General features: G+C 58.9%; 48 protein-coding genes, 4 tRNA genes and 1 pseudogene (1 of these 53 cut by a window edge). 23 read left to right on the forward strand and 30 right to left on the reverse strand.

Translation table 11 applies throughout. From position 1 onward, the window contains the following. Nucleotides 1-32: 32 nt before the first annotated feature. The 4 genes from CRI94_RS01415 to CRI94_RS01430 all read left to right on the forward strand — a co-directional run bounded on the left by CRI94_RS01415 (nucleotide 33) and on the right by CRI94_RS01430 (nucleotide 2664). Nucleotides 33-698, forward strand: coding sequence for a fumarylacetoacetate hydrolase family protein (locus CRI94_RS01415; protein ID WP_098073876.1), 666 nt, complete (start codon nucleotides 33-35; stop codon nucleotides 696-698). A gap of 221 nt (nucleotides 699-919) precedes the next feature. Then, nucleotides 920-1366 (forward strand): hypothetical protein, encoded by a 447-nt coding sequence (locus CRI94_RS01420; protein ID WP_143815261.1) that lies wholly within the window; start codon nucleotides 920-922, stop codon nucleotides 1364-1366. 38 nt (nucleotides 1367-1404) lie between these two features. Beyond that, nucleotides 1405-2010 carry a pyridoxamine 5'-phosphate oxidase family protein gene (locus CRI94_RS01425; protein WP_098073878.1) on the forward strand — a complete coding sequence of 202 codons (606 nt, stop codon included), beginning with the start codon at nucleotides 1405-1407 and terminating at the stop codon, nucleotides 2008-2010. Nucleotides 2011-2223: 213 nt separating this feature from the next. Further along, nucleotides 2224-2664 carry an RrF2 family transcriptional regulator gene (locus tag CRI94_RS01430; RefSeq protein WP_098073879.1) on the forward strand — a complete coding sequence of 147 codons (441 nt, stop codon included), beginning with the start codon at nucleotides 2224-2226 and terminating at the stop codon, nucleotides 2662-2664. 225 nt (nucleotides 2665-2889) lie between these two features. On the opposite strand, the gene CRI94_RS01435 is transcribed toward CRI94_RS01430, so the two are convergent. The 4 genes and pseudogenes from CRI94_RS01435 to nirK form a co-directional block, all read right to left on the reverse strand. Next, nucleotides 2890-3363, reverse strand: a complete 474-nt coding sequence (locus CRI94_RS01435; RefSeq protein ID WP_098073880.1) for a plastocyanin/azurin family copper-binding protein — start codon at nucleotides 3361-3363, stop codon at nucleotides 2890-2892. A gap of 71 nt (nucleotides 3364-3434) precedes the next feature. Then, nucleotides 3435-4034, reverse strand: coding sequence for an SCO family protein (locus CRI94_RS01440; RefSeq protein ID WP_179862104.1), 600 nt, complete (start codon nucleotides 4032-4034; stop codon nucleotides 3435-3437). A 26-nt stretch (nucleotides 4035-4060) separates the two neighbouring features. Beyond that, nucleotides 4061-4945: a formylglycine-generating enzyme family protein gene (locus CRI94_RS01445; RefSeq protein ID WP_218919339.1), complete on the reverse strand. Its 885-nt coding sequence runs from the start codon at nucleotides 4943-4945 to the stop codon at nucleotides 4061-4063. An 86-nt stretch (nucleotides 4946-5031) separates the two neighbouring features. Further along, a pseudogene (gene nirK, locus CRI94_RS01450) lies at nucleotides 5032-6072 on the reverse strand (copper-containing nitrite reductase); the annotation flags it as partial. 734 nt (nucleotides 6073-6806) lie between these two features. Between nirK and CRI94_RS01455 the strand changes: the two are divergent. Next, nucleotides 6807-7271 (forward strand): RrF2 family transcriptional regulator, encoded by a 465-nt coding sequence (locus CRI94_RS01455; RefSeq protein WP_098073883.1) that lies wholly within the window; start codon nucleotides 6807-6809, stop codon nucleotides 7269-7271. A gap of 64 nt (nucleotides 7272-7335) precedes the next feature. Here CRI94_RS01455 and CRI94_RS01460 read toward each other — a convergent pair whose 3' ends face one another. The 4 genes from CRI94_RS01460 to CRI94_RS01475 form a co-directional block, all read right to left on the reverse strand. Next, entirely contained in the window at nucleotides 7336-8355 is a 1020-nt protein-coding gene (locus tag CRI94_RS01460) for a threonine aldolase family protein (protein WP_098073884.1), read from the reverse strand. Nucleotides 8356-8420: 65 nt separating this feature from the next. Continuing rightward, complete coding sequence (mtgA, locus tag CRI94_RS01465) at nucleotides 8421-9383, reverse strand: monofunctional biosynthetic peptidoglycan transglycosylase (RefSeq protein WP_245846023.1); 963 nt, start codon at nucleotides 9381-9383, stop codon at nucleotides 8421-8423. A 112-nt stretch (nucleotides 9384-9495) separates the two neighbouring features. Beyond that, nucleotides 9496-9975, reverse strand: coding sequence for a transcription elongation factor GreA (gene greA / locus CRI94_RS01470; protein ID WP_098073885.1), 480 nt, complete (start codon nucleotides 9973-9975; stop codon nucleotides 9496-9498). Between the two features lie 250 nt (nucleotides 9976-10225). Then, entirely contained in the window at nucleotides 10226-10807 is a 582-nt protein-coding gene (locus CRI94_RS01475; protein WP_098074285.1) for an NlpC/P60 family protein, read from the reverse strand. 327 nt (nucleotides 10808-11134) lie between these two features. Between CRI94_RS01475 and CRI94_RS01480 the strand changes: the two genes are divergently transcribed. Continuing rightward, nucleotides 11135-11650 (forward strand): BrxA/BrxB family bacilliredoxin, encoded by a 516-nt coding sequence (locus CRI94_RS01480; RefSeq protein WP_098073886.1) that lies wholly within the window; start codon nucleotides 11135-11137, stop codon nucleotides 11648-11650. 130 nt (nucleotides 11651-11780) lie between these two features. Here CRI94_RS01480 and CRI94_RS01485 read toward each other — a convergent pair whose 3' ends face one another. The 8 genes from CRI94_RS01485 to cruF all read right to left on the reverse strand — a co-directional run bounded on the left by CRI94_RS01485 (nucleotide 11781) and on the right by cruF (nucleotide 18892). Then, nucleotides 11781-12782: a S66 peptidase family protein gene (locus CRI94_RS01485; RefSeq protein WP_179862105.1), complete on the reverse strand. Its 1002-nt coding sequence runs from the start codon at nucleotides 12780-12782 to the stop codon at nucleotides 11781-11783. Nucleotides 12783-12890: 108 nt separating this feature from the next. Then, nucleotides 12891-14006 (reverse strand): magnesium/cobalt transporter CorA, encoded by a 1116-nt coding sequence (gene corA / locus CRI94_RS01490; protein WP_179862106.1) that lies wholly within the window; start codon nucleotides 14004-14006, stop codon nucleotides 12891-12893. Nucleotides 14007-14061: 55 nt separating this feature from the next. Continuing rightward, nucleotides 14062-14415, reverse strand: a complete 354-nt coding sequence (locus CRI94_RS01495) for a LapA family protein (protein WP_098073889.1) — start codon at nucleotides 14413-14415, stop codon at nucleotides 14062-14064. 57 nt (nucleotides 14416-14472) lie between these two features. Continuing rightward, complete coding sequence (locus CRI94_RS01500; protein WP_098073890.1) at nucleotides 14473-15594, reverse strand: glycosyltransferase family 2 protein; 1122 nt, start codon at nucleotides 15592-15594, stop codon at nucleotides 14473-14475. A 51-nt stretch (nucleotides 15595-15645) separates the two neighbouring features. Further along, a complete protein-coding gene (locus tag CRI94_RS01505) occupies nucleotides 15646-16245 on the reverse strand; it encodes a hypothetical protein (protein WP_245846024.1) in 600 nt (199 codons plus the stop codon). 20 nt (nucleotides 16246-16265) lie between these two features. Next, complete coding sequence (locus CRI94_RS01510; protein ID WP_245846025.1) at nucleotides 16266-16898, reverse strand: 1-acyl-sn-glycerol-3-phosphate acyltransferase; 633 nt, start codon at nucleotides 16896-16898, stop codon at nucleotides 16266-16268. Between the two features lie 138 nt (nucleotides 16899-17036). Beyond that, nucleotides 17037-17966 (reverse strand): phytoene/squalene synthase family protein, encoded by a 930-nt coding sequence (locus tag CRI94_RS01515; protein WP_098073893.1) that lies wholly within the window; start codon nucleotides 17964-17966, stop codon nucleotides 17037-17039. Between the two features lie 53 nt (nucleotides 17967-18019). After that, nucleotides 18020-18892, reverse strand: a complete 873-nt coding sequence (gene cruF / locus CRI94_RS01520) for a bisanhydrobacterioruberin hydratase CruF (protein WP_098073894.1) — start codon at nucleotides 18890-18892, stop codon at nucleotides 18020-18022. 259 nt (nucleotides 18893-19151) lie between these two features. On the opposite strand from cruF, the gene CRI94_RS01525 reads away from it, so the two are divergent. The 3 genes from CRI94_RS01525 to CRI94_RS01535 all read left to right on the forward strand — a co-directional run bounded on the left by CRI94_RS01525 (nucleotide 19152) and on the right by CRI94_RS01535 (nucleotide 20982). Then, nucleotides 19152-19844, forward strand: a complete 693-nt coding sequence (locus CRI94_RS01525; protein WP_098073895.1) for a WbqC family protein — start codon at nucleotides 19152-19154, stop codon at nucleotides 19842-19844. 135 nt (nucleotides 19845-19979) lie between these two features. Next, a complete protein-coding gene (dcd, locus tag CRI94_RS01530; RefSeq protein ID WP_098073896.1) occupies nucleotides 19980-20585 on the forward strand; it encodes a dCTP deaminase in 606 nt (201 codons plus the stop codon). A 100-nt stretch (nucleotides 20586-20685) separates the two neighbouring features. Beyond that, a complete protein-coding gene (locus CRI94_RS01535) occupies nucleotides 20686-20982 on the forward strand; it encodes a hypothetical protein (protein ID WP_098073897.1) in 297 nt (98 codons plus the stop codon). A 107-nt stretch (nucleotides 20983-21089) separates the two neighbouring features. Here the strand turns inward: CRI94_RS01535 and CRI94_RS01540 are convergent, their stop codons facing one another. Next, nucleotides 21090-22013, reverse strand: coding sequence for a dihydrodipicolinate synthase family protein (locus tag CRI94_RS01540; protein WP_179862107.1), 924 nt, complete (start codon nucleotides 22011-22013; stop codon nucleotides 21090-21092). A 266-nt stretch (nucleotides 22014-22279) separates the two neighbouring features. Here CRI94_RS01540 and CRI94_RS01545 point away from each other — a divergent pair, with 266 nt between their 5' ends. Together CRI94_RS01545 and CRI94_RS01550 are read left to right on the forward strand one after the other, a co-directional pair. Beyond that, a complete protein-coding gene (locus tag CRI94_RS01545; protein ID WP_143815262.1) occupies nucleotides 22280-24328 on the forward strand; it encodes an alpha/beta hydrolase domain-containing protein in 2049 nt (682 codons plus the stop codon). 43 nt (nucleotides 24329-24371) lie between these two features. Beyond that, complete coding sequence (locus CRI94_RS01550; protein ID WP_179862108.1) at nucleotides 24372-24875, forward strand: SixA phosphatase family protein; 504 nt, start codon at nucleotides 24372-24374, stop codon at nucleotides 24873-24875. 55 nt (nucleotides 24876-24930) lie between these two features. On the opposite strand, the gene CRI94_RS01555 is transcribed toward CRI94_RS01550, so the two are convergent. The 6 genes from CRI94_RS01555 to CRI94_RS01580 all read right to left on the reverse strand — a co-directional run bounded on the left by CRI94_RS01555 (nucleotide 24931) and on the right by CRI94_RS01580 (nucleotide 28051). Continuing rightward, nucleotides 24931-25764, reverse strand: coding sequence for a ZIP family metal transporter (locus CRI94_RS01555; protein ID WP_098073901.1), 834 nt, complete (start codon nucleotides 25762-25764; stop codon nucleotides 24931-24933). Between the two features lie 328 nt (nucleotides 25765-26092). Continuing rightward, the gene (locus CRI94_RS01560) at nucleotides 26093-27082 is read right to left on the reverse strand and encodes a potassium channel beta subunit family protein (RefSeq protein ID WP_143815263.1); all 990 of its coding nucleotides are present in this window, start codon (nucleotides 27080-27082) and stop codon (nucleotides 26093-26095) included. Between the two features lie 211 nt (nucleotides 27083-27293). Then, nucleotides 27294-27367 (reverse strand) — tRNA-Asp (locus CRI94_RS01565). 59 nt (nucleotides 27368-27426) lie between these two features. Next, nucleotides 27427-27503: transfer RNA gene (locus CRI94_RS01570), tRNA-Asp, on the reverse strand. A gap of 241 nt (nucleotides 27504-27744) precedes the next feature. Further along, nucleotides 27745-27817: transfer RNA gene (locus CRI94_RS01575), tRNA-Met, on the reverse strand. 161 nt (nucleotides 27818-27978) lie between these two features. Beyond that, nucleotides 27979-28051 (reverse strand) — tRNA-Met (locus CRI94_RS01580). 522 nt (nucleotides 28052-28573) lie between these two features. Here CRI94_RS01580 and CRI94_RS01585 point away from each other — a divergent pair. From CRI94_RS01585 to CRI94_RS01640, 9 genes are all read left to right on the forward strand, one after another. Beyond that, a complete protein-coding gene (locus CRI94_RS01585; protein ID WP_098073903.1) occupies nucleotides 28574-29812 on the forward strand; it encodes a DUF1015 domain-containing protein in 1239 nt (412 codons plus the stop codon). 185 nt (nucleotides 29813-29997) lie between these two features. After that, nucleotides 29998-31200, forward strand: coding sequence for a phosphoglycerate dehydrogenase (locus CRI94_RS01590; protein WP_098073904.1), 1203 nt, complete (start codon nucleotides 29998-30000; stop codon nucleotides 31198-31200). 1354 nt (nucleotides 31201-32554) lie between these two features. Next, a complete protein-coding gene (locus CRI94_RS18120) occupies nucleotides 32555-32689 on the forward strand; it encodes an RHS repeat-associated core domain-containing protein (RefSeq protein ID WP_425437368.1) in 135 nt (44 codons plus the stop codon). Between the two features lie 707 nt (nucleotides 32690-33396). Further along, complete coding sequence (locus tag CRI94_RS01605) at nucleotides 33397-33633, forward strand: hypothetical protein (protein ID WP_098073906.1); 237 nt, start codon at nucleotides 33397-33399, stop codon at nucleotides 33631-33633. A gap of 156 nt (nucleotides 33634-33789) precedes the next feature. Then, nucleotides 33790-34380 (forward strand): RHS repeat-associated core domain-containing protein, encoded by a 591-nt coding sequence (locus CRI94_RS01610; RefSeq protein ID WP_098073907.1) that lies wholly within the window; start codon nucleotides 33790-33792, stop codon nucleotides 34378-34380. Nucleotides 34381-35656: 1276 nt separating this feature from the next. Then, nucleotides 35657-38362: a DNA mismatch repair protein MutS gene (gene mutS / locus CRI94_RS01625; protein WP_218919340.1), complete on the forward strand. Its 2706-nt coding sequence runs from the start codon at nucleotides 35657-35659 to the stop codon at nucleotides 38360-38362. A gap of 51 nt (nucleotides 38363-38413) precedes the next feature. After that, the gene (locus CRI94_RS01630) at nucleotides 38414-38980 is read left to right on the forward strand and encodes a gamma carbonic anhydrase family protein (protein WP_098073910.1); all 567 of its coding nucleotides are present in this window, start codon (nucleotides 38414-38416) and stop codon (nucleotides 38978-38980) included. A gap of 167 nt (nucleotides 38981-39147) precedes the next feature. Beyond that, nucleotides 39148-40077, forward strand: coding sequence for a diacylglycerol/lipid kinase family protein (locus CRI94_RS01635; protein ID WP_098073911.1), 930 nt, complete (start codon nucleotides 39148-39150; stop codon nucleotides 40075-40077). 117 nt (nucleotides 40078-40194) lie between these two features. Beyond that, the gene (locus tag CRI94_RS01640; RefSeq protein ID WP_098073912.1) at nucleotides 40195-41082 is read left to right on the forward strand and encodes an alpha/beta hydrolase; all 888 of its coding nucleotides are present in this window, start codon (nucleotides 40195-40197) and stop codon (nucleotides 41080-41082) included. A gap of 12 nt (nucleotides 41083-41094) precedes the next feature. On the opposite strand, the gene CRI94_RS01645 is transcribed toward CRI94_RS01640, so the two are convergent. The 7 genes from CRI94_RS01645 to CRI94_RS01675 all read right to left on the reverse strand — a co-directional run bounded on the left by CRI94_RS01645 (nucleotide 41095) and on the right by CRI94_RS01675 (nucleotide 52683). Beyond that, nucleotides 41095-42096: a tetratricopeptide repeat protein gene (locus CRI94_RS01645; protein ID WP_098073913.1), complete on the reverse strand. Its 1002-nt coding sequence runs from the start codon at nucleotides 42094-42096 to the stop codon at nucleotides 41095-41097. Nucleotides 42097-42190: 94 nt separating this feature from the next. Next, entirely contained in the window at nucleotides 42191-44410 is a 2220-nt protein-coding gene (locus CRI94_RS01650; RefSeq protein ID WP_179862110.1) for a DUF5050 domain-containing protein, read from the reverse strand. A gap of 523 nt (nucleotides 44411-44933) precedes the next feature. Next, a complete protein-coding gene (gene acnA / locus CRI94_RS01655) occupies nucleotides 44934-47669 on the reverse strand; it encodes an aconitate hydratase AcnA (RefSeq protein ID WP_098073915.1) in 2736 nt (911 codons plus the stop codon). A gap of 447 nt (nucleotides 47670-48116) precedes the next feature. Beyond that, the gene (locus tag CRI94_RS01660) at nucleotides 48117-48773 is read right to left on the reverse strand and encodes a polysaccharide deacetylase family protein (RefSeq protein ID WP_098073916.1); all 657 of its coding nucleotides are present in this window, start codon (nucleotides 48771-48773) and stop codon (nucleotides 48117-48119) included. A gap of 99 nt (nucleotides 48774-48872) precedes the next feature. After that, entirely contained in the window at nucleotides 48873-50090 is a 1218-nt protein-coding gene (locus CRI94_RS01665; RefSeq protein ID WP_098073917.1) for a glycosyltransferase, read from the reverse strand. Between the two features lie 130 nt (nucleotides 50091-50220). Then, on the reverse strand, nucleotides 50221-51267 hold the full coding sequence (locus CRI94_RS01670) for a lysylphosphatidylglycerol synthase transmembrane domain-containing protein (protein WP_179862111.1): 1047 nt from the start codon (nucleotides 51265-51267) through the stop codon (nucleotides 50221-50223). A 33-nt stretch (nucleotides 51268-51300) separates the two neighbouring features. After that, the gene (locus CRI94_RS01675; protein ID WP_143815264.1) at nucleotides 51301-52683 is read right to left on the reverse strand and encodes a BamA/TamA family outer membrane protein; all 1383 of its coding nucleotides are present in this window, start codon (nucleotides 52681-52683) and stop codon (nucleotides 51301-51303) included. A gap of 151 nt (nucleotides 52684-52834) precedes the next feature. Between CRI94_RS01675 and purD the strand changes: the two genes are divergently transcribed. From purD to CRI94_RS01690, 3 genes are all read left to right on the forward strand, one after another. Then, entirely contained in the window at nucleotides 52835-54109 is a 1275-nt protein-coding gene (purD, locus tag CRI94_RS01680; protein ID WP_098073920.1) for a phosphoribosylamine--glycine ligase, read from the forward strand. 143 nt (nucleotides 54110-54252) lie between these two features. Continuing rightward, the gene (locus tag CRI94_RS01685; protein WP_143815265.1) at nucleotides 54253-55299 is read left to right on the forward strand and encodes an NHL repeat-containing protein; all 1047 of its coding nucleotides are present in this window, start codon (nucleotides 54253-54255) and stop codon (nucleotides 55297-55299) included. Nucleotides 55300-55356: 57 nt separating this feature from the next. After that, nucleotides 55357-57671, forward strand: partial view of a hypothetical protein gene (locus CRI94_RS01690; RefSeq protein WP_245846027.1) — the 5' portion only. The gene runs 1396 nt beyond the window's last position; only the first 2315 of its 3711 coding nucleotides appear in the window; it begins with the start codon at nucleotides 55357-55359; its stop codon lies beyond the right edge, outside the window.

Raw genomic sequence — 57671 nt, forward strand, 5'->3', positions numbered from 1 at the left:
CTGCTACCGTTTTTCTACCACATCCGTTTCCTATGAAGATCACTCTACCCGGTTCGAAAGAGACGCTGAACGTCGGAAAGATTCTCTGTATCGGCCGCAATTATGCGAAACATGCGGCTGAGATGAAGAGCGATGTGCCGGATCAGCCAATGGTGTTTTTGAAGCCGTCCACAGCGATTATCCGTTCCGGAGGCGTTGTTGTTCTACCACAGCAGTCGCAGGACGTTCACCATGAGGTCGAGCTGGTGGCCGTGATCGGGGAGGGCGGGCGTAATATCCCGAGGGACGAGGCCCTCCACCACGTGGCCGCGTACGCCGTTGGACTCGACATGACTGCGCGCGACATTCAGAGCGTGGCAAAGGCTAACCGGCATCCGTGGTCTGTCGCCAAGGGCTTCGACACATTCGCGCCGCTCGGACCGCTGACGCCGGCGGATCAGATTGGAGACCCGCAGGATCTATCGATTTCGGTAGAGGTAAGCGGCGAGACGAGACAGTCCGGCGAAACCAAGGACATGATCTTTCCCGTTGCTGAGTTGATCCATTACACATCGACCATCTTCACTCTGGAGCCGGGGGACTTGATTTACACCGGGACACCGGATGGCGTCGGTCCTGTGGAGGACGGAGACGTCATCGAGGCTCGGCTCACCGGTTGTTCTCCGCTTCTCGTTCGCGTGGCACGCCAGGCCGACTAATCCGGGTCAACACGGCCGCAGTCTGATGCATCCATACCGTCCCTTCCCGACCGTTGGCGTTCACCCACTCAACGGCAGGGGAGGGATTTTTTATATCCGACTCAGCCGTGCAAAGAGCGCAGCGGTCGGAAAATCGGCTCCGTTTCAATCTGTGGTCGAGTGTAAGACCGTCGTAATCCTACCGTCTTGGTTAGAAACGTCTGAGGTCGGAAGAGGTCACTGTGTTGCATCCGTTGGAGAATGATGGGGGCACGACGACGATCTACGAATATAAAAAGTCGCATGCGCCGCTTAATGACACATCCGGTTCGCCCGATGGAGGCGCGGACGCCTCTGCGGCGGTGCTGCGTGATCGCGGGGATGGGGAATACCACATTGTTTCTGTATATGACGGTCGCACCACCTACGATCTTAAGATTCGTCATGGACGGACGCTCCGGGCGGTCTTGCAGGAGCACAATCTGTCACCGCACGGGGGCCGACAAAACACGTTAACTGGAAGGGGAGCGGTCCAATATTCTGCCTGTGCCGTGGATATCGACCGTGGCGAACAAAACCCGGATCAGTGGCTCGATGCGTTTCTCGCCTCCCGTAACGTGGGCCGTCTCTCGTGCGAGATCGAGGTGAAGGACGACATGTCGCCCGCGTCCAAAGCATTCTCTCTGTGATATCACGTCATTTGATTACGTTCTCACAACCTGAAGATATGAATCCGTGGACCGATCTTGACGAGGTCTGTGATCTCGTCTGGAGCGAGATCGAAGCAGGAGCATCCGATCCATCTCACATTTTTCGGACACCGACATTCGCTACGACCGGAGGCAAACAGCCGCAGGTTCGGACCGTCGTGTTGCGGGCGGCCGATCGCCAGGAGCGCCACTTGATCTTTCACACGGATCGTCGAACGGGGAAAACCGACGACATCCGGAGCGGCGGTCGGATCGCCTGGCATGTTTGGGATCCTGAGCGCTCGATTCAAATCCGCCTCCAAGGGGACGCGTCGATCCATACGTCCGACGACGTAGCTGACGGTATGTGGGCGAGTGAGCCTGCCGCCAATCTAGCTCATTATTTGAAGTCGGAGGCACCGGGGACGGGCGTTTCTGCACCGAACGATGGATTACCAGGTCATCTATCCTCGCACGAATGGTCTGAAGATGACGTCGCCGCCGGACGGTCAAACTTCGCTGTGGTGCGCACCGTAATCGACCAGATCGATGCACTTCACCTTCTACGGGGAAACCACCAGCGAGCCGTCTTTGCGTGGAACGCCGGTGAGAAGAGATTTGATGGAACGTGGATCATCCCGTGAGTGAGCTCTTCACGCACGTCTCGACGCGCACGCGTGTCTGGTGCCTGGAGGTCCGTCCTACGAGGCAACCGACGATGGGAAAGAAAGAATAGACGCTCGCTCGTCGTGTCTGCGACTGACGGGGAATGCAGACGCGCCGCACGGGAGAGGGAATCATTCGTCGATCCGTGCGTACAGAAAAAGAATTTCGGACTCCCAAATCGTTAATCCGATATGCTCCTCTCGAAGGCATGTGAATATGGTCTCCGTTCCACGCTTTATCTGGCTTCTCTCGACGAAGACGGGTACGTCTCCATCGGCACGATCAGCGACAAGCTCGACATCTCGTTTGCGTTCCTGACGAAGATCTTCCAGCAACTCAACGAAGCGGGTCTTCTGAAGTCACATCGTGGGCCGAGCGGGGGCGTGGCGTTTACGAAGCCGACCGACGAGATCTCGTTGTATGAGATTGTCGTGGCGATTGACGGTGAGGATCTCTTCGAGGAGTGCGTACTGGGTCTTCCCGGCTGTGGTCATGAGAAACCGTGTCCGATTCATGACCGGTGGGCAACGGAGCGATCGCGGTTGGAACGTTTGTTCAAGCGCAACACATTGGATGACATGGCCTCTCAAATAAAAAACTTCGACGTTCGGCTGGTCCCAACCGTCACCTGACCACGTAGTTTTTTTGCGAGGGCACAAAGCTGAACGAAAAAGAAGAAAGGCCGGGACCTTTGCTGGACCCGGCCTTTCGCCTGGAATAGCGCTCGAGGGCTCGGAATGTTGGATCCGGATTGCTGGATCATCGAACCCGTTCTAGCAAGGCTGCAGCACGGATCTGCGGCCTCGCCACGAACGGGCAACCGGAGCATCGGGCGCGGTGCTACGCCCCAGCAGCGGTTACTGAATCGTCAGCGTGCCGCGCATCATGGAGTAGTGTCCCGGGAATGTGCAGACGTATGAATACTTGCCCGGCTCGGACGGAGCCGTGAAGGTGACTTCTACTGTTTCACCTGGCTTCGCAAGAGCGGTGGCTCCGATGATGGCATCGTCTTCTGGAACGTATTCGTTATCGCTTGCGGTCAGGGCGGCCTGGCCGACTCGATTGATGGTCGCGTCATCGTTGTCATTCAGGATCACGACGTTGTGCACCATTGCCGGGCTGGTCGCCGTGTTCTTGAACACAAGCGTGATTTCCTGACCGGCTTTGGCCGTGAACTCGTCTTGTGCGAAGAGCATCTGGTTGCCGTCCGGCTCAATGACGACGCGGATCGGCTCCGGGTCGGTATCATACGCGAGCGTGGTCTGGGCGCCGAGTGCTGTGAGGCCGGCGAGAAGAAAGAGAACGAAAAGAGAGCGGAGAATGGTACGCATGGTTCTGTGTCGATTTCGGTTTGGGAAATTCGGGGGAGCGCACGTTTGTGCGCCGGTGTCTTGATGTTTTGCTATTGGGGGGCGGCGTTCAGGAGTTGGCGCAGAGCGTCCGACGAAGCCTGAATCCCTCTGTTAATGGCCGGTTGTTGATGAACGATGACGCCGTCAGCGTCTACGACCGTAATGATGGAGGAATGGGAGAACATGCCGCTGGCTTCTTGCTGGTAGCGCACGCCGAGAACAGCGGAGAGCTCGCGTACGTCCGTGTCCGTGCTGCGGAGGAGCGTCCAATCCGCGAGGTCCAGATCGTGCGTCGTTGCGAATTCGCGCAGTCGTTTGGGGGTATCACGCTCGGGGTCCATTGTCACCAGGATGCGGCCCACTTGAGCGCGCTCCGGATCGGACAGCGTTCCGAGGACCCGCTTCATGTTCTGCACGATCATCGGGCAAGCATAGCCGCAGTGGGTATACACGATGGCGATGAGCTGCGGACGCCCGCGGAAATTTTTGAGCTGAACGGTCGCTTCATCCTGGGTCGTCCAGGTGGACGTCAGCTGGTAGATCGACGTCTCCGGGAGCCCGGTGGAATCAGGATGCGTGGTTGCCGTCGCGGGAAAGGTGGTGCCCACGAGAATCAGCAGTATCAGCGGGACAGCGAGTAATTGTTTCATCGGATTTCGTGTCGTCTGGTCGACAGTCATTGGGCCACGGAGCGGACCGTATCTGGTGCATCAGCGGCCAATCGAAAGCTCAAGCGGGCCATGGTGTCGGTTGCCTTCAGGCTGGTGCGCACAGAGAAGCGGAGGAAGGCGGCGTAATCCTCAAGTTCGGTGGCGTCAAGCGCACCGCTGCCGCAAAATCGCTCCTTGTCAAAGGCCGTGTTGTAGCGCGAGTCCCCATTGATGACCTGCGTATTGAAGTCCTCGACCCACTCCCACCCGAGATCGTGCATTCCGTGGACGCCCAAGACGTTGGCCGTGGCCCTGTCTACGTCGCGAAGCGACTGATTGCTCGTGGCATGGGCCAGCACTCGGGCTTTGAAGCCGGGGTCGGAGTAGCCATTGCGGTGGGTCTCACTCGCTCGTGCGGCGTACTCCCATTCGGTCGTCGTCGGCAGGCGTTGCCCCTGCCAGCGTGCGTACGCCATTGCGGCAAACCAGGACACGTACACGACGGGATGTTCGGGAGGAGCTTCGGGGCCGAGCATTACATCGCCGGCCCAGTGGCGCAGGTAGCCTTCATCCGCGAAAAGCGCCTTCACACGGGAGCGTTGCCACTCAGGGTTCGCTTTCACGAAGGCCAGGTATTCCGCATTGGTCACGGGATAGCGAGCCAGCCAAAATGCGTCGACCTGAACCGAGTCGAATTCTGAGGGCGTCTTGTAGAGCGGCGTGTGATAGCCGTCATCAATCCGCACCATGCCGTCATCGGCTGACGTAGCCTGCCCCATCGCCGGAAGGGCGGTCAGCAGGAAGCCAATGGTGAGGAAGATCTGGACGGGGTACATTGGATCGCAGAGTAAAGGGAGGAGGGGGATCCGCCGGGCCCGCCGATCGCAGCGGGCGAGCCCTTTGGAAGCCATGGTTAACGCTTCTTTCGGCCTGACTCCGTTGAGGAATCGGTTGCCTTAGCGTCGGAGGTCGTCGGCTTCACATCATTGACCTCCGTCTGGCCCGAGAAAATGTTCGGGTCTTTTTCGCCCTCTACCTTCAGAATGCCGATCGCGCCTTTGTTGAAGGCTCGGAAGATCGCGTGGTCGACGAGCGTGTACGTACCTGGAACGTCAACCTTGAAGTCGACCACAGCCGCTCCGCCCGGAGGGACGGTTGTTGTCTGCACGTTATTCTGGGTGACGCGCGTGCCAGCTTCGCCGTAGACGTTGTCGAACATTTCGCCGATCACGTGGAAGGAGGAGGCCAGGTTGGGACCGCCGTTGCCCACGAAAAGGCGGACTCTCTCTCCCGGGGAGGCTTCGATAGCGCCTGTGCCCGTCATTTTGCCCTTCCCGCCGTTGAACACCACATACTCGGGATTCTCATCAATCGCTTTCTGCAGGTCGAACTGCTGCAGGCCCTTTTCTCCGTGCTTGCCGACGGTGTAAAATTCACTTTGCATCACGTAGTACTCGCGATCGACTTCCGGTAGGCCTTCTTTTGGCTCAACCAGGATCAGTCCGTACATGCCGTTCGCGATGTGCATGCCTACGGGCGTGGTAGCGCAGTGGTAGACGTACAGGCCCGGTTTGAGGGCACGGAACTCCATGACCGCCTCTTTACCTGGAGGAACGAGCGTGGCGTGGGCGCCTCCACCCGTACCGGTCACAGCGTGAAGGTCGATGTTGTGCGGCATCCGGCTATCCGGCATGTTGCGCATGTGAAACTCAACCATGTCGCCCTCACGGACGCGAATGAACTTGCCTGGCACCTCGCCGCCGAACGTCCAGACGTTATATTCAACACCGGGAGCGATCTCGTCCACTGTCTCGATGACGTCAAGATTGACGATCATTCGGGTGGCGTAATCCCGGGTGATAGGGGCGGGTACCTCGGGTGCATCCGTCAGGACGGCTACCTCTTCACCCTCAATCGGCGGGAGGTAGACGTCGTTTGGGTTCGTCTGTGCGGAGCTGGAAAGCGGAAACGTGCCCAGCAGCAGGAGTGCAAACAGAGTGGAAAGGAGAGACGTGGGGGGGAGGCAGGCACGTTGCATGGAGGTTACCTCTTAAGTAAGAGTACGGTGTCTGAGATGATGCCAGGAGGGAAAGCGAACATTCTCGGTATTAAGAGTACTTTGTCCGAAAACCTCAGTCTCTATATCCGCGGTTAGTAAGGAAGTTGCAAGTCTATAGCGGACAAACAGGTCTTCTTTATGCTATCTTCGCTATCCCTTCTTTTTCTGTACATCAAGGACGCGGGCATTCATCCATCGTCGTCTCGCGGACATCGGTTTTACAAGCAGAAGATCGCGTACATGAGATGTCGATGGTTTGCGACGAGGACGATGTCCCCCTTGAGAAACACCCGTAGCCGGAGATTCGAGTCGAGTCAATCAGCTTCATTTGGTCCCCAGCGATCATTTTAGATTCGCCCGACGGTCGGAAAAGGGAAGGAGGAGCGAGATCCATTGTGTATCTGACGCATGCGGAACGGGAGGCCCTCGCTCTCCGGGGGAGAAATGAATTGTGGTCGTCTGTCTACCGCCGTGAAGGTAGGAGAATCCCATCTGCGTGGACTCGTGACAGCGTCGAAGGCGCGAGCATCTACAGGATTGACAGTCAACGGTAGCATCTCCTGAAAGCGTACGTGCTCGGGAACGTGTCAATGCACCGCCGCTGCGCAGACGGTGAAGCAGAGCGGGAACTATTATCCATATGAGGATAAAATACTACGAAATCATGTAATGTCTGTACGCCCGGCCGATCGTTTCTCCAATTCTCTGATGCTATGCTACTCTCGAAAGGATGCGAATATGGACTTGCCGGGGCGATGTATCTGGCGTCGATCCCACAGAAGGGATATGTTCCTATCCGGGCGATCAGTGAGCATCTGGATATCTCCTACCCGTTTTTGACGAAAGTACTCCAGCAGCTCAATGAGGCTGGATTGCTTACGTCTATGCGGGGACCCAATGGAGGAGTAGCTCTTAGCCAAGCGCCAGAGCGATTGACTCTGAAGGAAATCGTAATCGCTATCGACGGCCCGGAGCTCTTCACCGAGTGCGTGCTCGGGTTGCCTGGTTGTGGGCACGAAAAGCCGTGTCCGCTGCACGACCAGTGGGGAGAGGTGAGAGACCACCTGGATGGATTGTTCGGTGGGCTTTCGCTCGCCGAAGCGGTTGGGCGAGAGGCGGATATTATGGAAGGGCTGGATTTCCCATGCCGAGGCCGGAGAGCGTCACCGGGACGGTGAATAGGAAAAGACTCTGGCCGCAGCAAGCCGGGCGAACTGCGGCACGGAGGCGTCGCAGCAGCTGTCAAGCAAACTCCGCTTTCAACGCATCCATCGTCGCATTGACGTCGGCGTCCGAGATGTCTCGATGGAGCGTGATGCGGACGGTCTGCGGGCCAAACGGAGTGACGTGGACGTCATGACGTGCAAGCTTCTCGATGACCGACTCGGCCGTCCCGTCGTGAACGTCGAAGATGATGATGTTCGTCTGCACGCGTTCGAGGTCGAGGTCAAACGCGTCTAAGTCTGAAACGGTATCGGCGATGCGACGCGCGTTCGCGTGATCTCGAGCAAGCCGTTCGCGGTATCCATCTAGTCCCACCAGAGCGGCAGCCGCCAGGACGCCCGACTGACGCATGCCCCCACCGAGTTGCTTGCGCACGGTACGGGCGGCGTTGATCAAGTCCTGAGAACCGGCTATGATCGATCCGACGGGCGCGCCGATGCCCTTCGAGAAGGCAGCCCAGGCGATGTCAAATGGCTTCACGAGGGAGTGCACCGGGACGTCCAGCGCAACTGAGGCATTCCAGAGACGTGCACCGTCGAGGTGAAATCGAAGCCGATGAGCACGAACGACGGCTGCGATATCATGAATGCGGTTGAGGTCGTAGACCACGCCGCCGGCCTTGTTCGCCGTGTTCTCGATACTGACGACGCGAGATCGAGCGTACACCGGCATGTCCGGTCGGATGGCCGCTTCGACATCATCCGTTGAAAGGCGACCGTCGGACGTATCGATTGGGTTCAGCTGTACGCCGGAGATCATGCCACTCGCGCCTGACTCGTAGTTGAACACGTGGCTTGACCGGTCGAGAATGACCTCGTCGCCCGGGTCCGTAAGGACGTGGAGACAAATTTGGTTCGCCATCGTGCCACTCGGCACGAACAGGGTTGCATCGACGCCGAAGAGTTCTGCGCAACGGTCCTGCAGCCGATTGATCGTTGGGTCCTCGCCATACACGTCATCGCCCACCTCAGCATTCGCCATGGCCTCGCGCATGGCCGGGGTGGGACGGGTCACGGTGTCACTGCGCAGATCGATCATTGAAGGGGATGAAATGGTCGTGGGCGGGGGAGGGCTGATGGCGCGGTCGAACGTGGAACGAAGCGCTAGAAGTACGCTTCGAAGCGCTCAACCTGTCGCATACGTCCGAGAATTGTACGAGCGTAACTGTCCATTCGGCGGGGTCTACGGACAAGTGGGTTTGGAATGCATGCTGCGAGGGCTGCCGCGTGCCACCGGCTCATCGTATCGGCAGAATGCCCATAATGGTACCGAGATGCAGCTTCGGCCCCGAAGACGCCGGGGCCCCACTCGATCACGTTCAGGTACAATTCGAGGATGCGTTCCTTCGGGAGAAGCAGTTCGGTGAGGTACGTCAGAGGCACCTCCAAGCCTTTCCGGATCAGCGAACTGTGCGTCGTCTGAAACAGATTCTTTGCGAGTTGCTGTGTGATCGTTGATCCACCCCGGTACATTCGCCCGCGTTCGCGGTTATCCTCGATCGCCTCTCCGATGGCTTTCCAATCGATCCCTGTATGCTGAAAGAACCGAGTGTCCTCAGCAGAGACGACGGCGAGCTCCAGGTCATCATCGATCTCACGAAGCGACACCGGTTCATAGGAGCGCTCGTAGTCTGCTTCTGTCCACCAGGCCGCCACCGACCGTTGTATCTGTACACCTGTTATCGGTGGGTCGACCCATCGATAGGCGATGAGCAGGAGCGTGCACAGAGCGTAGTAACTGCCGAGTACGAGGAGGATGCTTCGCATGGCGGTGCGAAGCCAGGAGCGCATCACTTCAGGCGTCAGGGTAAAAACCTCAAAGGTATCGGCGTCTTCGTCCTTTGCGTGAGGCGTTTCGGCGCTCGTAGAATCCTGTGAGTGTGTCGATGCTTCACTGGGAAGACCGGAGCGACTGCTCGAGCTGTCGTCGGCTTCCGTATCGGGTGCTCCAGGCGAGTCGTCGTTGGCCGTCTGGGTCGCTTTCGGGTCATCAGACACAGAATGCCCCGCACCCATCCCGTCTTCGGGCGAGTGCGAGGCATCGAATGGAGGCTGCGAGTCCGTCACCGAGGTGTGCAGTTGTATTGAAACTGTTAACGTCGATGGGACGGAGCCGGAGCGGCAAAGGGTCCGGCGTGCCGACGCAATCGGCGTCCGTCTGCAACCCTACGGACAGAAATTAGCGGCTGATGTCCTTGATTTTGAGCTTCACGCTTCCGGCGGGGACATCGATCTCGATGGTGTCCCCCTCTTCCTTGCCGAGGAGCCCGCTTCCAATCGGGCTATCCACAGAGATCTTGTTTTCCGAAATGTCTGCCTCTTGCTCCGACACGAGCGTATATGTTTGCTCGGCGCCAGAGTCTACATTCTCTACGGTCACCTTCGAGAGGATGTATGCTTTGCTCGTATCAACCGTTTTCTCATCGACGAGTCGAGCGCGGGCGATGGTATCTTCGAGCTTGGAGATTCGGGCTTCGAGCTTGCCCTGTTCCTCCTTCGCGGCATCATATTCCGCGTTTTCCGAGATATCGCCCTTGGCCCGTGCCTCGGCGATGGCGTCTGCAATACGCGCACGTTCTTTGGTCTTCAAAAACCGAAGTTCTTCTTTCAGATCTTGCAGACCCTCCTCGGTTAGGTAGACGGGTTTATCTTTAGTCATAGTCGCACGTGAATACGTGAATACAGCGAAAGAAGGGGCATCCGAATCGGTCTCCGCCATGTAAAAAAGAACGCCACAGCCATTCCGGCAGCGGCGGTAGCGGGGGTGTTATTTCCGACTCGGACCGTAGTATTCGGCAGCCAGGGGAAAATTGTTCCTGTCCATGGGGGGCTACGCTCCGGTATTTTTACGGATTGGAACGTAATATCGGAGCGAAGCAATGCCTGCGTGGATACCGCATACAGTTTCGTTACCAGCCGCTCCGCCTGCTATCGTCCGTGGATGAAACGGATCGCGTTTCTGGATTAGGTTGGACACGGGGATTTTCTGGCAGGACGCGTCGAGCTTGCCACCACGTGCGCTGCCAGTAGTCCGTGTGGAGGGATGAGACGGTGACTCCGGTGCTTGACGAGGCGTGTACGAACTCGCCATTCGACAGGTAGATGCCCACATGCCTTTGTTTGCGCCCCGGTCGAAAGAAGACCAGATCGCCCGGCTGGAGGTTTGATCGCCGGATCTCTGTCCCCACTCGGGACTGACGGCGTGTCTCGCGTGGAAGGTCGAGTCCGAGAACGTCCGCGTAGAGCACCTGCGTCAGTGCGGAGCAATCGATTCCGCGGCGGTCCGTTCCCCCGAGGCGATGTGGAACGCCTTCCCACCGGCGTGCTTCGGATCGAAGCTCCGGCTCAAGCGTCCCGTTCTGGACGGACGCATTGGATCGAGTGTAGGATGGTTCCTCTGATGTTCTCGCTGACTGCGTCGAGGAGCAGGCCGTCAAGGCCAGGAGCGAGAGCGCCAGAAGGGGGATAAGACGGGCACCGGGAGGTGGCATCACGGCACGAGTCGGATGCGAGAGGATGGGAAAGGTATGCCGCGGGACGCGATCAGAAAGCAACACGTTTGAAGAAGTAAAACCACACGATCGGCGCGGCGGATGCATAACATAGAGGAGGAACAGAAGGAAAACCAGAGGATCGACGTGCGACAGGGAGACCGTTCGAATCCACACGCTTGAGGAATGCGAGAAGTGGCCGCCAGGACGTCGCCGACGAGCTGGCGTTTGGATCATCGCATACCCTGGTACGGTACATCCCTACGGCCACGCACGGCCAACATCCCCGATTACTGTATCTTCCCAATCCCGACCGGACCCACCCCTATGCCGTATCCTGAGCAGATGGTACAGCCGATGCGCGAGGAACTGACGCGCCTCGGCGTCAAAGAACTGAAAACCGCCGAGGAGGTTGACCAGGCGTTCGACGAAACGAAGGACGGCACGATGGTGCTCGTCATCAACTCTGTGTGCGGATGTGCTGCCGGGAACGCGCGGCCGGCCGTCGCCATGGTCAAGCAAGGCGACACGCATCCGGATGCCTACACCACGGTCTTCGCCGGACAGGATCTGGAAGCCACGGACCGCGCCCGTGAGCACCTCGCCGGCATCCCGCCGTCGTCTCCATTCATCGCGCTCTTCCGCAACGGCGATCCGGTCTACGTCATTCAGCGGAAGCACATCGAAGGTCGTACGGCAAACGCGATTGCGTCGGATCTCCGCAACGCGATCGACACATACTGCACGGACGGCGACATTCCTGCGGACGCTCCGTCGCAGCCGAACGAGTCCGGGCGTGCCCAGAGCGATAACGTTCCGTCTTCGTTCCGCTCGATTATGTAGCACGTGCCTGCTGGATGGCACGACTGCGCGTTTCCAGCGATTTGAGATTGAGGAAAGCGCCCGACCGGTCCGAGGTTGGGCGCTTTTCTTTGTTTGCGGGAGGCTTGCGCGTATCTCGTTGCTCCAAGCGTCAGGCGACAGAAGCATCAGACCGTTGCATATCCACATGGAGAGACGCGGTGCTCCTCTCGACGCGTAGCTCGGCAGGGGCGCCGAATGGGAGCGTGAGCCGGGGCAAAATGTGACCGTACGCGAGCCCGCGGACAACTGGATAGGGGCGATTGGAAAATCGATCCTGTAGGACCTCGTCCATCGTAAGGGTGGGCGGCGTTGCGTCTCCGGGACGAAACGATCCGAGGATTACGCCGGCGAGCTCGTCAAGACATCCGGCGAGGTGCAGATGCGTCAGCATTCTGTCCACACGGTATGGGGCTTCGCCCACGTCTTCGAGAACCAGAATGGCGCCCGCCAGGTCGGGTAGAAAGTCGGTACCGATGAGGTTGACGAAGACCGACAGGTTGCCGCCAAGGAGGGGACCGCGAGCGACGCCTCGACCCGACAGAACGGGCAGATCTGCCGCAAGCGGAAGCTGTCCTTCTTTAGAACTGGCAATACGGTGGAAGGCTGCGGCTGCATCCAGATCGCCCGTGTCCGCATTTTGCCACGCATCCGGCGACGCCGACGCTGAGCCATTGGTGATGCTATCCGTGGACATCTTCGCCCATTCCGTCACGACCGGGCCGGAGAGCGAAGCCCATCCGCGACGTGCGTACAGAGCCATTTGCAGAGCCGTCAGGTCACTGTATCCGATTACCCACTTTGGGGGAAAGCTTTCAGCCTCCGTCCATAGGTCGTCAAGGATGCGCAGGCACCCATAGCCGCCTCGCGTAGCAATGAGAGCTTTTGCATCCGGATCTGCAAGAGCCGACTGCAAATCAGCCAGCCTGCGCGCGTCCGGCGCAGAGAGGTAGCCGTGCGGGGACGTGGCCTCTTCCGGCTCGTAGAGGACATCGATCTCATAGATGCGCCGCAAGACCTCAATCCCCCGTCGGTAGCGCTCCACATCGCGCGGCGCGCTCGCAGGGGCAATAACAACGATGCGATCTCCGGGGCGAAGGGGCGGGGGGAGCATGTGTGGCAGCGCGTGGAAAGGATGAATCAGGGTGCTCGAAAATCCGTCAATATGGCCTGATGCCGAGATCATACGACCGTCATGGAGGACGAACAGCGGCACCCACGACTACAGCCAGCTTTTTCTTCGAAAGTAGTACACGAGAACGAGGGCAATGGCAGCCATGGACGCCATCGTAATGGGGTAGCCGTATGGCGCCGAAAGTTCAGGCATATTCTCGAAGTTCATCCCGTAAATGCCAGCCACAAAGGTGAGCGGGATAAAGATCGTACCGATGATGGTGAGGACCTTCATCACCTCGTTCATGCGGTTCGAGAGAGACGTCATGTACAGGTCCATGAGGCCGCCCGCGAGATCTCGAAGCGACTCGACCATATCGAGGACCTGGACGGCGTGCTCGTATGCATCTCGAACGTACGGTCGAAGCACGTCATCTGGCCACAAAGGATGCTGCGTTCGCTCGAGATGCGAGAGCACCTCGCGCATCGGCCATGCGTGTCTGCGCACGTGAGCCAGGTCGCGCCGCATTTCGTTCAGCGCGGACTGGGTGTGGTCGTTTGGGTCTTCAAGAACGGCGTCTTCGAGTAACTCCGCACGTTCGGCCATCGTCTCCAGCACGACGAAGTAGTAATCAACGAGGACGTCCAGGATCGCATAGGCGAGGTAGGCTGGACCGGATGAGCGAATGCGACCTCGTCCACGTGCGATCCGCTCGCGCAGCGGGTCCAGTATGTCTCCCGGCACCTCCTGGAACGACACGACTCCTTCCGGTCGCACGATCAGGCTAATCTGCTCTGCGATCAGATGCGGCCGTTCCGCGTCGTCGGTGTACCGAAGCATTTTCGCTGCGATGTAAATCGCCTCCGGTGACTCGTCAACTTTCGGGCGTTGACCTGTGTTGGCGATGTCCTCCTGCAGCAGGGGGGAGAGTCCCAGCTGATTTCCAATCGTCTGAACTTTGTCCGGCTCGTGTACGCCCGATACATCCAGCCACGTTACTGTCGATTCGTCACTCTCTAAAAACCGCTGCACGGCGACTTCGACGTCATCCTCATCGGAGACCTCGTGGAGGTCCGGTGCGTAGTTCGTAAGCCGGCAGGTTATCGGCGTTGACCGTTCCTCTCCGACGAACACGACGGATCCTGGGGCCAGACCTACCTTGTGTCGTCGCTTCTTGATCGGAAACAGGAGGCGATCGGCGGCGCGTCGTGTTCGAGAGGCCATAGGCATCAGCAGGGAAAGAAAGGACAGAGGGGGCCAGAGTATCGGGGTTTAGGCGCTAGGATGACGACGAGCTTGACGATGGGCTCGACGACGTGTCCTTCGTGTCCTTCTGCTTTTTCTTCTTCCGGGAGAACGTTTCGGCGGATGGTGATTCGAATGCGGAAGGGCCCGGTGTTGGGGTTGTTGATCCTTTGAGGTTCTTGATCTTCCGCCGATCGCGAATTCGTCCGGGCAGGGTGCTGAGTAGACCCGTGAGCACGCCCGTAGCGAACGTCACGATCAGCACGAGCGCTTTGGAGCCCTGCGTCTGGACGAACAAGAAATCGACGGCCATCGGATCGTCATTTTGCAGCGCAAATACGACCGTAAGAACAGCGAGAATGAGCGCAAAGACGAGTGCGAAACGCATGGTACTGGAAAAGGCTGTCTATCGGGACGGAGCGAGCGGGGACGCGGTACATCGAAATCAAGAATTGGACGCCGTGGATCGGTCAACGGCAACGGCACCGACGCTGCGACCTTTCCACGAGACGCGACCGGTCCAGTGGGAGATGGCAGAGTCGAGTTGCAGAGCGCTACCGAGAAGATAGGAGACGGGAGCGAGGAGCGCGAATAGGGGCGAAAATCGAGTCAGGCGGTCCGTCGTTCCTTTGAGCAGGAGCACACTCGCCAGAAATCCTGGATGCACGAATGGGGAGGCAACGAAGGTAAGGAAAAAGAACAAGTAGAGCCCGACGAATGATGCAGGGGAACCGCCGAGAATCAGATACGCATTTTTCCGAAATCCGCGCCAGGCATCTCCGAAGGTACTGTACATGTAGACGGTGATCTCATCGCGGACATCCAGCAGTGCCGGCGTAAACCCTTCCCGTTTGAAGTAGCGGCCGATCTCTACATCCTCGAGGACCTTGTTTTTGACCTCTACATGCGGCTCGTATGCGTGATACCGATCCGCATCGATCATCCAGCATTGGCCATTCAAGGCACCGAGCGAATCGATGCGTAGTGGGCGAACCAGCGGCCAGGGAAGTCCGGTGAGGATGGCGTTCGGCACGAGACTCACAAGAATCTGAGCGGCTCCCCGTAAACGCGGCAATCCGGTCGCAACGGTATCGTCCGGCAGGGCAGACTCGCGTTCCACGATGCGTCGGAGGGCGCCCGAATCGGCGAGCTCCGTGTCGGCATCGAGAAAGAGGTAGCGATCCCCCTCGGCGTGGGAGGCGGCAACGTAGCAGGCGTGCGGTTTGCCTAACCAGCCCGGCGGGGGACCCTCGCCGCGCACCGGTCGAAGACGATTATCGTTCGCGGCGGACAATACGTTCCACGTCGCGTCCGTCGAGCCATCATCGACAACAATGACTTCGAAGTGCTCGTAGTCCTGTTCGAGGAGCGAGGGGAGGAGGCGCCGGAGGTTCTCTTCCTCGTTCCGCGCCGGAATCAGGATGGAGACAAACGGCTCGATATCAGGCTGCTTGCGCGTCCGCTTCCGTCGCAGATAAATGATGTTGGCGAGAAGGGTGACCCAGATAAGAACGTGAACGCCGGCAAGATATGGGGCGATGAAGTCGGCGTAAGGGAGGGTCGGCATTAGAGAGGGAGTGGGGGCTGGGGCAAACGGCGGAGGCGGAACGAGATATGTTTATACGCTGGGAGGATCCGCCAGGAACTGGTCGTAGAGCGGAGGTGGGTTTTCGGCGAGGAGTTCGGTGCGCAGTTCGTCGGCTTCACGTGTCTGACCGTTTTCTTTCATGGCAAGCCAGAGCCAGCTTCTCGCTTCGATTCGAGAGATGCCGCAATCCGGGTGATGGTCTAGCGACTCGATAAGTGCGCGAAACACATCTACGGCAGCGGCGACGTCTTTGCCGGCAATTTCGGGGCGAAACATGAGGGACTGGCCTTTGACGAGGAGAACGAACGGTTCATCCGGATCGCGCTCTTCTGCCTCTTCCAGCCGACTCATCGAACGCCGGCCGTAGCGCATGGCCATGAAAAAGTTCGTTTCGCCTGCTCGGTACGCCCACAGACCGGAGAGAAGCGCAAGCTCTCGCGCGGAGGCGTCCGGCCCCAGTTCCTCCGGAATGTCATCAATCACATCTGTGTCCTCGGTGAGGGGATAGAGGCGATAGCGCGCCATCAGCGACTCGGCTCGCGTGTCCGACTCGGCAAGCATGTGCCGAAGCGCATCGGCATTCTGCTGTGCGTAGTGGGCCTGCGTGGAATCGGCGAACGTGAGGGACAAGGTCAGCAAAAGGGTTGCGATCATAGGGGCTTGAGGTAGCGCGCAAAGAGGGACGCAAAGCGTGAGAAGTCCCACACGTCGGTCGGGCTCGGCCGTCCGTTCAACAGGACGTGGTGTGGTGCTTCGGGCAACGTTTCACGAAGCGTATGCCAGAGTCGCGTTAAACGATCCCGTTCGTTTCCATCCGGTGCAGAATGAGGAGTGCCAGGAAGGAGGCAAGCCGTTGGATGTTTATCGCCCCAGAACGTAACGTCGATGGCGATCGGCCACCAGGTCGCTTCTGGATAGAATCGTGCGAGGCGTTGCGCGGCCCCTTCAGGAAACGGATGAATGCCCTCCGCCGGGGTGTGCAATTCGCCTTCCGGAAAGTACACCATCACGGTTCGTGGCGCCTCTCGAAATCTGCGGGCGGTCCTCCGAATGGTTGCGGCGCGGCGTCGCGAGTCGTCCGTTGGAAATGGCTGTGCCCCTACGGCAGCGAAAAAAGGGTAGCGATCCCATTCTTCCATCCAGATGGTCCCGGGGCGACCGAGAGCGTGTCGAAGGAGATACCACAGCAGATGCCCGTCGTAGAAGTGATGATGGTTTGCATACAAAATCACGGGTGATGTGTCCGGGAGCCCCTCGGTTGCTTTCGGAGGCGTCTCATCCATCCATGCGATACGTCGAAACGTCGACCGCAACTCGTATCGCATCAACGCCCGAACGGCGACCGTACCGAATCTCTTCAACAACAAACCGGGAGGTTGGGAAGGGCAGAAAGAATCACGACGAGGTTCAGTCGTGTCCGCTCAGGCGGCCACGTGTGGAGCTCGTGTTTTGAGCCGGTTTTTCCGTGCCTCGTAATTGTCGATCGCAACAAGAAAGAGCTTTCGCCCGAGGGAGGCGTACGCTCGGTGGTTCAGATTGTCGTAGCCGTTCGCGCGGACCTCATTCATAATCTCGCGATACATGCGCGCGGCTCCACGGATTCCAGTCCGGCACTTCCACGGCAGCGCGTCGATCCCGGAAAACCCCTCAAGGTACCGCCACTCCGCTTCCTCCATGATCGGTTCCAGTAGCTCGGAGTAGTTCGGAGGGACGGTGCCAGATTCTAGATCGTCTGGGTTCACGCCGTGGTCTTGCATCCACGTTGACGGCAGGTAGATCCGGTCCAGCCGGCGGGCGTCCTCGCCGACATCACGAAGAATATTCGTGATTTGCATTGCGATGCCGAGCTTCCGCGCCGGCTCCTCGAGTTCATCACGGTGGCGGTCATCGTCGACGAGGAACGGGAGCATCATTGCCCCAACGCTCCCACCAACCAGGTTAGAGTAGTAGATCAGATCATCGAGCGTGTCCACCGTTTCGCCCTCCAGGTCCCACCGAGCCCCGGCAATGAGTTCGTACAGTGGCTCTCGGTCGAGTTGGTACGTCTGATGGACCTCATGCAGTCGCCTCCAGAGGATGTTCTCCACAGGCGGGTTGCCGAGTAGCGTTTTGTCGAGGGCAGCGTTTAGTTCATCTAGTTCTCGGAGTGTTTGAGCAGCTCCGACCTCTAGCACCCGATCATCCGCGAGCGTATCGACCCGGCGGCAGAACAGATACAGAGTCGCGATGGGCATCTGCACCGAGCGCGGGAGGAAGCGCGTGGCCAGAGAGAACGTACGGGAATGGTGGCGAAACGACGTCCAGATCCACTGATCTTCGTCGGCGCGCGTATCTAGAGTTGCCGTAGACATATTCAGGCAGAAGGCTAGAGCATACAGTCGGACACGAACGGGTCACATACCACTCAGGCCTGCTGTGGCTGAGGCGTTTGAATCGTAGGCCGCCGCTTTCCGTGGAGATAGAGTACGATGAATGGAACGGCGGTGGCTAGCGTACCGACGAGAACGGCGAGGTACAGGCCTTCCAGTAAACAAATGCCGAGAGGAAACGCGCAGTTGACGATGTAAAGCCATGGAGCCCACTCGTTTGTTTCTTTGAGTCCGCCTCCGATGTACTCGTAACCAAAGATAATCACGAGCGAGACGACGAACCATCCAATCCAGTTCGACAACGGCATTCCGTAGTAAAATCCGTCGACGGCGTACGACCAGAACGGAACCTGCCCTTGGGTCATTGCAGGATCGAGCGACACGTCCCACAGCACCATATATACGGTTCCAACCAGCACCCCGGCCCAGCGCGAACTCACAACGCGTCGAGCAAGGTCAAAGGACACGACGGCCATCGCGAACCAGGAGGGCGGGATAAAATACGGCACGTGGTCGAACATTTTGGCTCCCAACCACTGCGTGTACTCGTAGCCTCCGAACGGAAGTGCGATGTCGTTCCAGGTCGCGAAACCCGTCGTTCCGATCAATTCGCTGCTTCCGCCGATCAGACAGCCCCATGCGATAAAGAACGTCATTCGCTTCCACCCCAGAGACGGTCCATACATCAGTACAGGCAGGATTGCCAGCATCGCCATGTACGTCCAGGTTGGCGTTTTGACCAGCTTATCGTAGATGGGACCGAAAACGCCCCAGGCCGACGGGAAGAGTTTCAGAAGGAGCATTCCCAGCAAGCTGAACACAACCGAGCCTACCAGTAACCAAAACCCAAATCGAAACAACTGGTCGATGGAGTCGCGGAAGCCCTGCGAGGCAGTATCCGTGGGCATACAGAATTGAAGGGTCGAGTGGGTGAAAAGTGAGGCGGCCGAATTGGGATGATGCGGAGGTGAGAGGATCGGCTGCCTTTCACAAGCAGCGTCCGATCGTGGGTTGAAAATCTACCGGACAGTTTGCTCCGAGTGAATGAACGTTTGTGGAAGGAGGTCCGGGAGGAGACGACTTACTTGCATCTGTTTTCGAGACGAGGGTTGTTAGGAGTAACCGAGTTCAGCTGTCCGTCCCAATCTGGCGTCCCTGCCTTACCCGATGATAGCCATCCGCCCGCCGGAGTATTTCCCGCGCTCCGCGTACATTTCGCTGATGCAACATGCAGATCACTTCGTGCTCGCGGACACGTTTCAATATAGTCGGCAATCGTTCCAGAACCGTAGCAAGCTCCGCAATCCAAACGGCTGGCAGTGGATTACTGTGCCGCTGCAGGGATACGCGTACGGCGAACCGATTCATCGGGTAAAGATCGATCACGATAATCGGTGGAAGGAGCGTCATTGGCGCTCTTTCATGTACAACTATCGTTCAACGATGTACTTCGAGTATTACGAGGATCGGTTTCGGCCGATGTTTGATGAGGAAGAATGGCCAACGCTTGCAGATCTGACGTGTCGCTCGGTCGAAGTGGAAGCGAAACTGATGCAAATCGACACGCCGATCATTCGGGCTTCTGAACTGAACGGTGCTCCGGCCTCGGTCGATGACATCCTCGCCACCATGGATGCAGAGGGCGAATCGCTTCTTTGCCTGCCCGATACCGCTGCCGTCAACGCAAAGACCGGACGCGACGTACACGTACTACAGTTTGACCTGGAACCATACCGCCAGAACTTCGAGGGCTTTGAGGCCGAGATGTCTGCGATGGATTTCGCCTTTAACTACGGCCCGGATGCCGCTGTCCGAATCGCCGATGCGGGGACCATTCAACCGTATGCGGACACTGCGTAGGTTCGCGGGGCGCGAGCTCCAACGACCGGCATCGCGCCCTCCGGCGTATCGCACCGAGCCGAAGCGGTTGCCCGTACCACGACGGACTTTCTTCGGTCCTACCTACCGCCTTTTTGTTTCGACGAAACGCCTTACATGATTCTACCGGATCACCACATTCGCCAGCTCGCTACCGACGCTTCCATGATCGACCCATTTGTAGATGGGCAGGTCCGCGAAGATGTCATCAGCTACGGCTTGAGCTCGTTCGGGTACGATATGCGGATCGCGACCGAATTTCGAGTGTTCACGCCGAACATCCACAACAGTGTCGTCGACCCGAAGCGCATCGATGAGCGGGCGATGGTGGAATACGAAACGGACGACCACATTCTCATCCCTCCGAACTCGTACGTGCTCGGTCGCTCCGTCGAGTATTTCCGCATGCCACCGGATGTGCTGGCGATCGTGCTCGGTAAGTCTACCTATGCGAGAAGCGGGATCATCGTTAACGTGACACCGCTCGAGCCGGGCTGGGAGGGACACGTGACGATCGAGATCAGCAACGCCACGCCGCTCCCGGCCAAGGTGTACGCGAACGAAGGGATTGCACAGGTGCTGTTCCTGCACGGGGAGACGCCGGAAGTCTCGTACGCCGATAAAAAAGGCAAGTACCAGCACCAGCGGGGAATCACGTTGCCGCGAATGGATAACGTGCAGAAACCCCATGCAAGGGGAGGGGACACCCAGTCGACCGGATGACTCGGACCTGTTTGTTTACCCCTTTCGAGGGAGCCGTCAACTCCCTCTTGCGTAGCAGTCACGTCGACGCGGCCTAATTTTTTCTGACAACGTTAGTAGCATGCCTCCTGAAGCCCCATCTCCCAAACAATCGACATCATCGTCGGGATGGTCTACGCGGCGTATCGTCGTCGCGCTCTTCTTCGTCGGACTGATCGTCGTCGTGACGTATAACGCGATCACCCAGTTTGCGGATCAACCCTACATGGAGGTGCCGCATGGGGATCACGTTCACTACGTGCCGAAGGATCGAGACGAGGACGTACCCATGAGCGACTTTCCGTCACAGAAGCCGGCTCCCAACGAACGTATTCTACCGGACGGTCGTGTTGTTCAGACCGGACCTCCACAGGAATAACCGTTGAGGTGTGTCGCACGACCTGAACAAGAACATCGAGGCTGCCTAAGATCTTCTTGTCAGCGTTGCGGCGAGACGCGGCAGCTCGCATTCTCTCATCAGCTTGATCAGGCGCTCGACGTGGGAGCCTCGAGGTCAGCGAGCTGGGTGAGCACCCCATCCAGTTCGGCGCGAAGATCATCGGTTGGAGGTATGATCGGAGGGCGTGTTCGAGTCCATGAGGTCTCTCCCGTTTGCATCGCAAGAAGGCACTTCAGCGCGGTAATGACCGGATATTGTGCGATGTCCATTCGAAGGTTCGAGAGGCGGTCCTGGTCGAGCTTGACGTCCTGACCGGCAACCGCGCCCGCATAGACCTTCCGTGCAAGTGGTGCGGTGACATTCACTGTAGCAGAAATGCACCCGGCACCACCTTCCGCTACGATCGGGGCGAGGAAGCGCTCTGTACCAGAGAAGATACGAAGATTCGGGAAAGAGTGGCAGAGTGCCTGCATGTGGTCCCACTCTCGACTGGAGTCCTTGACGCCAGCCACCTGCTCGCCGTGCGCGTCGATAAGGCGTTGAATGACGGGAAAAGAGATCTTGACGCCCGTCATGTCGGGAAAATGGTAGAAATAGAGCCGGAGCCGGTCGTCGTCCACGTCCCGGATAAGTGCATCGTACGCGGCAAACACACCGTCATCGGACACCACCGGGAAGTGAAACGGCGGCACAACGAGAACGCCCGCGACATTGTGGTCGGTCGCGTGAGCCGTTAGCTCCGCCGCATCCGGAAGCGGACATGCGCCTGTTCCGACGAGGAGGGACGCCGGATCTACACCCTGGCTTATGACGGCGTCGAGCGTTCGCTTGCGTTCCTCAACCGTAAAGGAGAGCCCTTCGCCGGTTGTGCCAAACAGGAGAACGAAGTCGCAGCCGTGGGTCTGTAGCCGCCGGACGTGCTCCGCGAGCAAGGTGGCATCAGGCCCTTTATCAGCGTTGATCGGAGTGCAGGCAGCTGCGATGACGCCGTGTGGTTGGGAGTCGGACATAATCTGTTGTGACGACGGGAGGAGATACGACTCGATCATCGATCGCGCGCTGATCAAAACATACGACGGAGAGCAACAACTTTTCAGGAACGATCTGAGTCGACGTTTTGCCGGAGCGTAACTCGATCTTTTGACCTTCGATTGTGCAGAACGTGGACACTTTCAGGAACCATCGTCTATATTAGTTGAGGCCCAGGCGATGTAATACGGTGCCTCCGCTGGGTGCCTCGATGTCTTTTTCTCCCATGTCCAATTTTTCCGAACGTATGGCTCGTCGATCGATCGGTTTTCTGGTGCTGTTTCTTGTTTTTATTGTGGCCGGTACCAGACCCGCGGAGGCTCGAGTCGTTCGCGTAGAGGTGGAGGAACGCACGGTGGTCAACGATGGCGAGTCGACCGGGCCGCATGGTCGATACGAGGTGCTTCGAGGGAAAATCTACTTCGCTTTCGATCCAGCGCACCCTCGCAACCAGGCGATCACCGATCTGGATCTTGCGCCGCGCAATGCAAAGGGTGAGGTGGAGGCATGGACGCGCTTCGTCTTGATGCAGCCGACCGTGGTGGAAATGCGCCGTGGGATCGGGCTTGTCGAGGTGGTCAATCGTGGGCGTCCGGCCGCGCTCCGATACTTTAATGACGCCAGCGCGCCGTTCGATTCCCTCGCCACCGACCCCGACGCACTCGGGGATCTGCTGCTCCTTCGTCAGGGGCTCACGATGATGTGGCTCGGCTGGCAGTGGGACGTTCCGCACGAGGAGGGACGATTCCGTCTGCATGTGCCGCGAGCATCGGAGCCCGACGGATCGCTGCTGACGGGACTCGTTCGCAGCGACTGGGTTGTCGAAGATACGGCATTTACGCTTCCGCTGTCGCACCGCGACCATGTTGCATACCCACCGATCCGCTTCGATCATCCGGATCACCTACTCACTGTGCGAACGGGTCGAAATGCGCCCCGCGAGGTCGTTCCGCGCTCTGACTGGAGTTTCGGGGTTGCAGAGGTGGATTCGGTGGGGACATCGCTCCAGCCGGATAGCACGCATATTGCGTCGGAAAAGGGGTTTCGCCCGGGTCGCATCTATGAACTTGTCTATCGCTCGTCGAAACCCGCTGTTGTCGGGCTGGGACTGGCGGCCATCCGTGACGCGGTGGCTTATCTCAAGTACGACACGCGCTCCGTCGCGCCGGTCGACCGCGTATTCGGGCTCGGGATCTCGCAGACGGGCCGCTTCCTCCGACAGTTTATCTACGACGGGTTTAACACCACCGAAGACGGCCGAATGGCGTTCGACGGTATGATGGTTCTGACCGCGGGCGCGGGGCGGGGCAGCTTCAATCATCGCTTTGCCCAGCCCTCGCGCGACGGGCACCGGTACTCGGCGTTCGCTTATCCGACGGACATCTTCCCGTTTTCGACGGCGACGCAGTTTGATTCTCTCGCCACTCAAAGCAACGGATTGGCGGCCCATCTCGAATCGGCTTCCCACATGCCGCGCACGATGTTCATCAATTCCGGATACGAGTATTATGGCCGGGCCGCGTCGCTCATCCACACGACGCCCGACGGTACGGCGGATGTTGCGCCTCTACCAAGCGAGCGCATTTATCACATCGCATCGGCGCAGCACGTCCCCGGGTCGCTCCCGGAGGCCGCCGCTCCAGACAGCGTCACGTTCGTCGAGGCTCACCCCGTCGATACCCGAACCGTTTATCGCGCGCTTCTGGTTGCGATGACCAACTGGCTCGATCACGGGACGCCTCCGCCCCCAAGTCAGTATCCAACGGTTTTGAACGATGATCTCGTCCCAATTGAAAATCTGTCGTTTCCGTCGATCGAAGGTGTCGATACGCCGACAGACGTGCATACGGCGCACCGAATGGACTACGGACCAAAATGGGAACGCAACCGCGTCATCACGCAACAGCCCCCGCGTATGGGAACGGCGTTCGGGACGCGCATCCCTCAGGTCGACAGCATCGGGAATGAACAGGGAGGCATTCGCAGCGTGTTCGTGCAAGCGCCTCTCGCGACAATCACACCGTGGCGTCTACGTACCGCCGCCGCAAACAATACCGGCGAGCTGGCAGACTTCTTCGGCGGAATGATTCCCCTGCCGAGGACCCCGGTGGAGAGGGAGCGCGCGTCGGACCCTCGACCTGCCATTTCCACTCTCTACCCGGCTCGAGATGCCTACCGCGCTCGGGTTCGTGAAGCGGCCGACCGGCTGATCGAGGGTGGGTTTCTCCTCACGGAAGACCGCGAGGATGAGATGGAGCGAGCTATGGCACTCTGGGACTGGATTATGGCGCCGTGACCCGGCCGTGCACCAATATCATTTTACCGGATATCACACATCGATGCGCGTTCTTTTCTTACAGCGACATGCCCAGGCCGAAAGCGGGGCTGCCTACACGACCGATCATGAGCGCGAACTTACGGATGGGGGGCGTCGCGATGCAGAGGCGATGGGGCGGCACATGGCAGGCATCGGGCAATTTCCAGCACATATCGTCTCCTCGTCCGCAGTGCGAACCCGGGAAACGTGCGAATGGATGTCGCGTGGGGCGAACCTTAACGACATCGAAGTGGCGGCGACGGAGCGGTTGTACCAGGCAACGCCGGATGCCGTGATGGATGAAATCCGTAGCCTGAACGGAGGCTACGGGAACGTCCTGATGGTCGGCCACCAGCCCGCATGGGGAGCGGTGATACAGCGTTTAACGGGTGCGCAGGTCGACATGCGGACCGGCGCCGTCGCATGTATTCAGCTATCGGTTCGGACGTGGTCAAAGGTGAAATCGAGGAGCGGACGCCTGGTCTGGTTCATGCCTCCCATGGCCGTGCGTGGGAACGGCCTCTAGTTTCGCTGCGAGGCTGTCGGTCTTGACGCCGGTCGCACGTATCGAGGTCGTGAATTTAACCGAGGGCCACGTCGAGAAGCATCATGACCGCGAAGCCGCCCATCGCTCCCATCGTAGCCAGGTCGGTGTTCCCGTGACGCTGCGATTCGGGGATGAGCTCCTCCACGACCACAAAAATCATCGCCCCCGCTGCGAACGACAGAGCGTACGGAAGGAGGGGGCGAACGGAGACAACAGCAAATGCGCCGAGCACGGCCGAAACGGGTTCGACGAACCCAGACATTTGTCCGTACCAGAAGCTTTTTAGAGGCGTAACGCCTTCGCCGCGGAGCGGCATCGACACCGCAATCCCCTCCGGGAAGTTTTGCAGGCCGATCCCGATCGCCAGCGCGACAGCGGCCGCAAGAGTTGCCCCGGTAGCCACATCCATTTGAAGTGCTGCAGCGCCGAATGTCACGCCCACAGCCAGACCTTCAGGAATGTTGTGGAGCGTGATGGCGAGAACCAGAAGCGTCGCCCGTCGCCAAGACGTCTGCATGCCTTCCGCTTCGTGCATTTCAGCGCCGACGTGGAGGTGAGGTAGAATCGCGTCCGCGAGGCGCAGAAACACGCCGCCAAGGAGGAATCCGACGGTGGCGGGTAGCCACGTCGGTATGCCCTGGGCCTCCGCCATATCGATCGATGGGGCAAGAAGCGACCAGAAACTCGCCGCAATCATGACGCCAGCGGCAAACCCCATCATCGCATCTAGGAACCGGCGATTGACCGACTCAGTGAAAAACACGACTGATGCGCCGAGGGCGGTCACGGTCCAGGTAAACAGCCCGGCGAGAAGGGCCTGAAGCATCGGAGATTGGACAGCGAACCAGGCGGAGGCGCCTTCGATCATGGGTTGAGGGATTGTTTGACAGACGGATTCCAGAAATCACTCTACGACACAACCAGTACAATATCAGGTGGTCTCATCGCACGAGTGGTCGTCAAACTGCTGCAGACGATCGGCAGACAGATGGTGCGGAAATATAACTGACGTCTCGATACGCCATCCGCGCGTCGGCACTTTGCCGGTGAGAACAAAACAAAGCGCGCCCCACGACTCCTAAGATTGGAATCTGGGAACGCGCTGGGTCTGTCACCCTCTCGTTGGTCGGCAGAGCCGAAGAGAGACGAACATGAGGAGGTAGGTGGCGTCGATGAGCCGTGTCGAAAACCGCGGCTTAGTTGTCGCGCCAGTCGCGCTTCTCAGCCGGGCGGTTGTCGAGAATGGCTTCGATCGAGTCGATATGCGTGTCGGTGAGCCGGTCTGCCACCTCGATTGCCTGCATATTTTCCTCCACCTGCTCGGGACGGGACGCGCCGGTGATGACCGTGCTGACGTCGTCATTTGTGAGGCACCAGGCCAGAGCAAGCTGGGCCATCGATGCATCGACCTGATCGGCGATGTCGCTGAGCTTTCGAACCTTCTCGATGCGCTCCTCGATGAGTACCTGATCTTTCAGCCACTCGTAGCCCGCCGTGGCGAGGCGGCTGTCTTCGGGGATGCCGTCGTTATACTTCCCGGTCAGAAGTCCACTCGCGAGCGGGCTCCAGATTGTCGTTCCAAGCCCAACATCGTGGTACAGCGGCGCATATTCTGATTCGACCCGATCCCGGTGAAACATGTTGTACTGCGGCTGCTCCATCGTCGGCGGCACGAGGTTGTACTGCCGGGCGATGCCGTGCGCATGCCGGATCTGCTCCGCGCTCCATTCGCTCGTTCCCCAGTACATCGCGTACCCCTGCTCGACGAGGTAACTCATCGCGCGGACCGTTTCCTCCACAGGCGTGTGAAGGTCCGGGCGGTGGCAGAACACGAGGTCGACGTAATCCATCTGGAGGCGGTCGAGGGCCGCGTACGTTCCCTCAAGAACGTGCTTGCGGGACAGGCCGCGATCGTTCGGTCCGTCTCCGCCCCAGAAGATCTTTGTGGAGACAACCAGGTCCGAGCGCTTCCAACCTTTCGAGTGGAAGATCTCGCCCATCATCAATTCTGACTTCCCATTCGCGTATGCTTCAGCGTTGTCGAAAAAGTTGACGCCATGTTCGTACGCGACCTGCATGCATTCCGCGGCACGATCCACGTCGATCTGGTCGCCGAACGTGACCCACGAGCCGAAGGAAAGAGCGGAAACCTGGAGCCCGGAGCGTCCGAGTCTGCGATATTGCATAGAGTCAAGAGCTAAGAGGAGAGAAGGGCGAGCGGTCGAGAAGGTATGGGACCCGGCGCGAAGGCGAAAGTATCCGGTGTGACGCAGGCGTGATTCGTTCACGCGACGAGCCGCAGGGTCAAATGTCGTACGGATAATAAAAAAGCCGCACTCCCCGGAGGGGATGCGGCGACAGCGCGCATACAAGCGCGGAAGATCTGGAATGGAAAAGCGGTCCGGACGGGACTCGAACCCGCGACCTCTGCCGTGACAGGGCAGCATTCTAACCAACTGAACTACCGGACCGTAAGGACCGCGCCGTATGACTCTGCGCGCGGTACAGCATTAAATCGAAAGAGCGTTGCTGGCGGTCCGGACGGGACTCGAACCCGCGACCTCTGCCGTGACAGGGCAGCATTCTAACCAACTGAACTACCGGACCGTAAAGTACGCTGCCACGAGCCATAGACTCGTTCGTGACAAGCGTTGCAAAGGGTACAACGGAGAGGCGGTTTGCGTCAAGACCCATTCTGTGAAGGGTCGTCGATTTGTCCGCCGCTCAAGGCCAAGATGACCTCGCCATCGAATGCCAATCAAAATCACCCGCTCTCGATGGGGAGGCGGGTGAAAAAATACGCTCTTTCAAAAACGATAAGAGCTGTTCTCGCACAACTCGTGCGAAGTAGCGGGGGCAGGATTCGAACCTGCGACCTTCGGGTTATGAGCCCGATGAGCTACCAGCTGCTCTACCCCGCGATGTAGGGTCTTTCTCTGTTCTGGTCGACGACCATCCCGGACGGGAGGAGGCGGTCATGACGCGCCTGGATCAGAACGACGAGTGGAGAGATCTCCACTGCTAATCATATGTCAATGCGCCGGTGAAGACGCGACATGCATATCGCACAACTTGTGCGATGTAGCGGGGGCAGGATTCGAACCTGCGACCTTCGGGTTATGAGCCCGATGAGCTACCAGCTGCTCTACCCCGCGATGTAAGGGACCGTTTCGGTGGTCTCGACCGGCGCTCCGCGACTCGTCATGACCGAGTGCACAATCTTTCGAGCGCTCCGCGGCGTCGGGCAGCGTGCCCCATTTTCCCGTCGCGGATCACCTTAGACCTTCTGTCACCGGTCTTGTTCTCTGAAAACCGCTTATTTCGTTGGATTAATACAACGCTCACGGAAATCGTGTTTCGGCGCATTCTGCATCGGTCGGGGCCGAGGGCGGCGTTGGAGAGAAGGACCACGAACGATGCGCACATCATCGTCTGTTCAAATGCGAACATGAACCTGTGCAAACGTCACGTCAATGGACACGTGACGCGGCCCAATGCCACAGCCTCTGCGGAACGATCGGTGGACGATACGAATGATGATCACACCGCCGCTGTTAACTTTGTGTGCGGACGGTCTAAGGTGTGCGTGTCTACCTGCTTGCTTGTATACTACGCGCATCGGCCTTCCGCATAGGAAAGGTCACGCTCACTGGCATCGATCACGTAACCTCACGCACATGGCTACGCTTCACCCGTTTCGCGCTGTTCGACCTGATTCCGCACATGTTGAGGAAATCGCCTCGGTCCCGTACGACGTCATTAATACGGAGGAAGCCCGCGAGCTCGCGGAGGGAAAGCCGAAGAGTTTTCTCCACGTAATCCGTCCGGAAATCGACCTGGAGAAAGGGATCGACGAGCACGATGATGCCGTGTACGCCCAGGGCGCGGAGAACCTGCGCGCGTTCGTGGAGGACGAAGACACCGTGCGAGAAGAGTCGCCGTCCGTCTACGTCTATCGTCTAATTATGGACGGGCGCGAGCAGACGGGCATCTTCGGGTGTGTCTCGGTAGCGGACTACGACGACGAGGTCATTCTTAAGCACGAGAAAACGCGTCCGGTCAAAGAAGATGACCGCACGCGTCACATTGTCGAGCAGAAGGCGCACGCCGAACCGGTGATGCTGACGTTCCGCGACGACGACGCCGTGGAATCGCAGATGCGCTCGGCCATGGAGAACGACCCGCTGTACGACTTCGAGGCAGAGGATGGCGTCCGGCACACGATCTGGCGCGTGGCCGAGCCGGAAGGGCTGGTCGATGCGTTCGATTCCGTCCCCAACCTGTATGTTGCTGACGGTCACCACCGCTGCAAAGCCGCAAGCCGTGCGGCCGAGCACTATCGTGATGGAGATACGGCACTGGATGCTCCCGACGCGCCGGAATACGAGTTCTTCCCGGCCGTGCTCTTCCCGATGGGGATGATGCACATCATGGCGTACAACCGCGTCGTCTTCGACCTGCCCGTCTCGCCGGCCGAGTTTCTCGACCAGCTGGACGACAAATACGGCGTCGAGCGAAACGTCGATAACCCTGTGCCGCAGGACAAGGGGACGGTGTGCCTGTACCTCGACGGCGCCTGGCACCGCATGGCGCTGCCGGAATCGGAAGGAGACCGCTCCGTCGACCAGCTGGACGTTGCCCGGCTGTCGGAGTTCGTCCTGGAGCCGATGCTCGACATCACGGATCCGCGTCGCGACGCCAACATCGACTTCGTCGGTGGCATCCGTGGGACCGACGAGCTCGAAGACCGCGTCGAAAACGGGCGGGCCTCGTTGGCTGTGTCGATGTACCCGACCGCCATCGAGGAGCTTCTCGACGTGTCGGATGAGGGCGACCTGATGCCGCCGAAGTCGACCTGGTTCGAGCCGAAGCTGCGCTCCGGGCTGCTCGTGCACGACTTTGCCGACGACGTGTAATCACCATTGATGTTGTTACTGGCCACGTCGACCGGCTCCAGCACCCATCGGTGTCGGACCGTTCGGCGTGCGCTCTTGTCCGTGCTGATGTTTCGCGCCCCGTCTGGAAGCGCTGCCAGCGCGAGCTTGAGGTGCGGTCAGGACGCAAACTTTAGAACGAACGTTTAAACGATTTAATCGACACTATGACGATTCTTGTTGCGGACAATATCGCTTCGGTCGGACTCGAAGCGCTGGAAGAAGCCGGGCACCATGTCGTAGATGACGCCTCTCTGAACGGCGATGCGCTGGTCGAGGCGCTCGGTCGCGAGCAGCCCAACATCCTGATCGTCCGCTCCACCAAAGTGACGCCGGAGGCCCTGGACGCCAGCCCGGCTCTGTCGCTCATCGTCCGTGCAGGCGCCGGGTACGACACGATCGACGTGGAAGGCGCCTCGGCTCGCGGCATCTACGTCGCGAACTGCCCCGGCAAAAACTCGGTTGCCGTCGCGGAGCTCACGATAGGACTGATCGTCTCGATCGACCGCCGAATTCCCGACAACGTGGCGGATGCGCGCGACGGGAAGTGGAATAAGAAGACGTACGCGAAGGCGGAGGGACTGAAGGGGCAAACGATCGGCGTCGTCGGGCTTGGCAATATCGGAGAAGAAGTCGTCCGCCGGGCGCAGGCCTTTGATCTGGACGTCGTCGCGTGGAGCCGGTCGCTCACGCCCGAGCGCGCCGAGGACATGGGCATTGGCTACTGCGAGTCGGCCGTCGATGTGGCGCGAAGCGCGAGCATCGTAACCCTGCACGTGGCTTCGACGCCCGAGACGAAGCACCTCGCCGACCGGAGCTTCTTCGAGGCGCTTCCGAAAGGCTCGATCTTCATCAACACGACGCGTGCTGCGGTCGTGGACGAGGACGCCCTGAAGTGGGCGCTGGAAGAACGAGGACTGCGCGCCGGACTCGACGTTTTCCATGGCGAGCCGGCGGTGAAGCAGGGATCATTCGAGAGCGAGCTTGCGGGGCACCCGAACGTGTACATTACGCATCACATCGGCGCCTCGACCCAGCAGGCCCAGGATGCGACGGCACTCGAAGCCGCGCGCGTCGCCAACACGTTTAGTGTTACGGGCGATGTACCCAACTGCGTCAACCTCGCCAGCCAGAGCCCCGCGACGCACCAGATTACGGTCCGCCACCTGGACGAGGTCGGCGTTCTCGCACGCGTGCTCGACGAAATGAGCAAGGCCGACTGGAATATTCAGGAGATGGAGAACGAAATTTTTTCCGGTGCAAAGGCCGCCGTCGCCACGATGCGGTTCAACGGCGACGCCACCGACGATGTCGCCGAGCGCATCGAGCAGCAGGAGAAGGTGCTAGCCGTCTCCGTGATCGAGCTGTAAACCCGGGATTGGACGCCAGTCAACCCCTCAACGTGTACCGGTACGATGCGTGCGCTGTGCCCATGTCGTGATGGAATCACGCCAGAGTCGGCGCACGCTTTTACGTTAGGGATTGGGACCGCGACCAATAAAATTGGGAAACAAATCGACGACAAATGATCATTACTGGAGTCGTGTCATTAACAATTGGCACTGTACTCTTGGCTTACTATACATATAATCGCAACTGGGTCGAAGACTTAGGCTACGAAAGCGAGCCAATGACAGTCTTCTCGCGAAGTATATTGTGGTCAGGGGTGGGGTTGATAATTGTGGGGGTATATAGCCTAATAACAGTAGAGTGCTGACTTCGTTTGTAGTTTGTGTCTGACTGTATTACAAAGCTACTATTATGCTCTTCTAAAAATATTTTGTGTTCGTGGCTTGGCGTTCTTTCTTAACATCGATCCATCGCGCCGCTGATTCTCTCAATTATGCAAGGAGCACTGTTGGCGTCTGGTTGTAGCCTCATCGGCGGCACCCACCTTCCATCTTGTCGATGCATCGGAAGGCGTACCGCGGGAGCTTGGTCTTAGCAATCGGAGTGATGCGCGACTCGTCGGCAATATTGCCCAAAGCAGCGATGCGCTCGCTGGAGCGATTATCCGGGATGGCATGGAAGCCAATGACGGCCAGTTCGTTTCGAATTTCGTGCGGGCGTATCAGGGTGCTGGAAATGCACGGGCGCTTGACGCATCTATTGAGTACCTCAAGTTGATGGCCGCCGTGTTCAGTATTGCAGCGGCGGGAGGAGGTTATGCGCCCGGTCGACGTGGGGGGGCGCTCTTGGGGGGAAGATCAGCCAACATCTAGCAGGAGCTAATTTGATTGAAGCAATAATGAATGGCGAACCTATCTCAGTAGTCTCAACTGTTACTTCCTTTGCCACATCGTATGGTGCATCCGGGGCTGTACAATACCTTGATGACGCGGGAGAAATCTCAGATGCCTCATAAAGGTCGTTAGGCCTCGTGCAGATGATTTGGTCTGAGGGAATGAGCGAGGGTATAAGCGAAACAGGCGAAAATCTTAAACAGCAATGATTGTTGCCGGAGTCATATCTGCTCTAATAGGTGTGTTGATCATATCAACCTATATATACAATATCGATTGGATTGACACGATAAATAATAGAAGTATACCAATGAGAGTATTTACGACCAATATATTTATTTCGGGAGTCGGGTTTTTAATAGCGGCAATTTTGTTTATAGAAAAAGGGTGCTCTAAATAGTAGCATGTAGATTATTGATATAAGTCATGAAATAGTATGTCTTAGTGTTGTTGTGCACTGTATCTGTACAAGGGGAAGGGACTGGCTGAAGAGTTCGGGCTCAACTGGTACCAATACGGGACGCGCTACTACGACGCGTCCCTGGCACGGTGGGTCGAGATGGACCCGGCAGACAAATTCCACACGCCGTACACGTACGTTGGGGGGATCCAGTGAACCTCGTTGACCCGGATGGACGGCAGATCCGCTGCGCGAACTCGAACCTTGCATGCCGTCGCTTGAATGCTTTTGGAGCGGCTATTGATCGAGCGGTCAATGATGGAGTCCATAAAGTTCAGCAAGCAGCCTCTGATGTCGCTGATTACGTCACGGGAGTTGGCATCGCGGTTTCTGAGGGATTGCAAGCTGTATCCGGTAAAGGATTCTGGAGAGGGGCGGGGATGACGGCCGGAGGACGATTCATGGTGCTTGGTGGTTCAGGGATGACAGTCTTTCCAGAACCTGCAACGTCAGCCGGGGGACCGGGTATCGTGTCTGCGGGCACGTCACTGATGTCTGCCGGGATTACGACAATGGAGGTGAGCTCGCAAGTCCACGCTGCAGCGGGAGTATCATCAACGGTTTTTAAGGCAGCGGATGCCGGGATGGGAAATCGCAGTTTCCAGTCTGTAGGCTAGGAGTTCGCTCAGACGGGGGCATTTTACGCTGGAAGCAAACTGGGAGGACAAATTCTGAGAAGTCGATTCATGATGGGGGGATGATCTTGGCAATTCGGTTCCCTTGTTATTCCGAGGATCAGGAGGGCGCCTGATTCTTTTGCGTGCAGGTGAAGGCCAAGCCGTTAAAGCACTGGATGCGACATATCGCGTAGGTGCGAAGTCGATACTGCTACCCGATCAAGAATCTCAGAGTTAAGACAGGCCATGTTTGAGAAAGAGAGCATTGAGTTTGCCAAGTGGCTAGAGTCAATTGGCATAAACCCTATTTACTTCATGACAATCTTCTGGGCAGTTGTTGCTTACTTTGAATATGAAGCAATAGAGGATTGGGAAAAGTCAACAATGCGGGAAAAGATATGGGTGGTTCTTGCAGTCTTATGTTTCTTTATCGGGGTGGTTATGAGCATTGTGTTGCTTTTAAGTTTGGTTGAGTACAAATAAGGCATGTGTGCGTTGTTTAGATTTGTTTGCTAATACCTCGTCAGCCCGACACCCGGTTCGGTGTCCAGGTTCTCGTTTCATCAGTCTTGATGCATCTTGTCGGTGCTGCCGTTCGTGCGCGTAAAATACTGATAATGCAACGGGAAGCAGTTTGGTCTGAACGGATACCGCTATGGCGCGCGCTACTACGACGTGGCGCTGGCGCGGTGGGCCGAGATGGACCCGGCAGACGAGTTTCACACGCCATATACATATGTTGGCGGCGATCCCGTGAACCTGGTCAACCCGGATGGCAATGCGAGTGAATCGCCGCTGGATCATATCTATTTCACGCTGCGTGAAGATGGATCTGTTGGCGTCGAGGTCGTGGCGTCATCGGCGGCACCCACGTTCCACGTTGTGGATGCATCGGAAGGCGTACCGCGGAAGCTTGATCTTAGCAATCGGAGTGATGCACTACTCGTCGGCAATATTGCCCAAAGCAGCGATGCACTCGCTGGAGCGATTGTCCGGGATGGCATGGAAGCCAATGACGGCCAGTTCGTTTCGAATTTCGTGCGGGCGTATCAGGGTGCTGGAAATGCACAGGCGCTTGACGCATCCATTGAATACGTCAAGTTAATGGCTGAAGTATACGGCACTGCTGCCACAGGGGGAGGATATGCGCTCGGTCGCCGGGGAGCGGTCGCTGTCGGAGGGAAGATCGGTCGTTTGTCAGCGGGTGCAAACTCGGTGAAGCAGATATGAATTGCGATTTTGTCTCAGTTGGTACCACGGCCGCTTCCTTCGTTGCAGGTAGTACCGGGTCGCAGTTTGTACAGAGGCTTGATGAAGCTGGACAAATTTTAAATGCTTCATACAAGACTTTAGGCTTGCTCCAGCTCATCTGGTCTGAGGGAATGGGGGAAGGCATAAGCGAAACGGGTTATAATATCAAATATAAATGATACTATCTGGAATAGTTTTCATCATATTCGGTATATTGGCTATATTGTACTACAATGACTCCCAAAAGCTTGTTGAAGACATAGGTCATCAGAGTGAGGCGATGAAAGAAACATCGACAAACGTCATGGTTTCTGGAGTTATGTGAATTGTTGCAGGTGTATACTTTATAATAAAGGAAATTTTTTAATACGTGTCATAATGATTGTTTAGTAGAGCGTATTGCATGTTTGGTGTATGCTGTGTTCGAGTGTGTAAAGCAGGTCGTGTAATACCGTTCGCGATACGTCTGATTTGTCGATTTTCAAAGTGCGCTCGCCTCTCCTCCAGAACCGAGACCGTCCCCCGCAGATAGAGGTCCAGAAGGAATAGAAGAAGCCATGTATCAAGTTGTAAATAAATATAATAATAAGAATGACTAATAAACATAAATATATACTTTATTTAGCCTCGTGCTCATTGGGTGCAGCTACGATTCTCATCGCGTCCATGCACGGCAGTTGTGTATATTGGGCTCTCGCTGCGCCTTTCGCTACGACAGCTTTTTACCTGAGTGTATACCTTAAGTCCAACTACTACATAGAGAAAAGTCACTTGGCAAGGATAGTTTTCAGCATGCTACTACCGGCTACGGCAATGGTAATTGGATTCGTTGTAGCCTTGCTCATTATGTGAATGTCAAAGCCAGGCATACGACAATTTTAACTTGTCTTGAGAGCATGTATCGTTGCTATCGGATTCATCAACTTTCTCGATTCAAAACCGTTTGGGATACTGACTATATCCGGCGACGTGATCGTCGTCAGAGCAGCACCAAGCCCCGTGATTTAGGAAAATAATCTGCCCGATTCGACATGTCGCCGCGGCTGGTGAGTCTCGACGGCGTCGCAGGCCAGTTCCTCCTTCCCCGACCGGGTGCGTCCGGATCGCCTCTGTGTCGCCGTCCGCACGCCGAATACGCAAAATCGGATAAACGCGGGTTCGGCTGGTTGAATTGCTTGGCCTTGCCTCGGTACCTTATAGGTTCGATCTGCCGTAGCGGGCTCATTCTCGTTCTTCTCCGTCTCTTATTGTCTGCATGAGTTCTTCCACCTCCAAGACGTCCAAGAAGCGCGGTCGCACGCCGCTGATGCGTCAGTACTACGACATCAAACGGAAGCAGCCGAAGGCGGTGCTTCTGTTTCGAATGGGCGACTTCTACGAGACGTTTGAGGAGGACGCGCACACGGTAAGTCGCATCCTCGGCATCACGCTGACGTCGCGGAATAACGGGAAGGCGGACGACATCCCGATGGCGGGCTTCCCGCATCATTCGCTGGACTCGCATCTCCCGAAGCTGATCCGCGCGGGCCTTCGCGTCGCGATCTGCGAGCAGGTGGAAGACGCGTCCGAATCGACCGGCTCCGTCGTGGATCGGGCCGTCGTCGAAGTCGTGACCCCGGGCGTATCGTTTCACGAGGAGCTGCTGAACCCCAAGCAGTCCAACTTTCTCGCCGGCGTTCATTTCGGGACCGGCCGCGACTCCGACCTCGTGGGCTTCTCGTTCGTTGATGCGACGACGGGCGAGTTCGCTGTCGCCGAGGCGCATATCCGCGATCTGGAGAGCCTGATTCAGACCGTCGCGCCATCGGAGCTGATTGTGGACAAGCGGCGCAAAGGTCGGCTCGAGGAGGCGCTTCGCAGCACGCCCTTCACGGTGACGACGCAGGAAGACTGGGTCTTCGGCGAGGACTTCGCACAGGAGACGCTCCTCGACCATTTCGGCACGCACTCGATGAAGGGGTTCGGCGTCGATGACATGGAGCTCGGCCTTGTGGCCGCGGGCGCCGTTCTGCATTATCTCGGCGAGACGCAGAAAGGAAAACTTCCGCACGTCCAGCGGCTCCAGCGCTACTCGAACGAGGAGCACATCGCGCTCGACGCACAGACGAAGCGGAATCTGGAGCTCGTCTCGACCGTTCAGGACGGCGGTCGCGACGGCACGCTGGTCGATATTCTCGATCAGACGGAGACACCGATGGGCGGCCGGAAGCTCCGGGCATGGTTGGTCCGCCCGCTACGGCGCGTGGATCAAATTCATTGGCGCCTGGAAGCCGTCGATACCCTCGTTGACGACCGCGACCTTCGGGAAGACCTGCGCGAGGAATTGTCGCACATGGGCGACCTGGAGCGCCTGGCGGGCAAGATCGCGACGGCCCGCGCGACGCCGCGAGACCTCGTGGCCGTGAAGCGCAGCCTCCAGCGTATTCCCAATCTGACGGAGTTGCTGGATCAGGTTGATAGCTCGACGCTGTCCGATGTGGCAGATGAGTTAACCGCGTGCCCGGCCGTTGTGCAGAAGATCGACGACGCGCTGGTGGACGAGCCGCCGGCGAAGATCGCCGAGGGTGGTCTCATTCGCGAGGGATACGACGAGGAACTGGACGAGCTTCGCGCCATCGCGCACGACGGAAAGGCGTGGATGAGCGAACTGGAGGCCCAGGAGAGCGAGCGGGCAAACATTCCGTCGCTCAAGGTCGGCTTCAACAAGGTCTTCGGCTACTATCTGGAGGTCACCAACACGCACAAGGACAAGGTGCCCGAGGACTACATACGGAAGCAGACGCTGAAGAACTCCGAGCGCTACATCACGCCGGAGCTGAAGGAGATGGAGGAGAAGATCCTCACGGCGGAGGAGAAGATCGAAACGCTGGAGGTGCGGCTCTTTCAGGAGCTTCGCGACACGATCGCGGAGGAGACGGGCGTGCTGCAGTCCAACGCGGCGCGGCTTGCCGAACTCGACGTGTTCACCGCGCTCGCCGATGTCGCCGTATCGCACGACTACGTGTGCCCGGACGTCAACGACTCGCTGTCGATCGAGGCCGAGGACGGCCGGCACCCGGTCGTCGAACAGACCTTGCCTACGGGTGAACGCTTCATCCCCAACGACGTCCACCTCAACCCGGACGACGACCAGATCCTGATCATCACCGGGCCGAACATGGCCGGGAAAAGCGTGGCGCTCCGTCAGGTTGGCCTGATCGTATTGCTCGCGCAGATCGGATCGTTTGTGCCGGCGCGGTCGGCATCAATCGGCGTCGTGGACCGCATCTTTACGCGCGTTGGGGCCAGCGACAACCTCGCGGCGGGAGAGAGCACGTTCCTTGTCGAGATGAACGAGACCGCCAACATTCTCAACAACGCGACCGCTCGTTCCCTCATCCTGCTGGACGAGGTCGGGCGCGGGACATCGACGTTCGACGGACTCTCTATCGCCTGGGCGCTGGTGGAGTACCTGCACGAGCGTCCGGAGGTGGCCGCGCGGACGCTGTTCGCGACGCACTACCACGAGCTGAACGCGATGGCGAATCGGCTCGAGCGCGTCCGAAACTACCGGATCCAGGTCACCGAGCACGAGGGGGAAATCATCTTCATGCGAAAGCTCGTGCCGGGCGGAGCCGATCACTCCTACGGCATCGAGGTCGCGCGCATGGCCGGTCTTCCGTCTCCGGTCATCAACCGAGCCCGGGAGATTCTGGTGCATCTGGAAAGCCAGGACCTGGAGGTGCACAGAGACGCGGACGGACAACCGGCATCCGGCGACGGTGTGTCGGCGAAGAAAGCCGATGCGGACGCCGTGCCGTCCCTCGAAGACAGCCGGGCGAATCAGATGAACCTGTTCTCGCAACCGGATCCTGTGGCAGAGGAGTTGAAAGAGACGCTTCGTGATGTCGATCCGGACCGGATGACGCCGATCGAGGCGCTGATGAAACTCAACGAACTCCGGCAGCTTCTCGACTCGTAGTCGCCCCGTCGCCAGTAAGCGGCCTTCTTGAACACAAACGACCCCAACGTCATGATCCGGTCCTTTCTCGGAAAATCGCCGCAGTACGACGAGACGAACTACATCGCCGAGACGGCCGTCGTCATTGGCGACGTTACGCTCGGCAGGAGCGCGAGCATCTGGCATAACTGCACGCTTCGCGGCGACGTCAACTGGATTCGTATTGGTGATGAGTCAAATATCCAGGACAACACCGTCGTGCACGTCACGCACGGCACGGCGCCGACGGAGATCGGCGACCGCGTCACAGTGGGGCATGGCGCGATCATCCACGGCTGCACCATCGAAGACGAGGTACTCATCGGGATGGGCGCCACCGTTATGGATCACGCCTTGATCGGAACGAACAGCATCGTGGGGGCCGGCGCGCTCGTAACGGGCGGCACGAAAATCCCTCCGCGATCAATGGTTCTCGGGAGCCCGGCAAAGGTCGTTCGCGAGCTCACGGATGCAGAGGTCGCCTCGATCGGTCAGTATGCCGATAACTACGTGCGGTACAGCGCCGTCCACGACGGGCGGGAGACGCCGGAGGAGAATCCGTGGTACCAGGAGGGAGCGCCGCGCCAGGAGTCATCGTGAAGCTCGACAAGAGGCACTGATCGATCGGAGCGATCTCGTCGAACAACCGACGGTGCTATGACTTCTGGCGGTTCGGAGCATTTCACTCGCTCCATCGAACGCGGCCCGTCAGGGTGGGTACACGCTGTCGTGGACTCGCGCGAGCCTCTGACAATTCCTCCGTACCGATGAACGCTCAGGTCATTCTGAATACACAGACGGCGAAGGAGGCGAAGGAAACGGTCAGCGCATGGGTCGATCGCCATGAGAACGTTCGCCTTTCCATCACCGGGCGGGCGGACGATGCGCGCGCTGTCGTGCGAGACGCAATCGATAACGGAATGGACCGGGTGATCGCCGCGGGGGGAGATGGGACGCTCCATCTCGTCGCGAGCGAGGTACTGAATTCGGCGGCCGATAATACTGACACGCCTGCGGTGGGCTTATGTCCGCTGGGAACGGGGAACGACTACGCGCGAAGCATCGGATGCCCCGACCAGCCGCACGACGCCCTCGATCTGGCTCTAACCGGTCGGGTTGCACGCGTCGACGTGCTCCGTGCGGAGACGGAGGATCCGGACATCTCACCGCAGTGGGGTGTAAACGCAGCGGCGGGCGGCCTGAGTGGGAAGGTGGATGAGGTCATCACCCGGGAGCAGAAGGATCGGTGGGGACCGCTCGCGTTCGTGCTGGGGGCGGCGGAGATGATGACGGATGTGCCCCGATATGAAACGGTGATTCGGTATTCCGCCGAGGATGGATCGGAGCAAGAATGGCACGGTACGGCCGTGAACGTTATCTGCGCGAACGGTCGTACCGTCGGTGGCGGCATGTCTGTGGCCCCGGAAGCCTGCCTGACGGACGGAAAGATGGATCTTGTCGTGCTCCGCCACGGTCCGATGCGGAAACTGGCCGGGGCCGGGACGCGGTTGCTGGCCGGTCGTTGGGATGAGCACGAGTTGATCGATACGATCCGGACGTCCAGTGTCAAAATACGGTCGTCTCCCGGACTCAAGTTTAACGTCGACGGGGAGCTGTGGACCGATAAAGCGATTACGGTTCGTGTCCTCTCCAACGCGCTGCCAATCGTTCCCGGTGCGGATGCGCCTGCACTGTAGAATGAGAGCTCTCCCGCAGCCAGTTGGCTCAAAGTATTGCAGGTCAGAGACAACCCGGCGTGACGATGTGCGTCCAAACGATGTTCGTCATTGCGTTTCTCCTAGCACGCCATCTGAATGCCATCACAGCGCACATTCCTGATCGGACTTGTCCTCGTTCTCGCCATTGGCGTCGCGGCTGCAGCTTTTGCAGGATGCACCACGATCCGGATTAACGAAACCGATGTTTTTCTGCCGAAGCCATCGATTACGCCGGCTTCGTTTACGAACGAGAGGGTCCAGCTTACCGAATACAGTGTACCGAGTGATACCGTCGACCTGGATGCGTGGTATTTCGAACAGCCGGGTGCGCGCGGTACGGTCTTATTTTTTGGCGGAAATGGGTTCTACCTCGTCCAGTCGAAAGGGTATGTCGAAGCCTTGACGAGTTTTCCTCTCAACGTCCTGATGTTTGATTACCGTGGGTACGGAAATAGCGGCGGAGAACCGGCCGTTCAGGCGTTCAAGAAGGACGCGTCACGGATGTATTCGTTTGCCGTCGATTCCCTGAAGGTCAATCCGCAGCGTCTGATTGTCCACGGGCACTCGTTGGGCACGTTCATGGCGACGCACACGGCGCAGAATCACCCGGTCTCGGGCGTGGTGCTCGAAAACCCCGCGACCAACGTTGAGGATTGGATTGATGGATTGGCGCCCTGGTTCGTCCGCCTCTTCATCGACTTCGAGATTGCAGAGTCGCTGCGAGGTGAGAGCAACCTGAACGTCGTTCAAGATCTGAGCGTCCCACTTCTCCTGTTGGCGGGAGAGGAAGACCAGGTGACGCGTCCAGAGATGGCTCGATCCCTGTACGAGGAAGCTATGTCCACGCAGAAGAACCTCGTTATTGTCGACAGTATGGGGCACAACCGCCTGTATGTCGACGATCGATACACGTCGGCCTATCAAGATTTCCTTGACGCAGTGCTGTCCGACTCACTCGCCGATGTGACATCGCCAATGCCATAAACTCCCCCGAGGCTATGGATTTGCGCAGTAGGAGTCGACGATCTCCTGTACTTCACTCTTGAACGGGGCGTCCAGGCCGAGGGCAAGTGCTTTCTCGAAATTGGCGCACGCCGGTTCTCGCTCCTCTTTTCTGCCGTATGCCATGCCGCGGGTGCGGTACGCCACGGCAAATTCCGGATTGAGCTCGATGGCTTTGTTCAAGTCGGTGATGGCATCATCGAGATTGCCTACATTGAACTTCGCCTGACCTCGATTGCTGTAAGCTGTCGCGATGGAGGACACGGAGCCATCAGACGCATTGAGTGTCTGAATGAGCTTCGAATACGTGTCGATCGCGTTCTGAAACTGTCGAGCACGGAATTCGGCCTCACCTTTTACCCGGTATGGCGCCGGACGATCAGGCACGATCTTGATCGCATCCACGGCGTCAAAGTACGCCTGCTCAAGATTCCCAAGCTTCAGGTGGGCGCGCCCGCGGTTGATTAGCGCTTCCACGTTCGTCGGGTTTAAGCTCAGCACCTTGGAGTACGAATCGATCGATGCCCCATAGCCCTCGGTCTTAAACTGGATGTTCGCGAAGAGAATCTGTACGTCCTGGCTCTGCGGTTCGAGTCGTGCCGCCTCTCGAGCGGCGGCCTGGGCTTTGACGATGCTTCCGTGGTCTGTGAGAATGCGGGCCTTCAGTTCGTACGCTCCAGCGAAGAACGGGTCGCGTTCGACGGCGTCGTCGAGGGCCGCGAGGGCCTGCCCCCAGGAATCCATCTTCAGGTGCGCTTCCGCCTCTACGCGGAGAGCTGTTGGCACATCGTCGTCGATGCTGAGCGTGTCGAGGGAGACGAGGCTGTCGACGAGAGAGATGGTTGCCTCATACTCTCCGTTGTCGTACGCCTTTTCGGCCTGCGTCAGCAGGTCCTGTGCATGGGCCGGAGAGAGGTTAAGCGAAAGAAAAGCGATCAGCGAGCAGACGAAGATACGCGCGAGCACGATGAGCCGGTGACTTGTGAGCGGATCCATGGGGAAACACTACCTCACAAGGAACGGGCCATTTGGTTCGTATACCAGACAGAAATCCGTGAAGCACCGTTCGTCTGCCCGCCGAAGATATCCGCTATCGCACCACGGTAAAGCGTTGCGTTACCACATCAGACGGGCTGGAGAGGCGGAGAATATAGGTCCCGCTGGCCCAGCCGTCCGGCTGGATCGTAGCGGTGTGTGTGCCTGCGGCGTAGCGTCCGTGCGCAAGCTTCGTCACCCGACGGCCCAAGAGGTCGAATACCTCGAGCGTGAGCGGACCGGCAACGGGGGTCTCGAAGGAAAATGTGGTCTGGCTCCGGACTGGGTGAGGAGACAACGCGTGAATTCGCGTATCGACGGTCTCCAGCATGACGGTCTGTACGGGAGATAGCCACGTCGTCCCATCGACATCGGTCTGGCGGAGGCGATAGTGGAGCGTCGTACCGGTTGGCACGTCTTCGTCCGCAAATCGATAGCTCTGAGCTTGCTCGGTCGTCCCGGCGCCGTTGACGAATCCTATGTGCTCGAAGGACGTCCCGTCCGCAGAGCGCTCAATGCCAAAGCCCGCGTTGTTTACCTCTGACGCAGTGGTCCACTCCAGGATGGCCCGGTCCCGCGACGTTCGAACGTCAAAGCCCACGAGAGTAACTGGAAGCGGATTCTGCGGGCCGCGCAGTACCGCTACAGGTGCGGCTCCAGGTGTAGACACCGTGCTCACGTTCGAACCGTCGAGGTTGCTCTGCTTCAGTTTGTCGGTTGCGGTCGTCCAGTAGAGCAGATTACCGAAGGGCGGTGCAGAGACGTCCTCCGGATTTTCGGCTTCGGTGTCGGAGATGACAGTCGTAGCGCCCGACCCGTCCGGATTCACGGCATCAATAGTGCTCGTGGCCGTGTTCGTCCACAGAATGGCCCCATCGGTTGATCGCACAGCGAGACCGGGACCCGGGTCGATGCCCGACAGGATCGTGCTCACGTTGCTGCCGTCATCGTCCATGCCGATAAGTTCGCCCGCCTCTGGGTCGGTGACGTAGACCCGTCCACTTGATTCATCGATTGCGATATCGGCCATTTCCCCATTGCCCGTCTTGCTCAAGATCGTCTGGGGTGATTGTCCAAAGCGGCTCGAGCGTCGCACCGTCCAGGTCCCGCTGGAGGCAGAGTCGATCCAGTACAAGTTGTCCGTGCTTTTATCGTAGGTGACGTCCACCGGACTAGTTTCTCCAGAGACAATGACGACACGGCCCGTTCCATCGGGTCCGAAGCGCACGATCTCTCCACGAACGTCGTCGGTGAAGTACAGCAGCCCGTCGGCATCAATCGTAAAAGCGCCGTAGCTCGCAAGCGGAGCCTGATCGAGAACGTCGAGTAGCGTTCCGGACGCGTTTCGACGTTCCACCACATCGCGGAGGAAGTCACTGGAGAGGATCGAGTCATCCGTCGGATCAACGGCAAGGCCGGAGATGACGCCGCGCGTCTGAGTGATCTGCGTGACGTTGCTGCCGTCTGTGGCGGCAGAGTAGAGTCCCCGTCCGCTGAGGGCTGTCTCGCTCCAGTACAGTGTCCCGTCGTCGGCGTCAAGAGCAAGACCCTGCGGTGCTTCGATGCTTCCCGTCACCACATTCTGGACGTTCGATCCATCCAGATTGGCGCCCTGGACGGACGAGGCTGTGTTATCCTGACGAGTCGTCCAGTACATTTTGTTGTTCGGCACATCGAGCACAATGCGATACACGTTGGCGCCGGGGTTATTGACGAGCGTGGTTGCGTTGCTTCCATCGAAATCGACGCGTCGGACGGCTGTTACGGTGCTGCTTGATCGGACTCCGCTAAGCCAGTAGATGTGATCATTCGCTGGGTCGACAGCTAGCCCCTCCGGGTTTACGAGACCATCGGTGATCAGGGTCACATTTCCGCCGTTGAGGTCGGCCCGGTAGATCCCATTCGTGGAATTTCTGGTCGTCCAGTAGATGTGTCCCCCAGCTTCGTCGACGTCAATGCCGACGGGAGCATCCGTTGCGACGATGCTCGCTGGCGCGCCCGATCCAGTGACGCGATAAATTGCGTTGTCCGCGGTATCCGTGTAGTAAACGTCGCCATTCTGCTCGTGAACGGCGACGTCAATGGGGGCACGGAGCCGACCGAGTATTTTTTGCTCCGAGTTGCCGTCGAGATCGGCGGTGTAAACGCCGGTACCGGAGCCGGAGGCGGACCAGTACAGTTGGTCCTGTGCAACTGATGGTTGGACATCCACCGAAGCGAACAGTAAGAAAAAAGAGAAGAGGAAGCCCCAGAGACGCGTAGTCGACGTATGCATGACGTGAAGGGGACGATTGAAAAGGAGTATGTTGGCACAAAGCATACGGTGGTTTTCTTACGAGCTGGTGCGCCTTTGGACAATCCCACATCGTATTCTTCCTGATTTGAGTACTGATTTATTCCCTCGCGACGACACGGGCTGAAAAAGCAACTCACTCGCATGCGGCCGTCTAGCTTCCCGATCCTGTCTAATCTCTTGAGAACCTGTTTGGCGGACAGCCTTCGGCGATTCAAAGATACAAACCTCCCGGCGGTCGGGCCTCGCGGCGCTTGCACGACACGGCTAGGTTGAACTCGCGCACCAGGTCGATTTCGTCATCGCGGGAGGTACCCCTCAAGTCTGCGAATAGACATGAACGACCACGCTTACGTTTTCGCGACCCATCTGCCAAACAGGTTGTGACGGCGTCGTCCAGACCCATGCATACGCACAATACGATAGAAAAAATCCCCCGTCCGGGATGAGCCCAGACGGGGGATTAACTGTCCGTTTATGGACAGTTCGGAATTGCTATTGGCGTTTAGGCCATCGCCATGGACTGATTCAGGAAGTTGCGGAGGACGTAGTGGAGGATACCACCGTGGCGGTAGTATTCGACTTCCACCGGCGTGTCGCAGCGGTTGATCGCCGTGAACGTGATCTCCGTGCCGTCTTCTTTCGTTGCGGTAACCTCGATTTCCTGTCCCGGCTGCAGCGAGTCGTCGACCGGAATGTCGAACGTCTCTGTGCCGTCGAGTCCGAGTGCTTCAGGACCTTCGCCTTCCTGGAACTGCAGTGGAAGGACGCCCATGCCGATCAGGTTCGAACGGTGGATGCGCTCGTAGCTCTTCACGATTGTGGCTTTCACGCCGAGAAGGATCGTTCCCTTCGCGGCCCAGTCGCGGCTGGAGCCCATGCCGTAGTCTTTCCCGCCGAGGACGACGAGCGGCGTGCCGTTTTCGATATACTTCATCGCGGCATCGAAGACCGTGGTCGTTTCGCCGGTCGGGAGGTACTTCGTGACGCCGCCTTCCGTGCCGGGCACGAGCTGGTTCTTGATGCGGATGTTCGCAAACGTACCGCGCATCATGACCTCGTGGTTACCGCGGCGGGCACCGTACGAGTTGAACTGGTACGGTTTCACGCCACGCTCCTTCAGGTACTTGCCTGCCGGGTAGTCTTCCGGGATGGAGCCAGCCGGCGAGATGTGGTCGGTGGTCGTCGACTCACCGGCCTTCACCAGGACCCGTGCGCCCTTCACAGGCTTGATAGCCGGGGTCTCCGGCGTGATGTCCATGAAGAACGGCGGCTCCTGGATGTACGTGGAGTCCTCGTCCCACGCGTATACCGAGCCTTCCGGAATCTTGATGTTATTCCAGGTCTCGTTCGACTCTTCGATGCCGTCGTACTCGTCGCGGTAGAACTCCGGCTTGACGACCTCTTCGATCATCTGTTTGATCTCATCCGCCGACGGCCAGATGTCTTCGAGATAGACATCGTTGCCATCCTTGTCGGTGCCGATCGGCTCGTTCGCCAGGTCGATGTCGACCGTGCCAGCGAGGGCGTAGGCGACGACGAGCGGCGGGGAGGCGAGGTAGTTGGCCTGAACGAGCGAGTGGATGCGACCCTCGAAGTTACGGTTGCCCGAGAGCACGCCGCTCACGATCAGGTCGCCTTCCTTGATCGCCTTCTCCACCGGATCGGGTAGCGGACCAGAGTTACCGATGCAGGTCGTGCATCCGTATCCGACCGTCGAGAACCCAAGCTTCTCGAGCGAGGGGAGAAGATCGCCTTCGACGAGGTAGTCGGTGACGACTTTCGATCCCGGCGCGAGGCTTGTCTTGATGTGCGGCTGGACCGTCAAGCCTTTCTCAACCGCCTTCTTCGCGAGAAGACCGGCGCCGAGCATGACGGACGGGTTGGACGTGTTCGTGCAACTCGTGATCGCGGCGATGACGACGTCCCCGTGCTCGAGGTCGTACTGCTCTTCGCCGTTATCGTACGTTCCCGTGGAGCCGAACGTGGACTCGTCGCGGCCGAAGCCGATCGGGCCGGCTTCACGGGTGAGACTTTCTTTGAACTCCTCGGGGAGCTCCGGGACCGTGATCCGATCCTGCGGCCGTTTCGGTCCGGCAACGCTCGGCGTAACCTCACCGAGGTCGAGCTGGAGCGTATCGACGAAGTCCGGGGTCTTGGTTTCAGGGGTGTGGAAGAGACCCTGCTCCTTGCAGTAGCGTTCCACCAGCTGAACCTGCTCTTCCGAGCGGTTCGTGCGACGCATGTAGTCCAGCGTCTCATCATCGATGGGGAAGAAGCCCATCGTGGCACCGTACTCCGGAGCCATGTTCGCGATCGTGGCGCGGTCCGGTACCGTCATATTCTGGAGACCGGAGCCGTAGAATTCGACAAACTTGCTGACGACGCCGTACTCGCGGAGCATCTGCGTGACGGTCAGCACAAGGTCGGTCGCGGTTGCGCCTTCAGCGAGCTCACCGGTGAGTTCGAAGCCGACGACCTCTGGCATCAGCATGTAGATCGGCTGACCGAGCATAGCGGCCTCCGCTTCGATGCCGCCGACGCCCCAACCGAGGACGCCGAGACCGTTGATCATGGTCGTGTGGCTGTCGGTACCCACCAGAGAATCCGGGTAGGCAAGGTCGATGCCGGTGTCCGTCGGGCGGGTCCAGACGCCACGGGCCACATACTCAAGGTTGACCTGGTGGCAAATGCCGCTGGCCGGTGGCACAACGTGGAAGTTTTCGAAGGCCTGCTGACCCCAGCGGAGGAATTCGTAGCGCTCGCGGTTGCGCTTGAATTCGAGCTCGGAGTTCAGTTTGACGGCTTCGGTCGTGCCGAAGTGATCGACCTGGACCGAGTGGTCGATGATGAGGTGAACCGGCACCTGCGGGTTGATCTCGTTGGGATCGCCACCGAGGCGCTCCATCGCGGAACGGAGGGCGGCGAGGTCAACGACGGCCGGAACGCCGGTGAAGTCCTGCAGGAGGACGCGTGACGGGACGAACGGGATCTCCGCTTCGTCGGGACCGCTGGGGTCGTATCCAGCGAGACGCCTGACGTCGTCGGTCGTGATCATCTCACCATCGCACTCACGAAGCAGCGCTTCGAGGAGGATGCGAATGGAGAATGGGAGGCGGTCGATGTCGAACCCTTCATCCGCGAGCGTCTGCAGGCGGTATAGATATGCGTTGCCCGACCCGGTGTCAAAGGTGTCGCGCGCGCCGAAAGGATCGTTCGTGAGTGGTCGGGGAGCAGTCATGTGGTGTAGCGCCTGGTTTTCAATTGATCGTCCAATCGTTCGAGGCGTCGACGCAGCTGTCCTCGTCCGGGTCCGCACGGTCTACGTCGACGGCGCGGGACGCGCTGTTCTGTTTTTCGGACGATGCTACGGATCGACATATCAATGATACTCAGCCGTTACGAATGTTTCATGTCGAAGTGGATCGATTCGTGTGATTCTCACGCAGATCCTACGAGTCGTCGGAGCGTTCCTTCAACGAATCTCTGAACAGCGATTACGAGACCGCTTTACGGGGATTGTGCCCGGGGGTGTTATGGCTCGTGACGGCGAGTATCAGGTCGAATGAAAACCTGCTCGGGAAAGGGGCAGCCTGAATCCGGCTTTCGTAGCGGTAGGTGGTGCGGGACAGTCCGGTTGGCGTTTCCTCATCGCCGAAAACGAACGTCCTATCGTTGACGATTGCCGTCAAAGAGCAGGAAAGCGCCACCCGTCATGGCGCAAAACGGAAAGCATGGAGTCAAGAGCGGCGGGCGTAATAGATTCGCAGATTGGATTATCGTGGAGGACGATGATCGAACCGGGGCGAATCGTCTGTAGCACGAAGTCATGGATGCTGCGCTCGGTCGCCGTGCGGAGATAGTCGCCCGGCATGACGTCCCACATCACCATCCGCTGCCGGTGCGCATCACACCAGCGCCGCATGACCGAGGTTGGGTGACCGTAGGGAGGACGCATGACGCGCACCCGTTCGCCCGTGATCTGCTGGATCGTTTCGGTCGTACGGTCTAGTTCGGCGCGCAACGTATCGGCCGTTACGGTCCAGGCATCCGGATGAGTGAATGTGTGGTTGCCGACCGTGTGGTTCGCAGCGACGAGATCCCGGACAAGATCTGGTCGGTCGGCCGCATTCGAGCCGACAAGAAAAAACGTTGCGTGCGCCTCGTGCCGATCCAGTACGTCGATCAATTCGCGCGTGACGGTTGCATTCGGCCCGTCGTCGAAGGTCAGATATGCGACATTGTCGCCATCTCGTGCGTCCATTCGCCAGAGCATATCTGGAAAGAAGCGCTGTACGGGTCGCAGGCCGTAGGTGGCAACGTATGGAACCGATTCCCTGAGCATGAGAACGAAAGGTTGGCGGCTAGTTCTGTGAGAGATGGACGGGCGACATGATCTAATCGACCGAAGAGAGTTGTTCACTTCGATCACGTCCGCAAAGGCCTACTCGACACGGCGACCTTTCCAGTGTACGGTCCCGAATGTCCCGAGTAGTCCGATGATTACGGCGGAAGGAATCCAGAGCAGCGACGCCGGAATGAACGTGCGCGTGAGCTCATTCTGTCCGAGATGACGCGCGGCGGGAGCGACGAGGAGACCGTCGGCAGCCATCTTGACAAGCAGCGCACCAATGACGACAGGTTGCCACGTTGGGATCGCGATAGCAGCGATCAGGGCGACCAGGAGGGCAGCGTGGATAAACCACTGCGACACCGCAACCAGCGACGGAATAGCATATGGGTAGCGCGTCCCCATCCATGCCCACCGGGAGCGCTGCTCGATGTACTCGGCGACATCGTCCACACATCCCGTTTCCACGACGGCGTCGGGATGGGCTTCGAAAATGACCTCCTGATCCGTGTCGTATGCAACGTGCTGCAACAACACTTCGTCGGCCGCGACCGTAGCGCTCCCGTACTCGGACAGTAGCGACCGACGCATCGCGACGTTGGCTCCATTACAAATGGTCGGAAAGCCAGCTCCGAGTGTCCCGGCCCCAAACGCGACGAGGGCTGTCATTTCAATCGCCTGCACGCGGTCGAACCATTTCTCGCGCCAGTCGAATCGAACCGGCCCACTGATCATTGGGCTCTCTAAGGTGCAGCGACGAACCATCGTCCGAATCCATCGCGAGCCCACGACGCAGTCGGCATCGGTCGTGAGGATCACGTCGCCTGTGCTCGACTCGATGCCGGCCGTTAACGCTGCCGTCTTGTTTCGAATACGCCTCTCCGTCTCGGTACCATCACGGGCTTCGATCACGCGCGTGACCACCTCCGCTTCGTCGTCCGCGATCGGTGCGGTATACTCCCCGCTCATGCCGCCTACGTTCGTCACGGCGGTCTCGTGCGTGAGCGCCTTCTCGGTCGAAGCGAAGGCACGCCGAGCTTCCCTCAACGTGGCGTCTTCCGAGTTGTCGTCAATGACGATAATTTCGAGTTCACCCGGATAGTCATTTTCCAGCACAGAGGAGAGACAGTCACCGATCAGCGTGGCTTCATTCCGTGCGGGAATCAGCACAGATACCGATGGCCACTCCCCCGATTGGGTGACCTGATTCGAATCGCGCAAGACGCGGAACCAGCCGACCGTCGCTGCACCAACGGTGAGGACGTGCAAACCCACGGTAATGGATAGAACGAGAAACAGCGCGTCGGGCATGGTGAGCAAATAAGAGGGAGGGGCGAGGGTGACGAATGTGAGGGACGCAAGCGGGATGACGTTCGATCGTTCGTCGTCATCCGTGAAGTCGCCGCGCTGAACGAATACCTGATTCTGTTCAGGTAGAACTTTAAGTGGGTGAGGTTTTCCTCTGGATATTCCGGTCTGGCGCGTTTGGATCGGGGTCGGAATCGGATGAAGACAGCCGAACGAACGCGCCGCCGACCACTGCCGGCAGTGTAATGTTGAATACAAACACGGTCAAGGCTGCGTTGAGGGCAGCGGCTTCCGCAACGCCGAGCCAGCCGTACACGAGAACAGCAGCCCCCTCCCGAATACCTACATCAAGCAGGGTCAGAGACGGGATGAGGTACTTAAAGTAATACATTAACCCCGATCCAGCGACGAGAGTCGACCATTCAGCACTCGGGTCGAACGCTTTGACCAGAATCGTCATCTGGCCCGCAAAAACGATGTAGCGAGTGAGGCAACCCCAGAGAAGGCGGATCTTAGCGTCGTTCTCAAGGTCGTGGAGAACCGAGGTTCGTTCGTGCAAAGCGCCGGCGCGGGGAAGCATGCGTCGAGCCCATTTGTCGATCGCGTCGGGCCATAGGATCGCTGCCATGAACAAGAGAGCGACCCCTGCACCGACGGCGATGGCGAGGTCCCAGGCGGTCCCGATGACGCCGGTGAAACGGGCCCAGGTCATGAGGCCCAGACCGACAGTAACGGCGACCAGCATGTCAACGAGTCGCTGGGCGAAAACAGTAACCGACACCGTCCACATATCCCGGTGCCGAAGGGCCAGTGCGCGACCGGCAAACTCGCCCAGGCGGGCCGGTGTGAAGAAGCCAACAGCATACCCTGCAAGGGTCGCTCGAACGAGCGTGCTGCGAGCGACGCCGCCGGAAAGCGGTCGAAGCACGACGCCCCACGACCACGCGTCCAGCCACACGTTCGGTACCACAAGAAATAGAGCCACCGTAAGGAACGTCGGGTCGGCCTGACGAAGGGTGAACCAGACGTCTTGCACGTCGACATACAAGACGATCGCGACCAGAAGTCCGACGCCAAAGAGAAGACGCGCCAGTTGGCGAATGCGAACGCGTGATCGGTCAGGCCGACCGTCGTTCTCATGGTCAGGACGAGGGGCGTCCTTTGCGTCGAAGGGAGACACAGAGCCAGTGGGATTCGACAGTAGACGGTGTCGCTATCGCCGCCAGTGGTTGGTCTCATGATGCGGCGGGCGCGGGCGATTCAGACGACGGACCAGTGAGACGCGCACGGCGGAAAAGCTTTCCGGTCCTCGGCCGACGGCCACGTCAACGTACGTTTGATCTCGGAAGCGAGGTCCAATTCGCAATCCGAGAGCCGCTGCGGGACGAAGCGGGTATGTGTCCTCTCCGGCTGACAGGTTCTCGCTGCCATTGATGCGTAGCTCGAATTGATCGGAGATATCGTCGTAGACGCTTGCTGCATGTCCGGCTGCGTACCCCTCGATGCCGAGCCCGAGAATCGACGTGATCGGAAACTCATACGCAAGGCCGAAGACGAGCGCATCGCGACTGGTGTAGCGACTGCGCTGGAAGCCTGGAACGGAGCGACCGTCGAGAAGCGGAAGGACGAAGTGAGGAAGACGATCGTTTAAGCGAGCGACACCGTCGACGTCGTGGAGCTGCGTAAGGTGTCCGTAAGCGGCAATTCGGTGTTCGCCCGAAATCGGGAGCCATCGGTATGCACCCACGTCCGTTCGAACAAAGGAGAAGGTTTCGCCTCCGATTGGCGTCCATCGCTCAAGCGATCCCTGCAACAGCCACCCGCTCGTGGTCCGATACCGTTTGTCCCGGCGGTCGTACTGGACATCGATTCCGACGACGGCGCCTGTAGAGGTAAACGTCGCACCGTTCACGGGTGCATTCGAGCCGAGCATAGCGATTTCTTCCGCGTAATCGACGGTCGCCTGGCCTGCCGCGTCGTTCTGGGACGGGGACGGCAGGTCGGCGTCGTACAGCCGGTAGTGTTCGACGCGCCCATGCGCCTGCACGAAAAAGTGGTCATCGAAGAGCCGCTGACTCAGTCTCGCGCTTCCCTGAAAGGTGCGAAGTGTGAACGCCGTGCGCGACTCGGAGCTGGACGCCGGCCCGAAGCCGTAAAACCAGTCTCGCGTCGTGTGGGCGTGCCGTCCTGTGATAGTGACGATGCGCCGATCTTCGTCCGAATGCGGGGGGACGCCACCGGATGCATATGACAGTGTGTATACACGCTCGTGTAAGGCGGGCGCGACGGTCAGCAGTGTCTCGTCGCCCGAGCGGAGGGCGTTGTTCATCACGAGTCCCAGTCCAGCACCGACGCCAGCACGAGGGCTCCAGGTCGCCAGCGGATAGGGACGGAGGTTGAACCAGGTCTCATGGGCATCGCTCCGGTCGTTGCCGTCGGACCGTTGCGCGACAGCATCTGATGGGGCGACGAGGCCGAGGATGCAAGCCACAACGGTCGCGAGGACGAACGTTGTGACCGTTTTGGCGCAAGCTATTGGATTCTGCAGTACCGTTGACTTGACGTGTGATCCCTTAAGACGAAGATTGCGTTTCACAGGCAAAGTGAACTGAGAAAAAGGAATGCGTCGGCTATATTCGAAAACGATACAGAACGGACGGATCGCGGATCGATATCACGGAGCCGTGCAATCGATTCGCCTGCGCCCAACCTAATCAACTCTTGACCCAACGAACAGCAAAGACCGTATGCGAATCCTCGTAATCGGTAGCGGAGGACGAGAACACGCGCTCGTAAATGCATTGCATCGGAGCCCGAGTGCGACGAAATTGTTCGCTGCACCCGGCAATCCCGGGACACAGTCGAAGGCGGAGAATGTACGCTTGAATACTCAGGATGTCGATGCCGTGGCGAACTGGGCGCAGCGGCATGAGATCGATCTCGTGGTCGTGGGCCCGGAGAAGCCACTCGTTGCCGGGCTCGTTGATCGTCTCGAGGAGGAAGGAATACCGGCGTTTGGTCCGTCCGCCGCTGCGGCGCGGCTTGAGGGGAGCAAGGCGTTTGCGAAGGCGTTCATGAAGGAGCACGATGTGCCGACGGCGGCCTTTCGCGTGTTCTCCAGCGACGCTTACGACGAGGCAGCAGCGTATCTCGACGAGGTTGGAGCGCCCGTCGTGGTAAAAGCCAGCGGCCTCGCCGGTGGGAAGGGCGCGATCGTTTGCTCTACGCTCGACGAGGCTCATGCTGCCCTCGAACGGATCATCAACGACAAGGACTTCGGCACGGCGGGGGACGAGGTCGTGATTGAGGAGTTCATGGAAGGCGTCGAAGTCAGTGTCTTTGCGATTACGGATGGCGAGCATTACGCTTTGCTCCCTCCGTCGCAGGACCACAAGGCGATCGGGGAAGGTGGAACCGGGCCGAATACGGGAGGGATGGGCGCTTATGCACCCGCGCCCATGATGACCGGCCGGCTGTTGACGAGGGTGTGCCGGGAAATCATCGAGCCGACGCTGAAGGGAATGTCCGATGCTGGCAGTCCGTATCGTGGTCTTCTCTACTGCGGCTTGATGCTCGCGGAGGATGGTCCAAAGGTCGTTGAATTCAATTGCCGTTTTGGCGACCCCGAGGCCCAGGTGGTCCTTCCGCTCCTCGATGTGGATCTGGCAGATGTTCTCGCGAAAACGGCCAGAGGCGAGCTTCGAAACGTCGCCATTCGTGCATCGGCCCGACATGCTGCGTGCGTCGTTCTGGCGTCGGATGGCTATCCGGTCGATTACGAGACCGGGTTCGAAATCACCGGTATCGATAAGGCAAATGCAATGGAAGACGTCGATGTTATTCATGCCGGAACCGGGCGCCGGACAGACGGAGCGACTGTTACCGCTGGGGGGCGCGTCCTGAATGTGGTCGGGTATGGTGACACGCTACAGGCCGCGCTAGATCGTGCATACGCTGCGGCGGATGTTGTCGACTTTAAAGGCAAAACGCTTCGTCGAGATATCGGTCGGCACGCACGCTGACACACCGGTCCGTACAGAACTCCGTGAGACCATCGAACCGTGGATCGCGTATAGGTCATCGTTGACCTGGCTTCATGAGATACCGGCGGAGTGGCATTGACCCCCGGACCGCAGAGCATACACCTCACAAAAGACGATAGAACATGTCGGTCGGTCGCTTATTGTCTGGTTGTGGACGCGCCCGCATCGCGGCGGTTGGTGTCGTCATGTTGATGATCGTGGCGGCTGCATGTCCCGTTGATCTCCTCGCACAGCGCCGTCCACCTGGATCACCGCCACCGGAGTCGGCGCGGCGGGCACCCGAACTGCCGCTTCGACCTCTACTGCCAGCCGTAACCGAAGAGGATGTCGAAATCATCGGCCGCTTCGGCGACGCCACCAGTCTTGCGTCGACGGCGACCGACCTCTTTTACGTCAGCGATGCGCAGCAAAGCACGGTTACGGCCATCGCTCCGACAGGAAAGGTCATCGTGACGCTCGGTGGTCGTGGTTCCGAGGCGGGAGCCTTCGATGAACCCCTGGACGTGGACCCGTCGAACGGTCTGGAAATCTTTGTCGCCGACGCGGGAAATGGGCGCATCCAGCACTTTTCGCGAAGCGGCAAGTACATCGAGTCGCTGCCCGTGGGGCGCGTGGATCCTGGCAACCGTACGTCGAGCCGCCAGCCGCTTTTCGATGCAAGCCGCGACGGGGTCGATGCGCGCGCAGACGGTCGGCCCATCCGCGTCTATGCTGCATCGAGTGGCGACATTTACGTGTTGGATGCCCGAGACAAACTCATCGTCCGCTACGACCGACAGCGGCGCGTTGAGCCGTTTGCTGGTGGATTCGACGCCCGGGACGGTCGGCTCGTCGATCCGATCGCGATGACGATGGTGGACGATCGTCTCGTGGTTGCGGACGCAGGGCGAGGAGAGTTGCTTCTCTTCGATCGCTTCGGGTCGTTCGATGGCATCGCACCGATTCCGCCGAATATCCGCGTACGGAATCTCGTTGCCGATGACGACGAGCTGTGGATCGTGGCGCCGGAGCGTATCGTGGTATTCGACATCCGCCGTGGGAGGCCGATTGGAACCATCCCCGTCACACTGGGCGAACCACTCGTCGATGTGGACCGACTGGATGGAATGCTGGCGCTGCTGACCCCGACGCGGCTCCTGCTCGCCCGCAACGTTCGACTTCCAAGATGACGAAGTCTGGTCATCACCCGGCTTTCCGTTTCGATCTGCTCTGAATTCCTCATCCGCGTGCTCCGTCGCTCGACATCGTGCCTCCAGCCTGTAGCGGGTCTTCCACCGTGGTGCTGGACGCTCGTGTTTCTTCTCGTGGCGACCGTCGTAGCGACACCTGTTGTTCGAGCGCAGACCGTGCTACCTGTAGACACGGTCACCACCCATCGCGATACGCTCGCGGCAGGTGTCACGCAGCCCTTCGACATTCGCCCATTCGTGATGGCCGGCTCGGTGATGGTCGAGCGAAACGGCGAGGCACTTTCGCCAAAAGCGATTCAGCTCGAGGCCGTGCCGGGTCGTCTTTGGGTTCGGCCGTTCCGACGCCTCGAGCGGACCGACACCCTTGTCGTCACGTATCGCACACTGCCGCTAAACCTCCGGCCCGTCTACCGGCGGCGGACCCTCGATTCTACAGCCACTGCTGACTCGAGTGCGGATTCATTGTTTTCCCCATTCCGCTCGGCGAGTGCGGACTCTACGATCAGCCGGTCCGGTACATCGCGTGGGGCGGAAGCCGACACGATCGCCGATGCGGGATACGTTGTGGTCGAGGAGTCCGGTCGAGACAGCCTTCCACAGTTCGATCCGTTTGCTGGCGTCGACCTGCAGCGGACGGGATCGATCTCGCGCGGCGTGACCGGCGGCACCAACCAGGACGCGGGTATCGATTCTGGTCTGCGCCTACAGTTGGAGGGGAATCTAACGGATGATGTGGCCGTCCGGGCTCTGTTGACGGATCAGAACACACCCATTCAGCCCGACGGGACGACCCAGCGCCTTGACGACTTCGATCGCGTCTTTATCGAACTTGAGACGCCACAGGCCATCCTGCAGTTGGGCGACGTGGAAGTACAGTACAGCGAAACGCAGTTTGCCGGGTTCAACCGGAAGATTCAGGGTGCGACGCTACAGAGTGCTACGTGGGGGCCAACACTGGGTATCAACGAGGGGCGTGGACATGTGCTGGGGGCCGTTTCTCGAGGTCAGTACCGAACGCAGGACATCGATGCGATTGATGGTGTACAGGGTCCATATCGGCTCGAGGGGGCGAACGGAGAGCGATTCGTTGTCGTCGTGGCTGGCTCGGAGCGCGTGTACCTTGATGGTCAGCGGCTGGAGCGGGGGCGTACGAACGACTACATCATCGACTACACTCGCTCGGAGATCACGTTTACCTCGAACCGAATCATTACCGACGATCGTCGGATCACAGTCGAGTTTCAGTATCGGACCTCGCAGTTCGACCGTACGCTCGTCGGAGGACAATCGAGCGCGGGCTTCTGGGCCGACGATAAGGGACGGTCGCGAGTGTCTGTCGGAGCGACGTACCTACGCGAGGCCGACGGCCGCGATTTCAGCTCCGCCTTCAATCTCACGCCGGCCGATTCTATTGCGCTTGCGGACGCGGGCGACAGTACAGCTGTGCGGAGTGGTGCAAGGCGCGTCGAGTTCGACCCGGAGGCCCCGTTCATTTACTATCAACGTGAAGTACGATCGACGCCGAATGGTACGGATACCGTGTTCGTGGCGATCGATGAAGCACCGGAGGAGGGGACCGACGTATTCCGCGTCAACTTCACCCGTGTCGGCTCGGGTAACGGCTCGTATACCCGCGTGGGGCGGCAGCAAAATGGGATCCTCTATGAGTACAGCGGTCCGGGCCAGGGCGAGTACAGCCCGGTTCAACCCATTCCGCGACCCCAGATGAAGCAACTCGTCGACTTTACAGCGAGTATCCAGCCTGTGGGTGGCGTCCGGTTGTTCGGCGAGTGGGCGCAGTCGCTCAATGATCGAAACCGATTTTCACCAAAAGACGAGGCCAACGATCGGGGACAGGCGTACGTGACCGGGCTTCGGCTTCAGTCGACAACCGTCGACATCGGATCGGTCGACCTCGGCACGATCTCCGCGTCGATGCAGCGCCGGGTCAGGGAGTCCTCGTTCGAAACGTTCGACCAGACGCGAGCAATCGAGTTCAATCGGGACTGGAACCTGTCCCGTTCGGGGTCGACTCCGGCGGAGGCGTTGCTTCAGGCGGGCGACGAGATGCTCGACCGCGCGGAAGCATCCTGGCAGATCACAGAGGCATCTGACGTGTCGGGGTCAGCCGGCCGACTTCAGTTCGGCGATGCCTTCGATGCTCGTCGGGTGGAGGGACAGGTTTCGATTCAGGAGGCGGGGTGGCCTCGGCTGCGTGTGTCCGGACACCGCGTCGCTAGTACGGATCGAATCGAAGGAACCGAAGGGACGTGGACGAAGCAACAGCATGTCATTCGCCAGCCAATCGGCGTGTTCGAGCCGTCATTGCGATTCGACAGAGAGGTTCGTGA

Origin of the sequence: Longibacter salinarum, assembly GCF_002554795.1 — a bacterium.
GTDB lineage: Bacteria > Bacteroidota > Rhodothermia > Rhodothermales > Salinibacteraceae > Longibacter > Longibacter salinarum.

Excerpts from the sequence above, each read along its gene's own strand:
- CRI94_RS01415 (WP_098073876.1), top strand. The coding sequence starts at position 33 with ATGAAGATCACTCTACCCGGTTCGAAAGAGACGCTGAACGTCGGAAAG.
- CRI94_RS01425 (WP_098073878.1), top strand. The coding sequence starts at position 1,405 with ATGAATCCGTGGACCGATCTTGACGAGGTCTGTGATCTCGTCTGGAGC.
- CRI94_RS01430 (WP_098073879.1), top strand. The coding sequence starts at position 2,224 with ATGCTCCTCTCGAAGGCATGTGAATATGGTCTCCGTTCCACGCTTTAT.
- CRI94_RS01435 (WP_098073880.1), bottom strand. The coding sequence starts at position 3,363 with ATGCGTACCATTCTCCGCTCTCTTTTCGTTCTCTTTCTTCTCGCCGGC.
- CRI94_RS01440 (WP_179862104.1), bottom strand. The coding sequence starts at position 4,034 with ATGAAACAATTACTCGCTGTCCCGCTGATACTGCTGATTCTCGTGGGC.
- CRI94_RS01445 (WP_218919339.1), bottom strand. The coding sequence starts at position 4,945 with ATGGCTTCCAAAGGGCTCGCCCGCTGCGATCGGCGGGCCCGGCGGATC.
- CRI94_RS01455 (WP_098073883.1), top strand. The coding sequence starts at position 6,807 with ATGCTACTCTCGAAAGGATGCGAATATGGACTTGCCGGGGCGATGTAT.
- CRI94_RS01460 (WP_098073884.1), bottom strand. The coding sequence starts at position 8,355 with ATGATCGATCTGCGCAGTGACACCGTGACCCGTCCCACCCCGGCCATG.
- greA (WP_098073885.1), bottom strand. The coding sequence starts at position 9,975 with ATGACTAAAGATAAACCCGTCTACCTAACCGAGGAGGGTCTGCAAGAT.
- CRI94_RS01475 (WP_098074285.1), bottom strand. The coding sequence starts at position 10,807 with ATGCCACCTCCCGGTGCCCGTCTTATCCCCCTTCTGGCGCTCTCGCTC.
- CRI94_RS01480 (WP_098073886.1), top strand. The coding sequence starts at position 11,135 with ATGCCGTATCCTGAGCAGATGGTACAGCCGATGCGCGAGGAACTGACG.
- CRI94_RS01485 (WP_179862105.1), bottom strand. The coding sequence starts at position 12,782 with ATGCTCCCCCCGCCCCTTCGCCCCGGAGATCGCATCGTTGTTATTGCC.
- corA (WP_179862106.1), bottom strand. The coding sequence starts at position 14,006 with ATGGCCTCTCGAACACGACGCGCCGCCGATCGCCTCCTGTTTCCGATC.
- CRI94_RS01495 (WP_098073889.1), bottom strand. The coding sequence starts at position 14,415 with ATGCGTTTCGCACTCGTCTTTGCGCTCATTCTCGCTGTTCTTACGGTC.
- CRI94_RS01500 (WP_098073890.1), bottom strand. The coding sequence starts at position 15,594 with ATGCCGACCCTCCCTTACGCCGACTTCATCGCCCCATATCTTGCCGGC.
- CRI94_RS01510 (WP_245846025.1), bottom strand. The coding sequence starts at position 16,898 with ATGGATGAGACGCCTCCGAAAGCAACCGAGGGGCTCCCGGACACATCA.
- CRI94_RS01515 (WP_098073893.1), bottom strand. The coding sequence starts at position 17,966 with ATGTCTACGGCAACTCTAGATACGCGCGCCGACGAAGATCAGTGGATC.
- cruF (WP_098073894.1), bottom strand. The coding sequence starts at position 18,892 with ATGCCCACGGATACTGCCTCGCAGGGCTTCCGCGACTCCATCGACCAG.
- CRI94_RS01525 (WP_098073895.1), top strand. The coding sequence starts at position 19,152 with ATGATAGCCATCCGCCCGCCGGAGTATTTCCCGCGCTCCGCGTACATT.
- dcd (WP_098073896.1), top strand. The coding sequence starts at position 19,980 with ATGATTCTACCGGATCACCACATTCGCCAGCTCGCTACCGACGCTTCC.
- CRI94_RS01535 (WP_098073897.1), top strand. The coding sequence starts at position 20,686 with ATGCCTCCTGAAGCCCCATCTCCCAAACAATCGACATCATCGTCGGGA.
- CRI94_RS01540 (WP_179862107.1), bottom strand. The coding sequence starts at position 22,013 with ATGTCCGACTCCCAACCACACGGCGTCATCGCAGCTGCCTGCACTCCG.
- CRI94_RS01545 (WP_143815262.1), top strand. The coding sequence starts at position 22,280 with ATGGCTCGTCGATCGATCGGTTTTCTGGTGCTGTTTCTTGTTTTTATT.
- CRI94_RS01550 (WP_179862108.1), top strand. The coding sequence starts at position 24,372 with ATGCGCGTTCTTTTCTTACAGCGACATGCCCAGGCCGAAAGCGGGGCT.
- CRI94_RS01555 (WP_098073901.1), bottom strand. The coding sequence starts at position 25,764 with ATGATCGAAGGCGCCTCCGCCTGGTTCGCTGTCCAATCTCCGATGCTT.
- CRI94_RS01560 (WP_143815263.1), bottom strand. The coding sequence starts at position 27,082 with ATGCAATATCGCAGACTCGGACGCTCCGGGCTCCAGGTTTCCGCTCTT.
- CRI94_RS01585 (WP_098073903.1), top strand. The coding sequence starts at position 28,574 with ATGGCTACGCTTCACCCGTTTCGCGCTGTTCGACCTGATTCCGCACAT.
- CRI94_RS01590 (WP_098073904.1), top strand. The coding sequence starts at position 29,998 with ATGACGATTCTTGTTGCGGACAATATCGCTTCGGTCGGACTCGAAGCG.
- CRI94_RS01605 (WP_098073906.1), top strand. The coding sequence starts at position 33,397 with ATGTTTGAGAAAGAGAGCATTGAGTTTGCCAAGTGGCTAGAGTCAATT.
- mutS (WP_218919340.1), top strand. The coding sequence starts at position 35,657 with ATGAGTTCTTCCACCTCCAAGACGTCCAAGAAGCGCGGTCGCACGCCG.
- CRI94_RS01630 (WP_098073910.1), top strand. The coding sequence starts at position 38,414 with ATGATCCGGTCCTTTCTCGGAAAATCGCCGCAGTACGACGAGACGAAC.
- CRI94_RS01635 (WP_098073911.1), top strand. The coding sequence starts at position 39,148 with ATGAACGCTCAGGTCATTCTGAATACACAGACGGCGAAGGAGGCGAAG.
- CRI94_RS01640 (WP_098073912.1), top strand. The coding sequence starts at position 40,195 with ATGCCATCACAGCGCACATTCCTGATCGGACTTGTCCTCGTTCTCGCC.
- CRI94_RS01645 (WP_098073913.1), bottom strand. The coding sequence starts at position 42,096 with ATGGATCCGCTCACAAGTCACCGGCTCATCGTGCTCGCGCGTATCTTC.
- CRI94_RS01650 (WP_179862110.1), bottom strand. The coding sequence starts at position 44,410 with ATGCATACGTCGACTACGCGTCTCTGGGGCTTCCTCTTCTCTTTTTTC.
- acnA (WP_098073915.1), bottom strand. The coding sequence starts at position 47,669 with ATGACTGCTCCCCGACCACTCACGAACGATCCTTTCGGCGCGCGCGAC.
- CRI94_RS01660 (WP_098073916.1), bottom strand. The coding sequence starts at position 48,773 with ATGCTCAGGGAATCGGTTCCATACGTTGCCACCTACGGCCTGCGACCC.
- CRI94_RS01665 (WP_098073917.1), bottom strand. The coding sequence starts at position 50,090 with ATGCCCGACGCGCTGTTTCTCGTTCTATCCATTACCGTGGGTTTGCAC.
- purD (WP_098073920.1), top strand. The coding sequence starts at position 52,835 with ATGCGAATCCTCGTAATCGGTAGCGGAGGACGAGAACACGCGCTCGTA.
- CRI94_RS01685 (WP_143815265.1), top strand. The coding sequence starts at position 54,253 with ATGTCGGTCGGTCGCTTATTGTCTGGTTGTGGACGCGCCCGCATCGCG.